Source organism: Niveibacterium sp. 24ML (genome assembly GCF_026586805.1).
In the GTDB taxonomy this organism is placed as follows: Bacteria; Pseudomonadota; Gammaproteobacteria; order Burkholderiales; family Rhodocyclaceae; genus Niveibacterium.
On record NZ_JAPFHA010000025.1, the window covers coordinates 1 to 57,671 of the forward strand.

The window sequence follows — 57,671 nt, forward strand, 5'->3', positions numbered from 1 at the left end:
CGCCTGGTTCAACCATCACCGACTACTCGCACCGATCGGCTACATCCCGCCGGCAGAAGCTGAGGCAAACTACTACCGGCAACTCGCCAATCAGGCTGCTGTGACCGCCTGACTTAAACCAAACAGCCTCCACAAAACTCGGGGCGATTCACGGCACCGCAAATGTCGGCGCCGTCTATGTCGTGTAGCGTCCGGGCGAGAGGATATTGGCGGGATCCAGATGCCGTTTGAGATCCGCCACGAACCTCGCGGACTCCCCGCCTTTGCCAAGCAACCACGGCAGCGAATCGATCCCCACGCGATAGGGCGTATAGCCGCGCAGCCGCCCTTCTTCTAGTAGGGCGGCAAGGCACTGCTTGGCGTTCTCGGCCGCACGCGGGTCGGCACGGTCAAACAGGATCGGGACCGTACTGTCGAAGATGCTGTCCGAGATGGTTGTCAAGGTCACCAGTGGTTCGATGCCGAACTCTCGCATCCGCTTGACCACCCAGATCGTGTAGTCATTGACCAAGGATGCGTTCATCGGAACCAGGGGCGCGTACCAGAGCAAGCCGCAACCGTCCTTTGCCGGATTGAGCGGTGCATTGCCATCGTCACGCTTGCCGCTCAGCCAGTAAGCAAGCGGAAGCGCTGTCTCATTCGGGATTCCCTGAATCAGGTCCAGTGACTTCGCCAACGTCGCGAGACTCGCTTCGGCGCGATTGGCAATGAAAGCAGGCGCCAAGGCGACGCCTTTTCGCAGGATTTGGATTCTGTCCTGCGTCAGAAACACAAGCCGCGTCGCAACCCCTGCGAGCGCGCGACGCACTTCTTTCTTGACTGCCGGCAGCAACGCCGCGGACGAGTAAAGCGTGCCAAACCCTGTCCACGGCATGATCATGTTCTGGCGCGCGAGCTCTGCGGCAAGGCTTTCAGGCATGATCGGCGCACCGGACAAGCGCTCGCGCGGGTACGGAATAGTCATGGAAAGCATGCGTTGGTGGTTCATCAAATTCACACCACCAACAAGCCCGCCGCAAGCCTGAAGCACCGCCCTTACACGCTCGACAATGCGAGGCAAATCTTCCTGCCGCTTGAGCGAGAACAGGAACACAGCCGTTCGCTCAGGCTTTGGCGCAAGCGTGATCGTTGCGCTTGTGACAATCCCGAACGGACTTTGTGTGAACAAGCCGATCCAGCTCGGGCCGATGCCGTTCCGGAAGATCCGGTCGAGCGTCGGTACGCCGAGGCTCCCGAAGGGCGCACGAAGCCATTCCCCGTTTGGCAGCACAACCTCAAGATTGGACAAGGCGGTGAAGTGGTCGGCGTAGGGCGTGATGCCGTAACCTCGTTCGAGCGCATTAGAGAGCAGACTGACATCGGGGCCAGCGCCGGTCGTCGGCACGATGTAGCGGGATCCCTTGTCCGCCAAGAACTGGCAAAGCTGTCTTTGCGTGACACCCGGTTCAAGCGTGACGGTGCCGAATTCGGGATCGTAGTCGAGGATGCGATTGAGCCCGCCGAGGTCAAGAATGACCGCGCCTGTCCGTGCGGGAAGCGAGCTTCCATACCCCCAGTTACGGCCGGTACTGATCGGGTACAGGGGGACACCGGTGCGTCGAGCGACTTCTAGAATCGCAGGGAGCTTCTCCTTGTCGCCGTGCTGGAGTCGAATGGCACCAAGCACGACCCGCTCGGCCGCGCCGCAGTCGACACCGTAGGCGGCCGTCGCTTCAGCACCGCCCATGACCTCACCACCGAGCATTGCCGACCAGGCCGACAATGCAGCGTTCACCTTCTCGATGTCGATCACGGCACAGCCCTCCATGCAAGCTTCTGACTTGTCAGACGATAGTTGATCACAAGCATGACGGCCAACACATATCGATCGAAGTCCGGCCTGTTTTCACGAAGCCCGCAAGCGTGATGGCGCTAGAATTGAAAGAGCGATTTCGCCCGGAGATACCGCAATGTCCGCAGAACTGGTTCCAGGCAACCTTGGCGACAGCTTCAGCAAGTATTTCGAGGTGGTGCCTGCGCTGGATGAAGCCGTAAAGCGCGAAGCATTCTTTGTCCGGCATGAGGTCTATTGCAAGGATCTGCACTTTGAGGCCGAACGCGACACCCGGCAGGAAACCGACCCGTACGATGCGCAGTCGATGCACTGTGTTCTGCGGACACGGGGCGAGAACGCCCGCCCGGTGGGGTGTGTACGCCTGATTCGTACCAACCCGGAGAATCCGGCAGCGCCACTTCCATTTGAGAAACACTGCAAGGACACCCTGGATCGCACGATCATCGATCCGGCGACGCTTCCACGCGCCTCGGTCGCAGAGGTATCACGGCTGGCGGTGATTTCCGACTTCCGCCGCCGGAAAGACGAACAGGACAAACCGGTGTCGATCAGCGACGACGATTTCCGTTCAAACGGGCCCGCGTCCCGGTTCCCGTTCATCCCGGTCAGCCTGTACCTGGCGTGCGTTGCGATCTCTTTGCGCGAGAACCTGAATCACGTGTTCGTGCTGACCGAGCCGCGCCTGGCAATGCACTTTGCCCGGATCGGTTTTGATATTCGCCAAGTCGGTGGCGGTATCGAACACCGTGGCCTTAGGGTGCCGTCATACCTGCGGCCTGACAAGATCGCGCAAGAAATGAAACCCATGATGCGGCCGCTCTACGACGTTGTCAGAACGTCGATTGACCGGGCATTCGAGGCTACGGCGAAGCGCTAGGCATGGCGGGGTCAGGTTTGGGCGTCACCGGGTGACGCGCCCGCCAGGCGCGCGCAAGCATGTGAGCACTGACCGGGGCGGTGACAAAAACGAACCCCAGCGGGATCAGGTAGCGCAAGCTGCTACCGCCTTCAACGAAGTAGAAGCGCAAGGCCAGCGCAGCAAGGGCACAGCCTGCACCCAGTGTTGCGGCTTTTGTCGGCGCATGCAGACGGGTCATGAAGTCGGGCAGGCGCAGCATGCCCCAGGTGCCAATCAAGGCGGCAAGGGCCCCGACGATCAGCAGCACCGCGACGCAGATATCAGCCCACATCGGCATTGCTGCCCCCTTTCACACGCAAGAGGTAAAGCGCCGCCGCGACGGTGCCGACGAATCCGAGCATTGCAATCGCGAGCACACCTTCAAAGTTGAAGGGGTGGCCTAAGGCAATGCTCAGGGCCGCGATCAGTGCGAGCGCCACTACGTACAGCGTATCGAGGGCGAGCACCCGGTCTTCCGCCGAGGGCCCGCGAAGCAGGCGCACACCGCACAGCAGGAGCGCGAGCAGGTAGGCGAGTATGGCGAATGGCAAGACGGTTTCCGTCATGCGTACAACTCCAGCAGCAAGGATTCGTAGCGCGTTTTGATTTCTGCGGCAACGGCGGCAGGCTCAGCCGTATCGAGCACATGGACGAGCAAGCTGGCGTGTTCTGCGTCGTACTCGACTGACAAGGTACCGGGGGTGAGCGTAACAATGGCCGCCAGCATGACGACCCGAATGTCGTCAGGCAATTCAAGCGGCACAGACACCCAGGCAGGCCGCGTGCGACTTGGGCGAGTCATCACTAACCAGGCGACCGACAGGTTTGAAGCAACGATGTCGATCAGGACGCGAGCGCCCAAGCGAATCAGGACCCAAGGGCGAATGCGCTTTGAAGGCAAACCGGGCACCAGCCAGGCCACGACGCCCCACGCCACGATGACACCCAGCAAGGCACTCCCGACCGAGGCTTGCCCGTGCAACAGCAGCCACGCCACCCAGAGCGTAAGAAACCATCCCCAGCGCAGGCCACTGCGGCTCATGGCACGCTCCGCATCGGGGCCTGCCCGAGCACTGCTTGAATGTAGGCATCCGGAGTTGCCATTTGCGTCACCGCCTCAGAAACATAGCGTTGCGCAGGCCCGGCGCACACGCTAAGCAGCAGTGCGCCACCACACAGCCAGGCAAGCGCCAGTTGTTCTGAAAGGCTTGCTTTGCCACCGCGATTGCTGACCCGCAGCCCCACTCGCGCCAGGCCAACCACCGACAGCAAGCCACCCAACAGGATAACGAGGGCCATCCAGGCAAGCACCGGTGAAGCCAGCACACCGTCCAGGGCCTGCAGCTTCGCAATGAACGTGGCGAAAGGCGGCAGGCCGGCCACGCCCGCCGCCGCCGCGAGTAACCACAGCCTGGATGCGCCCAGGCAATTGCGCCGCTGAAGATCAGCTACCAGGAACAACGCACTCGCGCACACCGCACTGGCCGGCAGGTAGAGCAGCCCGGCCGCCGCAGCCTGTGGCGAAGCGCTCGCAAAAACCAGCATCAGAAAGCCGCTCGACGACAGCACGCTCCAGGTTGCGACTTGCGTGAGCGATAGACTCGCAAGCGCCCCGAAACCAGCCAGCAGAAGTGTCCCGGCACCACAGGCCAGCACGATGCCGGCAAGCGGCCAGTCACCCAACGCACCGCCCCAAAGGGTCATCAGGCGCAGCAGGCCGTAGGCGCCCAATTTTGTCAGCAAGGTGAAGGCGGCGGCCGAAACGGGGGCGATACGGCCATAGGTTTGCGGCAACCATGCCGACAACGGCAAGGCAGCGGCCTTAAGGAGAAAAACCACCGACAACAAGCCCACCCCTGCCACTGCAAGCGGGCGGTCGGCCGCCGGCAACTGCGGCAGCCGCACCGCCAGATCGGCGAAAGACAGAGTCCCGGACACGCCGTACAAAACGCCTGCCGCAATCAGGAACAAGGCCGAGCCAGCCAGATTGATGGCGACGTAACGCAAGGATGCGCCCACAGCCCCGCCGCTGGCGCCCTGCAGGGCGAGGCCATACGACCCGACGAGCATAACCTCGAAAAACACGAACAAGTTGAAAACGTCTGCCGTAAGAAACGCGCCATTCACGCCCATCCACAGTACGTGGAACAAGGGGTGGAAGAACGCCCCTTCGTCTTGCGCGCCACCAATCGAGAAGACCAGCACCCCAAACAGCACCCAGGCCGTGGCCAGCAGCGCCCAGGCACTCACGTGGTCCGCCATCAGCGCAATGCCGAAGGGCGCCTGCCAGTTGCCCAGCAGATAGACGGTCTGGACTCCGCCCGCGGCCTGCAACACCAAGGCCATCGATGCGGCCAGTACCGCCAGGGCCCCGAGAAGGCTGATCGGGCGCGATGCGCGCGGCCATGCCAGCGCCAGCGTTGCCGTCAGCAAGGGCAGGAGGATCGGCAATACGGCAAGATGCACTTGCAGCACACTGCCCACCGTCATTGCTCCGCCCCGGCGTCGTCACCGTCAGCTTGTTTGCGACGGAGCGCAAGCGCCACCATCAGGCCGGTCATCGCAAAACCGATCACGATGGCGGTCAGAACCAGCGCCTGCGGCAAGGGGTCGACATAATCGGCCGGCGAGAGCGCACCGCCATGCGCCGGCACGATGGGCGCCTTGTCCGGCGCGGGCCGCCCCATGGCGAAGAGAAACAGGTTCACACCGTATGAGAGCAGCGTGATTCCAACGATCACGTCAAACAGGCGGCCCCGCATCAGGCAGTAGAGCGCACAGGCAACCAGAATCGCGATCTGCGAAGCGAGCATCAGCTCAAGCGTCATTTCTTGCCCTCCTCACGCCCAAAGGCAAAGGCCAGAATCAGCATGACCGTGGCGCCGACCACCACGGCCAGTACCCCCAGATCAAACAGTGCCGCACTCGCAAGCGGAATCTCCCCCAGCACCGGCAGCACCGGATGCCCGAAGGCGCTGGTCAGGAAGGGATAGCCCAGCGCGAGGCTCGCCGCACCGGTCAGCAAGGCCAGTCCGAGGCCTGCAGCAAGCCAGCGCACCGGCCGCGCATGGGGCGAACGCCAAGAACCCAGGGCCAGCGCCTCAAGCACGAGGCCAATCGCGAGCAGCAAGCCGGCAACGAATCCGCCGCCCGGAAGGTTGTGCCCGCGCAGATACAGATGAACCGCCACCAGCGCCGCAAAGGGCATCACGATCTTCACCGCCGTTGGCAGCATGAACGAGCCTTGGAAGCGCCCCAGCACGCCGGCCCGCTCGCGCGCGAGAAACGCCCACACGATCAATGCCGCCGCCGCCAGCACGGTGATTTCGCCCAAGGTATCGAACCCGCGGAAGTCGACAATGATCACGTTGACCGCGTTGGTGCCACCGGCGCCGCTGACCGCGTTGGCAAGCTGGTAGTCAGAGATCGCGGGAGGCTTGCGCAGCATCGCTTCCCACGCCAGCCATCCGGTTCCGCCGCCGCCAGCCACGGCTATCGCGGCATAGCGCAAACGCTTACCCAGACTGCGTACTGGCGGCGCCTCAACCGGCAGGCGTTGCAGTGCAAGCAGCAGCAAGAGCACGGTCGCCACTTCCACGAACAACTGGGTCAAGGAAAGGTCTGGCGCCGACAGCCCCGCAAAGGCCAGCGCCACGGCAAGCCCGACCGCGCCGAGAAAGAGCAACACCGTCACCGGCTGGTTACGCGCGCTGGTGGCCGCAATCGCGAATACGGCGCCGACCACCCAGACGATGATCCCGCCCTGCGGGATCGCCGCGGTCAGTTCGGGCAGGTGAGCCTCGAATCCGCCCCCCAACAAGGGCCAGCCCGCAGCCAACACGGCGGCAAGGGCAAGCACCGCCATCTGCAAGCGCATCCGGTCGCCGCGTAACTGCCGCACCAGTACGACACCGCTGCGCGCCAGCGTGAGCAAGAGGCGTTCAAACTGACGATATCCCCAAGGATCGGGCAACGGCCGCTGATGCAAGGCACGCTTGCGCATCAGCACTGCATAGATCCCCACCCCGCTCACCAAAGCAAGCGCACTCATTGCAAGCGGCCCATTGAAGCCATGCCACAGCGCCAGGGAATAGCTCGGCAGCGAGCCGCCCAGCGCTGCATGCGCCGCAGCCGCGAGTGGCGCGCCAATGATCGGTGTGGGAATCAGGCCGACCAGAAGGCACAACAGCACCAACACGGCAACTGGCGCCGCCATCCACAACGGCGGCTCATGTGGCGTTCGCGGCAGATTGATCGGCGCGCCGTTGAAAAAAACGTCATGCACGAAGCGCGCCGAGTAGGCAACCCCGGCCGCGCCCGCCAGCAAGGCGGCAAGCGGCGCGAGCAGCGCAATCGGATCATGGCCCTCAAGCGCCAGCGCCTCACCAAAGAACATTTCCTTGGACAAGAACCCGTTGAGCAGCGGCACCCCCGCCATCGCTGCGGCCGCAACAATGGCGAGCGAACCGGTCAAGGGCATGTAGCGCCACATGCCGTTCACATTGCGCAGATCACGCGTGCCGCATTCATGATCGACAATGCCCGCGGCCATGAACAGGCTGGCCTTGAAGGTGGCGTGGTTGATCACATGGAAGACCGCCGCCACGATTGCCGTCGGGGTCGAGAAACCGATCAAGAGCGTAATCAGCCCCAGGTGGCTCACCGTCGAATACGCCAGCAAGCCTTTCAGATCATGCTGGAACACCGCCGCCACGCCCCCCAACAGCAGGGTAATCGCCCCCGCTGTGCTGACCGCGAAGAACCAGGCATCCGTGCCACCCAGAACCGGATAGAAGCGCAAGAGCAGAAAGATGCCCGCTTTGACCAGGGTGGCCGAATGCAGGTAGGCCGAAACCGGTGTGGGGGCCGCCATGGCCCGCGCCAGCCAGAACTGGAACGGGAACTGGGCTGACTTTGAAAACACCGCAAGCAGGAAGCAGGTGAGAATCCATGGATAGCGCGGGTCGGCACGCACGACATCGCCGGCCGCCAGCACGGTGGCCAGATCAAAGCTGCCTGCGGCGCGCCCCAGCATGACCACCGCAGCCATCAACGCAAGGCCCCCCATGCCGGTCACCGCCAGCGCCGCGCGCGCCCCGCGTACCGCACCACGATCAGGGGCGTTGAAGGCGATCAGCAGGAATGAGGCAAGACTGGTCAGCTCCCAGAACATGGCCAGCAACACCAGATCCCCCGCAAGCACCACGCCGAGCATCGCCCCCATGAAGGCGCACAGCAGCGCGAAGAAGCGTGGCAAGCGTTCGTCGCCGTCCATGTAGTAGCGGGCGTAGAGGATGACCAGCGCGCCGATCCCGCTCACCAGCGTGGCAAAGAGCCAGGCAAGCGCATCAATCCGCAGCGTGGCCGAGACCCCCAACGCAGGCAGCCACGCCACCGAGCTCTGCAGCGTTTGCCCTGCCCAGACGGCTTGCGCCATCTGCCCCAGCAAGCCGAGCACCACCAGCGCACATGCACCCGCAAGCGCAAATGCCGCCGTCGCGCTTCGCAATCGAGCGAGCAGCAGCGCAGCGCACCAGGGCAACAAGCAGATCGTCAGAAGCGTCATGGATCCGGGTTCGGTTTGGCGGCGGGCCCTCGAAGCCCGCAGGCACCGCCCATCTTAACTGCCTTGAAGGATTCCTGACACCGCAGGCGCCGTTTGGGTTCCGGATGAATGGGAAAATATGCCAATGCAATTTGCTTGCTTTTACTGAATTTGTGATGTTTACTGATGGCACCATAAAGACATCTTCACTGAAGGATGTCACCCGATGCCCTGTCAGCACACACGGGTCTGGCTCTTCGAGCCCGGCTGCGCGACGTGAGTGCAGATAACAGAACAGGGCCGGCAATATCGTTTGGAGCGTTCCATGATGTTGCAACTGCGTTCACGCGCGACGCCTGCTGCCGTCCACCGGCAGCCGCCGCAAGTTCGTCCCGAATTGCATCGCACTGCAGCCACGCTGCAGCCGCCGCACGCCCTGTCCGGGCCGCAAGGCAAAGCTCCCTAGAACTCAAGTTACTACCGGCTCGCAGCGGCTGAATCACTTTGCCGCTGAGTCCAAACACGAGGCTGCGCCCATGTCGCGCGGCCCGGGCAAACCGGCTTGCATGAGCCAGGGCTCAAACAGAAGGGCCCGGCCCGCAAAGCCAGATGACAGCAACCAAAGGAGATTTACATGCAACAGCAACACCGCGTACTGGGTATCGTCCTCGCCGTCGCCAGTGCGTTTGCAGCACCCTCCCTCCAGGCCGCCACCGAACAAGACAAGGCCAGTAGCGCAATCCTGTTCCAGTCCTTCCACTGGAACTCGGCAACCAGCGGCTTCTATGCCGACATTCAAGCCAAGGCAGCCGACCTCAAAACGCTTGGCGTAACTCACGTCTGGTTCCCGCCCCCATCGGATGCCGCGTCGACGCAGGGCTACCTGCCCCGCCAACTCAACAAGCTCGACTCAAACTACGGCACGGAGGCTGCGCTTAAGGCCGCAACCTCGGCACTCGCTGGCCAAGGCATCAAGAGTGTCGCGGATGTAGTGGTTAACCACCGTGTGGGCAGCACCGGCTGGGGTGACTTCACCAACCCGACCTGGGACTGCCGCGCGGTCGTGAGCGGTGACGAGTGGACCGGCAAGTGCGGCAACGCCGATACCGGCGGCAGCTACGACGCGGCCCGCGACATTGACCACACGCAAACCTTCGTTCAGAACGACATCAAGACCTGGATGTCGAGCCGCCTCAAGGGAGCTGGCTTCACCGGTGTGCGTTTTGACTACTCGAAGGGCTATGGTGCCACCTACGCGGGCATGTACCAGGACGCGATGGCGGCCGACTTCTGCGTGGGCGAAGTGTGGACCGACCTGAACTACGCCGACGTCGACGCTCACCGCAAGCTTTTGATGAACTTTGTCGACGGTTCCGCTGGCAAGTGCGGCGCCTTCGACTTCACCACCAAGGGCCTGCTCAACCAGGCACTGGCCGCGAACGAGTACTGGCGCCTGAAGGACGGCGCAGGCAAGCCGGCCGGCGGCATCGGCTGGTGGGCACAGAAGATGGTGACCTTCGTCGACAACCACGACACCGGCCCGTCCGAATCGTGCTCGGTAGGCCAGAACCACTGGCCGGTGCCGTGCGACAAGGTGATGCAGGGCTACGCCTACGTGCTGACCCACCCGGGCGTGCCGTCGGTCTACTACGCCCACGTGTACAACTGGGGCCTGAAGAACGACATCAAGGCGCTGATCGATGCGCGTAAAGCCGCAGGGGTGACCTCCACCTCTGCCGTGGCGATCCAGCAGGCGGCCTCTGGCCTGTACGCGGCAATCATCACCGGCACAAACTACCAGTTGGCGATGAAGATCGGTCCGAACAGCTGGGCACCGTCGGGCACCTGGACTCAAGTGGCATCGGGCGCGAATTACGCAGTCTGGAAGTCAGGCGGCGGCGACACCCAGGCTCCGACCGTTCCGGCCAATCTCGCCAAGGGCACCGTGACAGCAACCAGCGTTCCGCTGACCTGGGCAGCGTCGACCGACAACGTCGGCGTAACGGGCTATCGGATCGCACGTAACGGCGCCACGCTGACTACCACCACCGGCACCAGCTACACCGATAACTCAGTGGTTGCCAACACCACGTACAGCTATCAGGTTCAGGCCTACGACGCGGCGGGTAACACCTCCGCCTACAGCACCCCTGCGCTGTCGGTCACCACGCCCAACGGTGGCACCGGCTGCACCTCGGTGGCCGTGACCTTCAGCATCGCCAATGCCAACACCACCATCGGCCAGAACCTCTATGTCGTGGGCAACCAGACCGCACTCGGCAACTGGTCGCCGGCATCGTCGTTCGCTTTGACGATCCAGGGTACCGGTGCCAATGCCACCTGGGCGGGCACGGTGAACCTGCCCGCTGGCGCGGCGACGCAATACAAGTATGTGAAGTACAACCCGAGCACCGGCGCAACGGTCTGGGAAAGCAGCCAGACCACCGCCAGCGGCAACCGCGAGTTCACGACGACGACTACGGCGCCGTGCACCGCAACGCGTGCTGACGGCAGCTTCAAGTTCTAAGCATGTAGCACTGCAGTAAGGCCGGGCGGCTTCATGCGGAGCCGCCCCGCCCCGCTATTTCCCGATGTCCCCCCACTCTGGAGTTATCCATGCAATTGCCTCACAAACTTGCGCTGACGGCGCTCGCCGTCAGTAGCGCACTCGCCTGCATCACCCCCGTTCAGGCAGCAACCGAACAAGACAAAGCCAGTTCCGCCGTTCTGTTCCAGGGCTTTCACTGGAATTCGGCCAACGGCAGCTGGTATGCCGATCTGCAATCGAAGGCAGCCGACCTGAAGACGCTGGGCGTCACGCACGTCTGGTTCCCGCCGCCATCGGATTCCCGCCCTTACGCCAAGCAAGGCTACATGCCGAGTCAGCTCAACAAGCTCGATTCCTACTACGGCAGTGAAGCCGCACTGAAGGCCGCTACCTCGGCCCTCGCGGCGCAAGGCATCAAGAGCGTGGCTGACATCGTCATCAACCATCGCGATGGCACCAACGATTGGGGCGACTTCACCAACCCGACCTGGGATTGCCGTGCCGTCGTCAGCAACGACGAATGGGCCGGTAAGTGCGGCAACGCCGACACCGGTGCCAGCTACGGCTCCGCGCGTGACCTCGATCACACGCAAGCCTTCGTGCAGAACGACATCAAGACCTGGCTAACGACCCGCATCAAGGCGGCCGGCTTCAGCGGCATCCGCTACGACTACTCGAAGGGCTACAGCCCTTACTACGCCGGCATGTATCAGGACGCCATGGCGGCCGACTTCTGCGTTGGCGAAGTGTGGACCGACCTGAACTACGCCGACGTTGACGCCCACCGCAAGCTGCTGATGAACTTTGTCGATGGCGCGAGCGGCAAGTGCGGTGCGTTCGACTTCACCACCAAGGGCCTGCTCAACCAGGCGCTGGCCGCGAACGAGTACTGGCGACTGAAGGATGCTTCGGGCAAGCCGGCCGGCGGCATCGGCTGGTGGGCACAGAAGATGGTGACCTTCGTCGACAACCACGATACCGGCCCGTCGGAATCCTGCTCGGTCGGCCAGAACCACTGGCCGGTGCCGTGCGACAAGGTGATGCAGGGCTACGCCTACGTGCTGACCCACCCGGGCGTGCCGTCGGTCTACTACGCTCACGTGTACAACTGGGGCCTGAAGAACGACATCAAGGCACTGCTTGACGCCCGCAAGGCAGCCGGCGTGACCTCGACTTCCGCCGTGGCGATCCAGCAGGCGGCCTCTGGCCTGTACGCGGCAATCATTACCGGCACGAACTACAAGCTGGCGATGAAGATTGGCCCGAATGCATGGAGCCCCTCGGGCGCCTGGACGCAAGTGGCCTCGGGCGCGAACTATTCGGTCTGGAAGGAAGGCACGGGCCCCGATCCGGAAGCCCCGACAACACCGACCAACCTGCGCGTCACCGGCGTAACGGCCAGCAGCGTCTCGCTGGCGTGGTCAGCATCAACCGATAACGTGGGCGTGGCAGGCTACCGCGTGTCACGCAATGGCGCGCTGCTGGGTTCGACGACCGGTACGGCTTACACCGACAATGGCCTGGCCGCCAGCACGTCCTACAGCTACTCGGTACAAGCCTATGACCTTGCCGGCAACACTTCCGGCTGGGTGACTCCGCCGATTGTCGCAACAACGTCGGGTGGCAATACTTGCACATCCGTCGCGGTGACCTTCAGCATCGCCAACGCCAATACCACCTTCGGCCAGAACCTCTACGTCGTCGGCAACCAGACCCCGCTGGGCAGCTGGTCGCCCGCTTCGTCGAAGGCACTGACGATTCAGGGCACCGGCGCCAACGCCACGTGGACCGGTACGGTTGACCTGCCGGCCGGCGCAGCAACGCAGTACAAGTATGTGAAGTACAACCCGAGCACCGGCGCAACGGTTTGGGAAGGCAACCAGAGCACCGCCAGCGGCAACCGCGAGTTCACGACGACCACCACGTCGCCCTGTACCGCAACACGCGCTGACGGCAGCTTCAAGTTCTAAACCCTCCGCAAGACCACGCATGGCGGCGTCCCACACGCTGCCATGCGTGCCATCCCTCACGGCAAGGCCTCGACGGCGACGATTGATTCGCAGCAGCAGACCGCCACAGCGCCCAGCCCGACGAACCGACACGCACCACGAGGAAACTCCCGTGATCAAACCGATTGCAGCACTGCTGTTGTTGGGCGCGGCAAGCGCGCCAATGACCGCCAACGCAGACTGGTTCTTCCGCGGCACGCCCAACGCCTGGGCGGCCACCGCGATGACCGCCAAGGGCGGCAACGCGTTCCAGACCTGTCAGACCTTTACCAGCGGCGACGCCAACGGCGGCCCGCGCTTCAAGATCGACCGCTTCGGCAACTGGACGGAAGCCTATCCTGGCACCGACTACGGCGTCAGCGCCAATACCAGCTACCAGATCGACTTCGATAGCGTCAGCCACGCCATCACGGTCACCAAAGTCGCCAGTTGCGGCGCCGACATCATCCCCCCCACCAAGCCCGGCACACCGGTCAGTGGCACCGTCACGGCGACCAGCGTTGCGCTCACCTGGACGGCCTCCACCGACAACGTCGGCGTGGTCGGCTACAAGGTTTTCCGCAACGGCGCAGAAATCGGCACCGCCAGCAGCGCCGCCTACACCGACACCACTGTCAGTGCCTCGACAAGCTACAGCTACACGGTGCAAGCCTACGACGCGGTTGGCGCGCTATCGCCGCTGAGCGGCGCGCTTTCGGTGATCACCCCGGCCGCCGCACCACAGTGGTACTTCCGCGGCACGGCCAACGCCTGGGGCAAGACGCAGATGACAGCAATGGGCGGCACCCGTTACCAGACCTGTCAGTACTTCGCTGGCGGCGATGCAGGCGGCGGCGCGCGCTTCAAGATCGACCGCTATGGCGACTGGACACAGGCCTTCCCCGCCACCGACTACACCGTGGCCAGCCCGAAGAGTTATGTGATCGATTTCTACAGCGACACCAAGGCAATCAGCGCCACGCCGGTGAGCAGTTGCGGCACCCTGCCCCCGTCCGAATCCACGACTCTGGGCGCCGAATGGTCGGCCAGCAAGACGGTGTTTTCAATCTGGTCGCCCGACAAGACCGACGTCAAGCTGGTCCTTGATGGCGTCACCTACCCGATGAGCCGCGTGGCCGACTTCAACGGCTACACCGACGTGTATCAGAAGTCGGTGGCCAGTGATCAGCGCCTGAAGAAATACTCCTTCATGATCAACGGCGTATCGGTGCGCGACCCCTACGGCAAGATGGCCGAGCCGAACACCAACAACAACATCGTGATGGATCTGAGCCGCAGCGCCCTGCCGGCCGGCTGGGCACCACGCCCGCCGCTGGCCGCGCGGGAGGACGCGGTGATCTACGAGATGCATGTACGCGACTTCACGATCGCCGCCAACTCAGGCGTTTCGGTTGAAAAGCGCGGCAAGTTCCTCGGCATGGTGCAAGGCGGCACCACGCTGGCGGGCGCCAAGACCGGCATCGACCACCTCAAGGAACTGGGCGTCACCCACATCCAGTTGCTGCCGGTGTATGACTTTGGCTCCTGCCCGATCGTCACCGACACGAGCTGCTACAACTGGGGCTACGACCCGCGCAACTTCAACGTGCCCGAAGAGCGTTACTCCCTGACGCCTTTCGACTACGAAAACCGGGTGCGCGAATTCCGCCAGACGGTGGATGAATTCCACAAGGCGGGCATCCGCGTCGTGATGGACGTGGTCTACAACCACAGCTTCGCGAAGGAGATGTTCGAACCGATCACCAGCAAGTACTACACGCCGACCGATCTTTCCGGCACCGGCAACTCGATCGACGCCGACCAGCCAATGGTCAGCCGCATGATCCAGGACTCGCTGGAATACTGGGCGCGCGAATACAACCTGGACGGCTTCCGCTTCGACCTGATCGGCATCTTCAGCTACGCCGAAGTCGAAAAGTGGGCCAACAACCTCAACGCCAAGTTCGCCGACCGCAACCTGCTGATCTACGGCGAGCCGTGGAACGGTTTTGCCTCCGATCCGAAAGACGCACAGCGCGTGCGCCTGGGCACGGTGGGGCGGATCTGGAACAGCCATGTCGGCGTGTTCAACCCCAAGTTCCGTGATGCGATCAAGGGTGCCAACGACAGCGGCGCCTGCGGCGCGGGCGACTGCTACGCCTTCAACACCAACCCGGATACCTGGCGGATCGAAGTCGGTGGCCGCGGCGCGATCCGCGCCAGCAAGAACGCCGGCACCGTGATTGACACCTGGGACCCGATGTTCGCGATGGACCCGGAGCAGACGATCAACTACGTCTCGGCGCACGACAACCTTGCGCTGCGCGACAAGATCCTGCTCTGGGCCGACGCCAACGGGGTGGCACGCAGTTCGCCCTACCTGCGCCGGGTGCAGCAGTTTGCCAACGGCATCGTGCTGAGCAGCCAGGGCATCCCCTTCCTGCACGGGGGCGAAGAGATCCTGCGCGACAAGCAAGGCGACCACAACAGCTACAAGTCGCCTGACAGCATCAACCAGATCAACTGGCAGTGGAAGGTCGACAACGCCGACATCTTCAAGTACTACAAGCAGATGATCAGCGTGCGCAAGGCCACCAAGGCACTGCGCCTGACCACCTGGGACGAGATCGCCAGCTGCGTCGCGACCAGTCGCCCGCGTTACGGCGTGGTGGTGCACAAGATCAGCGGTTGCGGTGTCACCGATACAGTGGTGATCCACAACGCGGCGGACAACTACGCCTACGCACTGCCAGCCGGCAACTGGACCGTGCAGGCAGAGAAGTCTGATGGTTCGCTCGCCCCGCGTACCGTCAGCGGCACGATCACCGCCGAGGGCACCGCAGTGACTGTGCTCACCAAGCAGTAAGCTCACCGCACGCTTCAAACGAAACGGCCGGGCAGTTACCCGGCCGTTTTGCATTCAAGGTGCCCTTCAGTCGAGCCCGAGCGCCGCGCGGATCTGGTAGAGCGCGGTCGGGTCTTCGATCGTCGTCAAGTCCCCCGGATCGCGCCCTTCGGCCAGCGCCTGGATCGAGCGCCGCAGCATCTTGCCCGAACGCGTCTTCGGCAAGCCGGTGACGAAGTGCACCCGGCCCGGCCGCGCAATCGCGCCAAGCTGCTGATCCACCGTCTTCATCACCTCGGCTTCGAGCGCCGCGCGTTTCTCTTCGGTGTCGTTGCGGGTCGGATCCTTGAGCACCGCGAAGGCCACCGGCAACTGGCCCTTGAGCTGATCGTTCACCCCCACCACCGCAACCTCGGCGATAGCGCTGTGCGCCTGGATCGCTTCTTCGATCTCGCGCGTGCCAAGCCGGTGGCCCGCCACGTTGATCACATCATCGGTGCGGCCAAGGATGAAGTAGTAGCCGTCTTCGTCGCGGATGCCCCAGTCGAAGCTGGAGTAGACCTGGGGCTCCTTGAACAGCGTGAAGTAGGTGCTGACGAAACGCTTGTCGTCGCCCCAAACGGTCGACAGGCAACCCGGCGGCAGCGGCGGCATCACGCCGACCACGCCCTTCTCGTTGGTGCCCGCCTCAGAGCCGTCTTCGCGGAAGATGCGCAGATCGAAGCCATACACCGGGAAGCTGGGCGAGCCGAACTTGATCGGCGTCTGCTCGACGCCCGGCATTGCCGAGAGCATCGGCCAGCCGGTCTCCGTCTGCCAGTAGTGGTCGATCACCGGGCGCTTGAGTTCGCCCATGATCCATTCGTGCGTTGACTGGTCGAGCGGCTCGCCCGCCAGGTAGAGGCTGCGCAGGCTGCTCAGGTCGTACTTGTGGATCAGCTCGGTCGGGTGCTTCTTGAGCACACGGATCGCGGTCGGCGCCGAGAACATCACGCTGACCTTGTACTTCTCGACAATGCTCCACCACACCCCGGCATCGGGCTTGATCGGCGTGCCTTCGAACATGATCGTGGCCATGCCGGCGATCAGCGGGCCGTAGACGATGTAGGAATGCCCCACCACCCAGCCGATGTCGGAGGTGGAGAACATCGTTTCGCCTGCGTTGCCGCAGTAGATGTGCTTCATCGACGCAGCCAGTGCCACGCCGTAGCCACCGGTATCGCGCTGCACGCCCTTGGGCTTGCCGGTGGTGCCCGAGGTGTAAAGGATGTACGAAGGCTCCGACGATTCGAGCCATTCGCAGGGCAGCTCGGCGTTCAGGTGATGCGCGCGCAACGTGGCGTAGTCCAGATCGCGCCCTTCAACACGCGGGAAGCCGACATCGATGCCGCGATCGACGATCAGCACCTTCTCGGGCGGGTTCGCGGCCAGACGGCAAGCCTCGTCCACCAGGTGCTTGTACGGGACAGCCTTGCCTCCGCGCATGCCGGCATCGGCCGTCACCATCACCTTGGGCCGCGCATCGTCGATACGGGTGGCGAGGCTGCCCGCCGCAAAGCCGCCGAACACCACCGAGTGGATCGCGCCGATTCGCGCGCAGGCCAGCATTGCGAAGGCCGACTCGGCAATCATCGGCATGTAGATCAGTACCCGGTCGCCACGCCCCACCCCGAGCCCCCGCAGGATCGCCGCCATGCGCTCCACTTCGCGCTTGAGTTCGGCGAAGCTGTAGGTGCGTTCCTGGTTGGTTTCGGTCGAGATGTAGACCAGCGCCGGCGCGTCCGGCCGCTGGGCGGCATGTCGGTCCACCGCGTTGTGGCACAGGTTGGTGCGCCCGCCGACAAACCACTTGGCGAACGGCGGCTTGGAAAAGTCGCAGATCGTCTGCGGCGGTGTCTGCCAGTCGAGCAGCTCCGCCTGCTCAGCCCAGAATGCATCGCGCTGTTCGATCGAACGCCGATGGAATGCTTTGCTGCTTGTCATGCTCTCCCCCCGAAGACCAAAACAAATCCCCTCACAAGGGAGGGGATTTTCGGTGGGGCGCCTTACACCGCACTGACGTGCGGCCGGCTGATCAGTGGTGCGGGCGGATCGGTGCGCCGATCTCGGTACGCTCGATGTTGATCAGGTTGGCACGCTCGGCCAGCAGGGCCAAGGGCATGCCGACGCGGAACTCGGCGTCGATGAATTCGAGCAGCGGCATCATCGTGCTGACCAGCTCGCGCACGCGGCGGCGCACTTCGTCGGTCTGGCCGGTGCGCAGTTGCGTCAGCGCGTGATCCACGCTGACCGCCAGGCGGCTGAAGCGGCCGACGTTCTCGGGCGTGACTTCGCCCGAATCGGACACCACGGTATTGCCGCCCATCAGCTTGCCGTCCTGAACCCGCTGCACGGCCAGCGCGATCAGGCTTTCAAGCGTCATGTGCGAATCACCGCCCGCACTGGCCAGACCGATCGTGAGGCTGATGCGGATGCGCTCTTCCTTGTAGGTCATCACGATCGTTTCAATCGCGCGGCGCAAGCGCAGTGCGAAGGCACCGCAGGCATCTAGATCAGCAGACGGCGAGATCACCGCGAACTGGCCTTCGGCCAGATGTGCGACGGTGTCTTCCTTGCGCACCTTGGCCGAGAGCAGCTTGGACATCTTGCGGTGAATCAGTTGCGCCACATGGTGCCCGTAGCGCGCCGACAGATCGTTGTAGTGGTCGATCTCGATCGCCATCACGGCGACGTCGCCGTGGTAGTTGCGCACCAGTTGCTCGCGGCTCTTTTCCAGATCGCGGCGGGTTTGCGCCAGTTTTACCAACGCTTCAAGGCGGGCGAGCAGTTCAACCGTCGGCGTGCCCTTGCTGATGAAGTCGGTCGCGCCCGCATCCTTCGCGCGCACGCGGGCTTCCTCTTCGTCTTCACCCGAAATGATGATGACCGGCAGTTCCGCGATGCGCGCCAGCCGCGAGGTGCGGATGCGTTCGAGCAGGCCGTAACCATCGAGCCGCGGCATGCCGATGTCGGAAATCACCACTTCGATCGTCGGATCGAGCAGCAGCGTTTGCCAGCCGGCTTCGCCGTCGGCCTCTTCGCGCACTTCGAAGTTCGCGCGCACCTGCTTGATCAGCGAGGCTCGCACCATGCGCGAATCATCGACAATCAACACTCGGGGCAGTTGTGTGGCGTGTTGCTCGGGGGCTTGGTTCATGTCGGGGGTGAATCCGGAAAAGTCAGGAATCGATTCGGACAACAACGCGGCCATGCGCCTTGCCCGCGATGAAATGCTCAAATTCGGCCGGCAAGGTCTCAAAAGCCACTTCCCGCGTCAAGGCGTCCAGGTGGCGGGGCCGCAGGTCGCTCGCCAGTCGCGCCCACACGCGCTCACGGATCGCCGCCGGTGCGTATCCGGAATCAATACCCAGCAGACTTGCACCGCGCAGGATGAAAGGCATGACCGTCGTGTTCAGATCCGTACTGGCCGCCAGGCCGATGCTGGCGATCGTACCCCAGGGTTTCATGCCGCTGATGATCCACGCGAGCACGTCGCCACCCAGGTTGTCTACGGCACCAGCCCAGACACCTTTATCCAGCGGCTTGATATTTGCCAGATCGAGTTCGCTGCGCAGGATCACCCGCGAAGCGCCAATCGACTTGAGCCAGTCCGCCTGCTCAGGCTTGCCGGTCAGCGCCACCACCTCGTAGCCACGCCCGGCCAGCATGTCGATCGCCAGACTGCCTACGCCGCCGGTGGCGCCGGTCACGATCACCGCGCCGTTTTCAGGCTTGAGGCCGTTCTCTTCCATGCGCTGCACACCCAACGCAGCGGTAAAACCAGCAGTCCCCAGTGCCATGGCCTGGCGCATCTCCATGCCATCGGGCAAAGGCAGAACCCAGCCACCGGGCACCAGCGCGTATTCGGCATAGCCGCCATGGTGCGCAACCCCAAGGTCGTAGCTGGTCGCAATGACCTGATCGCCAGGCTTGAAGCGCGGGGCCGCGCTGCGCTCAACGACGCCAGCGAGATCGATCCCGCCAATGCAGGGGTAACGGCGGATGATGCGGCCCTTGCCTGTTGCGGCGAGGGCATCTTTGTAGTTGATGCTTGAGTAGGCGACACGGATCAGCACGTCACCCTTGTCGAGGCGGTCTTCGCTCAGGGTCTGGAAGCCCGCCGTGACCTTGCGCTCAGCATCCTGCTCGATCAGAAACGCCTTGAACGACTTCATCCCCGCCCCCTGAGGCCACGAAGTTCGTGACTTATTTGACATTAACGAACGATTATACGCCGCAGCGCAGGGTACTTTGGGGTTCAGGGCTTGCAAGCCCCCGCAAGGGCTCAAGCCCGGCTGCGCAGGTGCCGTAAATGCCTTGAGGCGCCAGCAGGGTCGGAGACCATGATCAGCAAACCGTTCAAAGAACTCAAGAGTTACGTCGCCTACCTGCGCAGCGTGGAGTTCCCGGTGCTGCGGAAGACAGCGCAAGACTTCGACATTCTCAGAGAGGACGACGAGAACATCTCGGCGCGCCAGATCGCCGGCAGCGTCCTGCAGGATCCGCTGATGGTGCTCAAGCTGATGATCCACCTTCAGCGCAACCGCGGTCGCCAGCAGAACCACGACATCACCACCATCGAGCGCGGCGTGATGATGCTCGGCGTCACACCCTTTTTCCGACGCTTCGACAAGCTGCCCACGATCGAAGAGCAACTCGCGGCGCACCCGCGCGCCTTGCTCGGCGTGCTCAAGGTGATCAACCGCGCCAAGCGCGCCGCCTACTATGCCCGCGACTGGGCGCTGCTGCGTCACGACATCGATGTCGACGAAATCACCGTGGCCGCAATGCTGCATGAGGTCGCCGAGATCCTTTGCTGGTGTTTTGCGCCAGAACTGATCCAGGCGGCCTACGCGCTGCAGAAAAACAACCCGGGCATGCGCAGCGCGATTGCACAGAAGTCCACGATGGGCATATCGATTGCCGATCTCCAACTCGCCCTGGTACGCGAATACGATCTGCCGGAACTGCTGATCACGCTGATGGACCCGGCGAACGCCGAGAATCCTCGGGTCAGAACGGTCACGCTGGCCTGTGACCTTGCGCGCCATGCGGCAAACGGCTGGAACGACCCGGCGCTGCCAGACGACTTCCGCGCCATCAGTGATCTGCTGCGGATCGACATTGGCCATGTCATGCAGCGCGTCGGCGTGCCACCCGACGCCCCGGTGCTATCTATCGCCGAACCGCCCGCAGAGCCCCTTTGAGGCAAGGCAAGACGCCCGCACGCATTTGGTTTACTGCCATCGAAGTATGCTAGAAAGCAGATCGGCCCGCGGCCCTTCGCTCGCGCGCCGATTCGATTGACTCACCCACGCCCCCGGAGACCGACGCATGTCGATCACACGCCTGCCTGGCTCACTGCGTGCCCTGCTCGCCGCCTTGGCACTTTTCGCCCCGTTTTGCGCCCACGCAAGCCTCTTATCGCCAGAACTGGAGGACAAGGCGGCGACCATCCTCGCCTGGTTCATCCTGATTGCCCTGCCGCCGGCAGCGGTGGTCGCCTTCTGGCTGGTTCACATCCTGCCCGAGAAGATTGCGCACAAGAAGCACCACCCACAGACCGAGGGCATCACCACGCTTTGCCTGCTGTCGCTGGTCTTTGGCGGCCTGCTGTGGCCCCTGGCCTGGCTGTGGGCCTATACCAAGCCTATGGGCTACCAGGCGGCTTACGGCACCACCAAGCACGACGACTATTTCGCCGAACGCGTCAAGCAACTTGAAACCGAGACCGATCAGGAACTGGCGCGCATGGAACTGAACCACATTCGTGAAGAGCTCGAATACATGGCCACCAAACGAAAACTCCCACGCGAGCTTGAAGCGCTTCGCATCAAGCTCGCGGCGGGTGCCGTCACAGCCGGAGGGGCTGCGTAATGGAAGCGATCCTCCTAGGTATTTATGGCTTCTTCGTCTGGCTGATCTTCATCAAGTTCAAGCTGCTGCCGTGGAACACCACCTCGAAAGTCATCGTCGGCACGATCCCGGTCGTCGGGCTCTCGGCGCTGATCCTCACACTTAACGTTGTTGCCCCCTCGTCGGCCGATGTTCGGGTGACCAAATACACCGTGCAGATCGTGCCGCAGGTGCGTGGCCGCGTGATCGAAGTCCCGGCGGAAGGCAACGTGCATCTCAAGAAGGGCGATGTGCTGTTCCGCATCGACCCCACGCCCTACCAGCAAAACGTCAAGCAGTTGCAGTCGCAACTGGCCAGCGCCACCGCCAACGCCAAGAACCTGAACGAGCAACTGAAAGCCGCCAGCAGCAAGACCGCCAGCGTCAGCTCGCAACTGGATCTGGCCAAGAAACGGGTGCTCGAATACACCGAACTGGTGCGCACCGAGGCGGGCAACCGCTTCGATCTTGAGCAGGCACAAGCGAACGTCAAGCAGTTTGAGGCCGAAGTGGCCGTAGCCCAGGCAAGCGAGCGCCAGATCAAAGAGCAGATCGGCACCATGGTCGATGGCGAACAGGCCTCGGTCGCCGCGATCCGCGCGCAGCTTGAAAACGCCAAGTGGGAGTTGTCGCAGACGACGATGCACGCCCCGGCCGACGGCACGGTGATCAACAACCAGTTGCGCGTGGGGTCATGGGTGGTGCCGATGCCGCTGCAGCCGGCGATGGTCTTCGTGGAAGACGCATACCAGGTGATCGCGCTCTACCACCAGAACGAACTCTTCAATGTCGAGCCGGGCAACAACGCAGAAATTGCCCTGCCGACGCTGCCGGGTGAGATCCTCAAGGCCAAGGTCAATTCAATCGTGTGGGCGCAAGGCCAGGGCCAGATGACGATGTCCGGCAATCTGCCGCAGACCGGCATGGCACCGGCAGCGCCCAACCGCTTTGCGGTAAAGCTGGACATGGACGCAAAGTCCGCCGACGTATTCCTGGCGGCCGGCGCGGTCGGTCACGGCGCGATCTACACCGAACACGCGAAGATGGTTCACATCCTGCGCAAGGTCATTCTGCGCGTGGGCTCCATCACCAACTACCTTGTCCTGAAGCTGCACTGACATGCGGAAACCCACTCGCTCCGCACATCGCAAGGCCCCGCTGGTGCTGGCGCTCGCGCTGGCACTGGGCGGCTGCGCGATCAAGTCGCCCCCCAAGCCCTCTGAACTGCGCGAGCAGACCCTGCCCGCCGCGGCCGTGCCACAAAGCTGGAAGGCTGGCGCGCCATCGGGCACCTTCAGCGCCGGCTGGCTGGCGAACTTCCAGGACCCGCAACTGCTCGCGCTGGTGGACGAGGCCCTGCGCAACAACCCCGACCTGAAGATTGCCGCGGCACGCATCGAACAGGCCAACGCCACCGTCGCCGCGGTGGGCGGCGCCTTGTGGCCTTCGGTCAGCGCATACGGCCGGGCCGGCGGAAAAATGTCGGACGGCAGCGGCCTCACCGGTGGCATGCTCACCGTGAATTGGGAACTTGATCTCTGGGGCCGCGTTCGCTCGGAGCAGGCTGCCGCGCGGGCGCAGTACGACGCCACCGAGGCCGACTATGCCTGGGCGCGGCAGACGATTGCCGCATCGGTTGCCCGCGCCTGGTTCCTCGCCAGCGAAGCGCGCCAGCAGCGGCAGCTGGCAGAGCAATCAGTCACTGCCACCGAGAAGCTGCTCTCGCTCGAAGAAACCCGCAAGCGTGTCGGCAACACCGATGACACTGCGGTGTCGGGCGCGCGGGAAGCACTCGCCGCACGGCGCGACGCCGTTGCACAACTGAAGCTGACCGAATCGCAATCCTTGCGGGCAATCGAGGTGCTCGTCGGGCGCTACCCGGCTGCCGAGCTCGAAGCCCCCAGCCGGCTTGCCACGCTGCCGCCGGATATCCCGGCCGGGCTGCCATCGGAATTGCTTGAACGCCGGCCAGACGTGATCGCCGCCGAACGCCGCGTGGCATCGAGCTTCTACCGCACCGAAGAGGCCAAGGCCGCACGGCTGCCGGCCATCAAGCTGACTGCCGGAGTCAATTCGATCGATAGCTCGCTGTTTGTGCTGCAAGAGCGCAACAACCCGGTCTGGAGCTTCGGCGCGGGCCTGCTGGTACCGATCTTCACCGGCGGTACCCTGCAAGCCCAGGTTGACGTACGCACTGCCGAACAGAAGAGCGCCGTTGCAAGCTACGCCTCCACCGGGCAGCGCGCGTTCGCAGACGTGGAAAACGCGCTCGCCAGCAATATCGCGCTGGCCGCACGCAAACCTCTCGCCGAACGCAAACTCAGCGAAAACCAGCGGCAGGTACAACTGGCGCAGACACGCTTGAAAGTGGGCTCGGGCGACATGCGCGCGGTAATCAACGAAGAACTTGGACTGCTCGGCGCACAGGGCGAGTTGCTTCGCCTGCAAAGTGAAACCCTGGTTCAAAGGGTGAACCTGCACCTTGCGCTGGGCGGCGATTTCGCTGCATCGGCCGCGCCCGCCAGCACGCGGTAATTGTTTGGCATTCTCTGCGACGGTGGCGCTCAAGCAATTGAGCGCCACCGTCGTTATTGCTGTCATGCAGACCAAACTGATTGCAAGCGCACTCTTTGTCCTGCTCTCTGGCAGCGCAGGCGGCACGCCGCTGGACACCTGTTCGCGCCCGCTGCGCGTGGGCTTCTACCCGATCCCGCCGCTCTACTATCAAATTGCGGGCGACCCTGCCTGGCGCGGACTCGACAAAGACGTCGTCGACGAACTGGGGCGCCGCACCGGCTGTCAGTTCGAAGCGGTATTTGACTCAAGAATCCGGATCTGGACGGCGATCAACGCCGGCAAGCTCGATCTGACGGTGTCCGGCATCCGGACCCCCGAACGCGAACGCATCGCGTACATCTTCCCGTACATGCAAACCCGCAACATGCTGGTGATCCGCGATGGCGCCCCCGATGCGCCGCAGTCCGGCACGGAGGCGCTGGCATCACCCCACCTGACGCTGGCCGCCACACGCGGGTACCGCTACGGGCCACCCTTTGACGCCTGGATCGAAGCGCTGGCGCAGTCACAGCGTCTGTCCGACTCGGGCGACGAAGAGGCGGGCCTGCGATTGCTCGCCGCCGGCCGCGTCGACACTGCCATCGTGCGCGAAGCCGCGTGGGACTACTACTTCACCCGTGGCACCGTCGTCCATGGCATGCGTTTGCTGGATGCCGGGGCGCCGTTCGTGCCCGCGGGGCTCGTGCTTTCCAGGACACAGATCGGGCCGCAGCTTGCTGAACGCTTCGCCGAAACGCTTGGCAAAATGAAGCAGGATGGCACGCTTGAACGCCTTGCGCGCAGACACATGTCTGCACCACTGGCTCAGCGTGCGGTCGACTTCTGATCGCCATCGTCACGGCACCTGACGCTGCCGCAATTCGCTTAGCACCGCGAAGCGCTCAGGTAAGAAGTTCAACACCAGAACTGGACGCGGTCCTCCACATCAACCCGCTGCTCGCATATCTCTCCGGCTCCTGAGCCGTCGGGCGGGGTTTCATAGAAGCTCGGGACGCCTCGACCAGCGCGTCCGCCGTGCGGTACCGGCCCAACGGAAAAACAAACCTCGACCCGCTCCGGCCAGGTTGAAGCCCCTCACCGCACAGGCGCGAAGAAAAGCAAAGGGCCACAAAGCGCCCGCTTTCCTTAGCGATCCTTGCGCATCCTGGTGCTCTTTGTGGTTCGGCCCGTGTTCAGGTCACCGCACTGCGTTCGGCAAAGCGGGCTTCCAGCCACTCACCGGTCTCCAGCACCGCCGCCAGCGCCTCGGCCGCATCCCACACGTCGGTGAAGCGGATGTAGAGCGGCGCAAAGCCGAAGCGCAGGATGTCCGGCGCCCGGAAGTCGCCGATCACCCCGCGCGCGATCAGCGCCTGACATACCGGCCACGCCGAATCGAAGGCGAAACTCACCTGCGAACCGCGACGCGCCGCCTCGCGCGGCGTCACCAGGGTGAGCCCCTTGCCTGCGCAGCGCGCCTCGACCCGTTCGATGAACAGTTCGGTCAGTGCGAGTGACTTGGCCCGCAGAGCAACCATGCCGCCGTAGGGCTCGGCGGCGAGCAGGGTTTCCACGCCGCATTCGAGCGCACTCATGGCGAGGATGGATGGCGTACCGCACAGGTAGCGCGCCACGCCCTCGCCCGCCTCGTAACCGGGCACGAAGTCGAAGGGCCTCGCGTGCCCCATCCAGCCGGACAAGGGCTGGCGGAAGCGGTCGACATGGCGCGGCGCCACCCACACGAAAGCGGGCGCGCCCGGCCCACCGTTGAGGTACTTGTAGCCGCAGCCGATCGCGAAATCGGCGCCATCCTCATTCAAGGCCACCGGCAGCGCGCCGGCCGAGTGCGCCAGATCCCACACCGTCAGCGCACCGGCGGTGTGCGCGGCCGCCGACAGCGCCGCCATGTCGTGCAGCGCGCCGGTGCGGTAGTTCACCTGGGTAAGCATCAGCAGCGCGGTTTTCGGCCCCAACGCCGCCGGAATCTCGTCCGCCGAATCGACGAGGCGCAACGTGTAACGGCCGCCGACCAGCTCCGACAAGCCCTGCACGATGTAGAGATCGGTCGGGAAGTTGTCCCGCTCCGAAACGATCTCGCAGCGCGCCGGGTCGGCTTCGCCAACGATGCGCAGCGCGGCGGCGAGCACCTTGAAAAGATTCACCGAAGTCGAATCCGCTGCGATCAGCTCGCCGGCACCAGCGCCGACCAGCGGCGCGATCTGGTCGCCGACATCCGCCGGCAGATCGATCCAGCCGGCGCTGTTCCAGCTCTTGATCAGATCAGCCCCCCACTCGCCGCGGATCACCGCCGCCAGGCGCTCGGGCGTGGCGCGTGGCAGCGGGCCGAGCGAATTGCCATCGAGGTAGATCACGCCCGCCGGCAGCGAGAACTGTTCGCGCAAGGGCGCGAGCGGGTCGGCGGCGTCACGCTTCAAGCAATCATCACGGGAAATCATTCAACCCCCTTCACCACAAAGGCACAAAGGTGCACAAAGGGCCGCGAAGAAAAGCGATTTCTTGTTTGAGTCTGGGTCTCTTTGTGGTGCTTCGTGCCTTCGAGGTGAACCACAGCGCGTCATGAAACGCCGCAGCGCCAATCACGCCAGCGCCCGCAGCACCGCGCGCACCGGACTGGCGTCGGCAGTGACCAGTTTCAGCGGCAGCGCGATCAGTTCGTAGTCACCCGCCGCCACCTCATCGAGCACGAGACATTCGAGCACCGCCATGCCGTGCGCGCGCACGCGCTGATGGCTATCGAGCGTTTTCGATTGCTCGGGGTCTATCGAGGGCGTATCGATGCCGACCAGCTTCACGCCCAACTCTGCAAGCAAGTCGATGGTCTCGGGCGCCAAGGCGGTGAAGATCGGATCCCATGCCTCCACCGCAGCACGAAAACGGGTGCGCACCAGCACGCGCGGCGGGGTATCGATGAGCTGCGGTGCCAACAGATCCGGCGTGATCAACGCACGACGGCCGATCGCGTGGATCACACGACAGGGCCCGAGATAAGCATCAAGCGGCACAGCACCAATCGCCGCCCCTTGCGGGTCGTAATGCAGGGGTGCATCGGCATGCGCGCCGGTGTGCGGTGAAAGCGTGAGCGTGCTGACGTTAACCGGGCTGTCGAGCCCGAGCTGCCAGGTCCAGGCTTGGGAAAACGGGGTATCGCCGGGAAAGACCGGCGTCGCGGCAGAAACGGGCGGGGAAATGTCCCACAGGCGGGGCGCTGTCATGGGCAATGGCCGGCCTGTTCGGCCGGCTCCATCAAGTTGCGAGCCTGCAGTCTAGCGGTGCGCCGATGCCAGGTCATGCGCAGCGAGAAAAATGCCACGCTGCAACGCCACGCCAAGTCTCATCATGCGAAACCACATTTTGCGTTTCTATCGGATAATGCAATTTCGCTGCCTGATCAATGAGTTCCCTGATGACCGAAACCGATTTTCGCCACCTTGTCGCGCGCCTTGAGCGCGAATGCGACATTGCGCCCGAGCGCTATCGGTTTCGGGTCAAGGCGTTGGCGACGCTGGGCTACGCCTACGCGGTGGGCATGCTCGCGCTCTGCGTAGCCGGTGTGATCGGCGGGATCGCGCTGGTGTTGGCCCACCAGCCGTTCATCGGCGGCAAGCTGGCGCTGTTTTCCATTGTGTCGACGGCGCTGGTTGTGCGCGGCCTGTGGGTGCGGCTCGACCCGCCAAAAGGCCGCCGGATCGGCCGCGACGAGGCGCCCCATCTTTGGCGCCTGATCGACAAGCTGCGCGCCAAACAACCGGGCCCGCAGATCCACGAAATCATTGTCGATGACGAATTTAACGCGTCGATCGTCCAGACGCCGCGGCTGGGCGTGCTGGGCTGGTACCGCAACACCCTCACCGTGGGCCTGCCGTTGATGCAGGCACTCTCACCCAAGGAATTCGCGGCCGTCGTGGCGCACGAGTACGGCCACCTCTCCGGCGCACACGGCAAGTCGGGCGCCTGGATCTACCGCACGCGCCTGGTCTGGATGCGCCTGGCCACTGCGTTCTCAGAGGAAGACGGCTGGTTTGACAAGCTCTTCACCCGCTTCTTCCGCTGGTACTTCCCCTGGTTCAATGCGTACAGCTTTGTGCTCGCGCGTCAGCAGGAATACGAAGCTGACCGCGCCGCCGCGCATTTTGTCGGGCGCAGCACCATGGGTGCGGCCCTGGTAGCGGCCAGCGTCAAGGGGCGTTTCATGAGCGAAACCTTCTGGCCGGGCCTGTATGCGCAGGCCGACCACCAGCCGCGGCCTGGCTTCTTGCCACATGCCAGCCTGCGCATGGCGCTACGCGTGGCGGGCGACTCGGCGGACTTCAAGACCTGGATGTGGGAAGCGCTGGCCAAGCGCACCACTTACGACGATACCCACCCCTGCCTGCGGGACCGCCTTGAGGCACTGCGCGTCAAGCCGGTGGTGCCAGCGCAGCCAGCTCACTCGGCGGCACAGGTGCTGTTGCGCGACGCGCTGGGGTCGATCACCGCCGATCTGGATGCCGCCTGGCTGCGCCGCACCGAAGCGGACTGGCGCGAACGCCACAACAAGGTACAGGCCGCGCAGATGGTGATCGATCGCTTCGCAGGCAGCGATCCGCGCACGCTCAAACTGGAAGACAAGAACCGCTTTGCACTGGCGATGCTCACGCTCGATCGCAAGGACGAAGCCCTGCCCCTGCTGCGCGACGCGGCAGAGCAAGCGGGTGGCAGTGCCGAGACCGCGATGGCGGCAGGCCGATTACTCGCCGAAGCCGGCGACGACGCGGCGGTGAAGTACTTCAACCTGGCAATGGATCGCGACGGCGACATCATCGCGGAAGCCACCTGGCGTGTGGCACACCTGTACGAGCAGATCGGCAACGAGGCCTTGGCAAAAGAGTGGCACGAGCGCTACGAACGCATCATGGCGGACTGAGCCCCTAGCCGCTCCACTGCCGTGCCGCTTCAAGACAGCTCACGGCATCGTACGGCGGCCAGAGCGTGCGCCGCTTGGCCGCAAACGCAGGCGGCAAGACACCGGGCTACTCAAGAATCCCGTGAGCTCGGACCAGATCGCTCACCAGCGGAAGGCAAGCCCTGCCCCCAAGCCGTGGTCGACGGCCGAATCCATCAGGCCACGCCGATACCCCACATCCAGATCCAGGGTTGGCAGCACGCGATAGATTGCACCCAGTGTCAGCAGCCCCGCATTGCCCACTGAATCCGGCGCATCACCGGAGTAGGCGACCACCTCTCCCACCAGCTGCCAAGCGTCGCTGAGCTGGTAGGCGGCGGCGGTCGACAGGGCCCACTGCCACTTGCGCTGATCATCCACATCGCCCGTGAAGTAGAGGCCCACTGCGTTGGCCATCAAAGTCCACTCGCCCACCTCGACGCTGACAATCGCGGCGCCCGAGTAGTACGGCAGACCATTGCCAAGCCCGCGTTCTGCGTCGCCGGTTGGCAGGTTCGCGCTGGCCTTGAGCGCCAGGGCAATGTCATCGTTCTCGAACCAGCGCCACTTGGCGCCCAGGCTGGCATCGCCCGCGCCACGCGCCACGGCGGCGTTGCCGCCCTCGGCTTCCGCTTCGCTGCGCAAGGCCGTCCCGTTGACGAAGAGGTCAAACGAATCGCTCAGGCCGGTGCTCAGCGTCAGGTTGGCGAACCGCTGCTGCGTGCGGGTCTCCGGTTCGTGCAGGTAGTCCGCATTGAGCTCAAGCTGCCACGCACCAGCACCTTGGGTACCGGCATCGTCAGAGCTAAGGGGGTGCGCTGCGAGGGCAATGCCCGGCAGGCAGAAAAGCAAAGCAAGGCGTTTTGGCATCGACGTCATCCGGTTGCTTGGTCAGGCACCGAAGGTAACAACGGCAGCCTCAACCAGAACTTGACGTAGATAAATTACATGCGATTAATTCTCATTAGCCGCCAATCACGCCGATTTGCCTTCAAGCGACTCCCAGCGCTCAAGCAGGCTGAGCAGTTCAAGCTCGATCTCCTCCAGCCGCTGGTTGAAGCGCGGCACGTTCTCGGGCTGCGACTTGTAGATGCCGGGGTCAGCCAGTTGCTGCTGCAGGCTGGCCTGTTCGTTCTCCAGCTGCGCGATCTTGCCGGGCAGCTGCTCCAGCTCGCGCTTTTCATTGAACGAGAGTTTGTTCGGACGCGCCGCGGGCTTGGCTTCAGGCGCGGGTTTGGGGGCGGGTTTCGCCACCTCCTTGGCTGCTGCCTGGCTGGCGGCCGATGCCGCTTCGCGCACCCGCTTCCAGTCGTAGTAGCCACCGGCGTATTCACCCCAGCGGCCATCGCCTTCGTAGGCGATCGTCTGCGTCACGACGTTGTCGAGGAAGAGCCGGTCGTGGCTGACCAGGAAGATGGTGCCGTCGTATTCGGCCAGCAGTTGTTCGAGCAGTTCCAGCGTTTCGACGTCCAGATCGTTGGTCGGCTCGTCGAGCACCAGAATGTTCGCCGGCTGCGCGAACAGGCGCGCGAGCAGCAAGCGGTTGCGCTCGCCGCCCGAGAGCGATTTCACCGGCGAGCGCGCGCGCTGCGGCGAGAAGAGGAAATCTTCGAGGTAGCCGATCACGTGCTTGCGCGTCTTGCCGATCTCGACCCAGTCGCTGCCCGGGCTGATCACATCGGTCAGTGAGGCTTCCGGATCGAGCTGGGTGCGGAACTGGTCGAAGTAAGCGATTTGCTGCTTGGTGCCGCGGCGGATTTGGCCTTCGTCTGCCTCCAGATCACCGAGGATCAGTTTGAGCAGCGTGGTCTTGCCGGCGCCGTTGGGGCCGATCAGGCCGATGCGATCGCCGCGCATCAGGCGAGTCGAGAATTCGCGGATCACCACCTTGTCGCCAAAGCGCTTGGTCACGTTGGTGAGTTCGGCAACCAGTTGGCCGCTCTGCTCGCCGCGATCGAGTTGCAGGCTGACGTTGCCGATGCGATCGCGCCGCGCCGCGCGCTGGCGACGCAGGTCTTCGAGGCGGCGCACGCGGCCTTCGTTGCGGGTACGGCGTGCTTCGATGCCCTTACGAATCCACACCTCTTCCTGGGCGAGGATCTTGTCGAAATCGGCCGCCGCCTTGGCTTCGATCACCAACAGATCGGCCTTGCGCTGCTGATATTCAGAGAATGAGCCGGGGAAGCTGCCCAGGCGCCCGCGATCGAGTTCGACGATGCGGGTCGACACCGCGTCCATGAAGGCGCGGTCGTGAGTGATCACCACCACGCCACCGCGGAAAGAGCGGATCAGATCTTCAAGCCAGCCGATCGCGTCGATATCCAGGTGGTTGGTCGGCTCGTCGAGCAGCAGCAGGTCGGGCTCACCGGCCAGCGCGCGCGCCAACGCCACGCGCTTGACGCCCCCGCCGGAGAGGCTTGAAACCTTGACCGTGCCATCGAGCTTGAGCCGGTCAATCACCTGCTCGACCTTGTGGTGCAGCGTCCAGCCGTTGCTGGCCTCAAGCGCGTGCTGCAGCTCCTCCAGCCGCATCAGCGCCGCCTCGTCGCCATGCGCAACCTCTTGCGCACAGACGTGGTAGGCCGCGATCAGCCGCGCCGCATCGCCCACGCCATCGGCCACGGTGGCGAATACGTCGCGATCGAGGTCGAAATCCGGCTCTTGCGAGACGTAGGCAACCTTGAGCCCCGGCTGGCGCCAGACGATGCCGTCGTCGAGCTTGGCCATGCCGGCCAGGGTGCGCATCAGGCTCGACTTGCCGGCGCCGTTGCGGCCAATCAGCGCAACGCGTTCGCCCGGCTCCAGCACCAGTTCGGCATGGTCCAGCAGGGCCACATCGCCAAAGGCAAGGCAGGCAGCATCAAGGGTCAGCAGAGGCATCGCAACATCCGGGCAGTACAAGGAAGGGCGTGATTCTACCGGCTTGGCTGCCACGCCCCCGACAAAGCCGTCGCCCAAAGCAGCGCCGCGCAAGATTCGCTTGCAATTGCCGCCACCCGGATCGTGACAAGCCAAGCCTTGTCAGGGCAGCATCCGCCCTGACCCGACAAACGGAACCATGATGAAACGACGATCCGTACTCTTGCTCACGCTGCTGTGTGCCGCGCTGGGCCTTGCCGCCCCGCCTGCCTTGGCGGCCGCCGCCAAGGCGAAACCCCGCAAGCAAACCGCCACGCCCGCGCCCACCAGCCCGGCAAGCCACGTCGAAATCAAGGTCAATGATCTGTCCGAGCGCTTCATCGGCTTCTACAACGAGGCCAGCAAGCCCGGCCTTGATGCCGACCAGCGCTGGAAGCTCTGGCAAACCCAGTACGGCTTCAGCGCCATGCCGAACGACCCCGCAGGCATGGCAATGGCGCGCGCGCTGCTCGACGCGGCCTGGCCGCGCTATCCCGAGGTGATGGACCGCATCGTCACGGGCTACGCGGGGATGCGTCCCTCCCCCGAGCGGCAGGCGCGGGCTGCGGCCGAGTTGCTCAAGCTCGATCAACCGATGCGTCTGCGGCTGGTGGCCTACGTCGGCTTTCTTGAAGGCAACGGCTTTACCCTCGGCAACCGGGGCGAAGTGCGTGTGGCCATTCCGATCGAGGATGCCCCCGAGCACCGAGCTATCACCGCGGCGCATGAGCTGACCCATGCGGTGCACATCTCGCTCGGCGCACTTGAGGGCGAAGGCGCACAAACGGTCGCCGCGGTGGCGCTGTCTGAAGGCCTGGCGATGCATGCATCGCGCGCGCTGGTGCCCGGCGGGCGAATCGAGCGCTATGTGGAATACCTGCCCGGCTGGTTCCGCGACGCGGAAAGCATGCAGCGCCAGATCTACGAGGCGATCCGCCCGCAGCTGATCCGCGAAGACCCGGATACGCTGATGCGCGTCACCCACGGGCACGGCAACACCGGGCTCGAACGCGAAGCCTACTACCTGGGCTGGAAGGTGGTTGAACTGTGGCTGAGCGAAGGCCGCAGCCTGGCGCAGATCGCGCGCATACCGGCCGCGAGGATGGTTGAAGAAGTCGATGCGGCGGTCGGGCGGCTGATCGCCAGGCTACCCGCAAGGAACACCGCCGAGCTTGACTGACAATGACGGTGCGCACAGCGGCGCCAGCCGCGCATCAAGCATAATCCGGCCCAAGCCGCGAAGCGGCACATCGACCGACATGCCGCCGCACCGCGCGGCAACCGCCATCTGGAGTGCTTTGAATGCCTTATCGCTTTGCCCGCACGGGCGTCCTGATTGCCTGCCTCGGCACGCTGACCTGTGCGGCCCATGCTGGCAGCGTGGCCGACGAAACCCCGCTCGACACCCTGCCCTACACGCCGGGCCTCGATGTCAGTGCGATGGACCGCAACGCCAACCCCTGCGAAGACCTCTACCAGTTTGCGTGCGGCAGCTGGAACAAGCTCAATCCGATTCCGGCCGACCAGGCGCGCTGGAGCGTCTACAGCAAGATGGCTGCCGAGGGGCAACGCTTCCAGTGGGGCATCCTGCAACGCCTTGCCGCTGCCACGAATGGCAACACGCCGTTGCAGCAGAAGCTGGGCAACTACTTTGCCGCCTGCATGGACGAAGCGCATGTTGAAGCGGCCGGCGTTTCGCCGCTCACCCCACTGCTGCGGCGAATCGACGGGCTCGCCGACAAGGCCGCCCTGCCGGCGCTGCTGGCCGACCTGCATCAGGATCTGCCGGGCGGCAGTCCGTTCTTCGCCTTTGGCGCGGCGCAGGACTTCGGTGACGCCAGCCGTGTCATTGCATTCGCCTATTCGGGTGGCCTGAGCCTTCCCGATCGCGACAACTACCTCAAGACCGACGCCCGCAACCGCACCCTGCGCAAGCAATATGTCGAACACATGACGCGGATGTTTGCGCTGCTCGACGACGCCCCCGGTGTGGCGGCACGCAACGCCGCCGACGTGATGCGAATCGAGACCGCGCTGGCGCAGGCCACGCTGAGCCGGGTGGAACAGCGCGATCCATACAAGCAGTTCAACCTGCGCGACGCACGCGGCTTGCAGGCCATGACGCCACAGTTCAACTGGGCGAGCTACCTTGCCGGGCTCAAGCAACCGGGGCTCGATCAGTTCAACGTGACCGAGCCGCGCTTCTATGCGCAGTTCAATGCCCTGCTCGCGCGCGAGTCACTCACCGCGATCAAGAACTACCTTCGCTGGCAAGCCGCCAACGCCCTGGCGCCGCACCTCTCGAAGGCCTTTGTAGACGAGAACTTCGCCTTCTTCGGCAAGACCTTGCGCGGCACCCCGGCGCAGCAACCGCGCTGGAAGCGCTGCGTTGCGCTGACCGATCAGCAGCTGGGCGAAGCACTGGGGCAGGAATTCGTCAGTCGCGCCTTCAGCGCCGAGCTCAAAGCACAGACGCTGCAGATGACCAAACAGATCGAAGCGGCGATGGCCAAGGACATCGAAAGCCTCACCTGGATGAGCCCGCAGACCAAGCAGCGCGCCCAGGAGAAGCTGGGTGCCATCGTCAACAAGATCGGCTACCCGGATCGCTGGCGCAACTACGATGCCTTCACCGTGAGCCGCGGCGACTACACCGGCAACGTAACCCGTGGCACCCGCTTCGAAGCGCAACGCCAGCTGGCGAAGATCGGCAAACCGCTTGATCGCGGCGAATGGTTGATGACGCCTTCAACCGTCAACGCCTACTACGACCCGCAGATGAACAGCATCAACTTCCCGGCCGCCGTGCTGCAAGCGCCGCTGTACGACCCGAAAATGGACGATGCGCCCAACTACGGCAACACCGGCGGCACGATCGGCCACGAGCTGATCCACGCCTTTGACGACGAGGGACGCAAGTTCGACGCGCAAGGCCGCCTGCGTGACTGGTGGACGAAGAAAGACGCGAAAGCCTTCGAAACCCGGGCCCAGTGCGTCAGCGATCAGTACGCCAAGTACGTGGTCATCGACGATATCCGCATCAACAGCCGCCTGACGCTGGGCGAAGACCTCGCAGATCTGGGCGGCCTGATCCTCGCGTGGTCGGCCTGGAAGGCCGAGACGGCCAACAAGGTGCTGGAGAATCGCGATGGCCTCACGCCAGAGCAGCGCTTCTTCGTCGGCTTTGCGCAATGGACTTGCGGCGACACCCGGCCGGAGGAACTGCGTATCCACGCCATGACCGACCCGCATTCACCCAGCAAGTACCGGATCAATGGCGTGGTGGTGAACATGCCGGAATTTCAGCAGGCGTTTTCCTGCAAGCCGGGGCAGGCGATGGTGAAAGAGAAGCGCTGCCGCGTCTGGTAAAACAGCCACTTCAAACGAAACAGCGGTGGCGTGGCATGCACCACCGCTATTTGAATCGGGGGCCCCATGTACCGAACCCTTGCCGCCTTGCTGCTCTGCGCCGCCACCAGTGCGAACGCGGGCGTATACAAATGGACGGACGAAAACGGCAAGGTTCACTACAGCGACATCCCCCCGCCCAAGACCGATCCCAGCAAGGTGCCGCTGACACCGCCTTCGGGCTTTTCGGGCCCCGAGATGCCCGAGCCCTCAAGCGAACGGACTCCGCGCCGAGCGAAATCCGACGAAACCGAAAAGCGCGAGCAAGAGCTCAAGCAGGCCTGCAAGCAGTTGCGCAGCGAGCAACAGCGCCTTGAAAACGCCCCCAGCGGCAACGCCCTCAAGGACGGCAACCAGCGTGCCGCGCTGGCCGCCGCCGTCGAACGCAATCAGGCCATGCTCAAGGAACTCGGCTGCGACGCAGTGCGCTGATCAGGGCTTGCGCAACGCGGCGAGCACCGCCTCGAAAGCGGAGCCACTGGTCGCGATCGTCGTGAAATGATCGCCCGCCACCGTGCTGACCGTCACACTGGCGCCCGCCGCCTCAGCGGCATCGCGATAGCGCTGCGCCTGCGCCGCCGGAACGATGGCGTCACCGCTGGCCGTAATCAGGCTGACCTGCGCCGCCGCAGGCAGCATCAAGAGCGGCGAGGTCTGGACCAGGCGTGACTCGCTCGGTTCCTGCTCGCCCAGCAAGCGCGGTATCGCGCTGGCGCAGCCGCGGCCCTCGCCCGGGTAGCGCTGCAGATCGGTAATCGCCGCCAGGCCCAGCGCGCGCTGCGGTAACTGCGGCGTGGCCGAATAAAGCGGGCTATCGGAGGTCAGGCGGTTCCGGCTCGCGGCCCACAGCGCCAAGTGCCCGCCGGCCGAGTGCCCGACCACCGTAAGGCGGCTCAGATCAAGCGGATAGCGGCTTGCAAGCGTGGGCGTGAAGTCGAGCGCGGCCGCGATATCGGTGAAGGTGTCGGGCCAGCGGTAATCGGCGTCGCCCGGCAAGCGGTATTCGATGTTCCAGACCGCCCAGCCAGCATCGCGCAAGGCGCCGCTGAAATCGTTCATGAAGCCAGCCGAGGCAATGCTCCGCTGCCAGCACCCGCCATGAATCACAAGCACCAGCGGATGCGGCCCAGCGCCCGGCGGCAGCCCCAGGTAGCCAAACTGCTGGGGGGCCGCACCGTAAGGCACCACCACGGTGGAAGCGGGTGCCGGCGCCGGCGCTGGATTCGCCACGCTGCCCGAATCAAGCGCGCCGCCGCCGCAGGCCGACAGTGCCAGCGCGAACCCGCACGCCCATCCCCAATCGCGCAAACGCTGCATGCCCCGCTCCGCTCATCCTCTGCGGCTGTGACCGCCCGCACCCGAAAAAGTGCCTGCCCGGCATTTGATCGAAAGCTTGGCCGCGGCAAGGGCGAGTCGCTACGATCTGCCTGCCACTGCTGGCACCCGGTCGTGAAAGGATGGCTGATGCTGCAACTCGACGTTTATGGAACCCTGGTGGCCGCCTCGCTGGTGCTGCTTGCCGGGCGCATGCTGGTCAGCAAGATCGGCCTGCTCAAGGCCTACACGATCCCCGAGCCGGTGGCCGGCGGCCTGATCGTTGCATTGGGGCTGCTCGTGGCGCACTCGACCCTGGGCTTCCAGGTCAAGTTCGACGCCAGCATGCAAGCCCCGATGATGCTGACCTTCTTTGCCTGCATTGGGCTCAACGCCGATCTGGCCAGCCTGCGGCAGGGCGGCCGGCGGCTGGCGGTATTCCTCGGCGTGGTGCTTGGGCTGTTGATGCTGCAGAACCTGCTGGGTATCACGCTGGCAAAACTGCTGGGGCTCGATCCGCTGATCGGCCTGCTCGCCGGCTCGATCACACTGTCCGGCGGCCACGGCACGGGCGCGGCGTGGAGCAGCGTCTTCAGCGAACGCTATGGCCTCGCCTCCACCACCGAACTCGCGATGGCCTGCGCCACCTTCGGGTTGGTGCTCGGCGGGCTGATCGGCGGCCCGGTCGCGCGTTTCCTGACCCGGGGGGTCAGGCTGCCCGCCCGCGGCCCGCAGGGCGGCGACGCACCGACAACCTTCGAAGCGCCCGATACCGTGCGCCTGATCACCGCACCGGCGCTGATCGAAACGCTTGCGCTGATTTCATGCTGCCTGCTCGGCGGCCACGCGATTGCCGGTGCACTCAAGGGCAGCGCGCTCGAGCTGCCGGTTTTCGTGTGCGCGCTGTTCGTCGGGGTGCTGCTACGCAATGGCCTGGCGGCGCTGGGCTTGTACCAGGTGTTCGAGCGCGCGGTGTCGGTACTGGGCAACGTCGCGCTCGCACTTTTTCTTGCAATGGCGCTGATGTCGCTGCGCTTGTGGGAATTGTCGGCGCTTGCGCTGCCGATGCTGGTGATTCTTGCAAGCCAGACCGCGCTGATGGCTTGCTACGCGATCTTCGTCACCTTCCCGGTGATGGGGCGCAGCTATGACGCCGCAGTGATTGCCGGCGGCCACTGCGGCTTTGGCCTCGGCGCCACGCCCACGGCAATCGCCAACATGCAGGCGGTGACCGATCGCTTCGGCCCCTCGCATGTGGCCTTCCTGATCGTGCCGATGGTGGGCGCGTTCTTCATCGACATCGCCAACGCGCTGGTGATCAAGGGCTTCCTCGGGCTCAGCGAGCTGATCCGCTGAGCCCCCGGCAGATCACGCCTTGCGGCCGATTCGCAGCGTCAGCGGCCAGCTGATCGACACCGTGTCCTGCGGGTGGCCCCACAAGGCCAGCAGTTTCTGCGAAAGCGACTGGGTCGGGTCGATGCCATACATCGCTACATAGCGGCCGCAGGCCGACCAACTGCGCAGATAACCGAGCAGCTGTGCCAGGGTCCACTGCACCGACAAGGTGTAGGGCGGGGTCTGGATCTCTTCAAACGGGAAGGGCAACTGCGCATACCGGGTATCGACGTGCGCACGCTCCGGGTTCCACAGCGCGCCCAGGGTTTCGGTACGGAAGGCTTGCACCAGCGCGTCGATCTCCTCGTGATCGACCTCCACCGTGCCGTAGGTCCAGGCCGCGATCATGCCGCCGGGTACCAGCACACGATTGGCCTCGGCGTAAAAAGCATCGAGCGGAAACCAGTGCAGCGACTGCGCGCAGGTGATCAGATCGACGCTGGCATCGGCCAGGCCACTGGCATCGGCCGGTGCCACCCGCCATTCGATCTTCGGATGCGCCGGCGCCGCAGCAATCTGCGCATCGCTGATGTCAGTGCCCACCACATGATCAAATCGCTCAGCCAGATCCAGCGTTGCCTGCCCGCTGCCGCACCCGGCATCCCAGGCCAGCTTGTGGTGCGGCACCCAGGCGAGCAGATAGTCGTAGATCGAGCGCGGGTAGCGGGGCCGGAAGAGCACATAGCCTTGCGCCAGCGGAGAAAACTGATCGGCCGGGTCTTCGGCCAGCAAATGGTTGGTCATCGGGGGTCCTTCGGGGTTCGCGCACCTGCAACCCTTGCATTATGGCCCAGGCGGCTGACGCACTGCTGACCCGGCATGATTCACCCGGCGCGAACCTTGGCTCCGAGGCAGGGTCACAGCACCATGCAGATCAACCATGACCTTTCACGCCGCTGCGTGATCCAGACCCACACACTTGACTGGCATGCATCGCCCGCGCCGGGCGTGACACGGCGGCTGATCGAGCGCGACGGCGGTGAAGCTGCCCGCGCCACCAGCATCGTGCGTTATGAAGCAGGCGCGCGTTTTGCGCCGCACAGCCACCCGCTCGGCGAAGAAATCCTGGTGCTCGACGGTGTCTTTTCCGACGAAGGCGGCGACTACCCTGCTGGCAGCTGGATCAAGAACCCGCCGGGCAGCGCGCACGCACCCGCTTCGGCAGAAGGCTGCACGCTGTTCGTCAAGCTTCGGCACCTCGACCCGCATGACACGCAGCAGTGCGTTCTCACGCCCGATGCGCGCCACTGGCGGCCCGGCTTGGTGCCGGGCTTGAGCGTGTGCCCGCTGGCCGAGTTCGGTACTACCCACACAGCGCTGGTGCGCTGGGCGCCCGGCACTCGCTTCAACCCGCACCAGCACTGGGGCGGCGAGGAGATCCTGGTGCTCGACGGTGTATTCGAAGATGAATTCGGCCGCTACCCGGCCGGCACCTGGGTTCGCAGCCCGCACCGCTCCCATCACCAGCCGTTTTCAAGCGAGGGCTGCCTGATCTGGGTGAAGGTCGGCCATCTGGGGGGCTGATCAGGCCGGCCGGCTGCGCGAGCGCGGGGCGGGCATCGGGTGCAAGGCCCGCGCAGCCCCGTCCACCAGCGCCCGCGTGAGCGTTGCAACCAGTTCCGACTCGATGCCCCAGGTGTGCCAGTACAGCGGCACGCTGGCCTGCGTCTGCGGCGTGATATCGACCAGGCTGCCGTCCGCAAGCGCCTGCGCGCATTGCGCTTCAGGCAGCAGACCGTAGCCGTAGCCAAGCAGCGCCGCGTTCATGAAAGCCTCGTAGGCGGGCACGAAGTGGTTGGGAAACTGCACATCCTTTACCCGCAGATGCCGCCGCAGATGCTCGGCCTGCAGCGCGTCGCGCCGGTTGAACACCAGCACCGGCGCGCGGCGCACTGAGCGGCGATCAAGCCCGCCGGGCAGGTGGCGCGCAATGTACGCGGGCGACGCGACACAGCGGTAACGCATTACCCCCAGCGCCACCGAACGAAAGCCGTGAGCCGGCACCGGCGCCGATGCGATCGAGCCAATCACCTCGCCGCTGCGCAACCATTCCTGCGTGTGCTCCTGGTCGTCCACCACGAAGTCGAGCATCGCCGCGCTGCGTTCGGCCCAGGGCTGCAGCGCCGGCAGCACCCACGAGCCCAGACTATCGGCGTTCACCGCAATGCGGACGCGGCCGCGAGAGACGTTCTCCAGCAGCTCCGGCCAGACGTCCAGCGCCAGCACCTGGGTCTGCCTGGCAAAGCGCAGCAGCGGCTGCGCCGCCGGTGTTGGCGTTACCGGGCGGGTACGCAGCAAGAGCGGCGCACCGACCTGGTCTTCGAGCGATCGGATCCGCTGCGAGACCGCCGACTGGGTGATCGAAAGGCTGCGCGCGGCTTTCTCGAAACTGCCTTCGGTCACCACCGCCTCAAGGCATTCGAGCAGGGAGAAGTCGATTTTCATGCATTCATTTTATTAGCAGATCTAATGAGCGCTCAACAATATTCCAATTGCTAATCCTGATCTGCCATGACCGCTATCCTTGCTTTGCCGCTCGATCGAAGCGCGCCGGGTCAGGCCACCTGATCATGAAAACCAGACCATCGACACACACCATGCACGCCCAAGTCGTCTTCCAAGGCTTCATCGTCACCGCCGGCCTCATCATGGCAATCGGCGCCCAAAACGCTCACGTCCTGAAGATGGGACTCACCCGCCAGCACGTGTTACCCACCATCCTGATCTGCGCGCTGTCCGACGCCTTCCTGATCGGCCTTGGTGTCACCGGCATGGGCAAGGTGATCGAACACTTCCCGGTGGCGGTTGAGGCGGCCACCTGGGGCGGCGCGGCCTTCTTGCTGTGGTACGGCCTGCGCTCGCTGCGCGCCGCGTTCAGCGCACACGCGCTGATGCCTGCCGACGCGCCACCGATGCCGCTGAAACAGGCCATGCTCCTGGTGCTGGGCTTCACCTACCTGAATCCGCACGCCTACCTCGATACGATCGTGCTGATCGGCTCGATCGGCGGGCGCGAGCACGGTATCGACCGGGCCGGATTCTGGCTCGGCTGCATCGCCGCATCCGTAAGCTGGTTCATGCTGCTCGGCTACGGCGCCCGCTGGCTTGCCCCGCTGTTCGCCAAGCCGCTCTCGTGGCGCGTGCTCGACGCAATGATCGGCGTCGGCATGGGGATCATCGCGATTTCGCTGATCCGCTGATCCGCTGATCCACCAGCCTCGCTCAGTCGAGTGTCGAGCCGAACACCGCCGGAATACGGACGTAGAAGATCTTGAGGCCTTCCTGGCGTATGCGCGCAATCATCCGATCTGCGTCGTCGTCGGAAACCGCCATCGACACTTCCACCGGCTGATCGGCCAGTTCGAAGAAATGTGCCGCATGCAAGCGCCCAGCCTGGCCAAAGCCTTCGGCTGCATGCACGACCGTCGCGCCCGACACTCCGATGCGGCGCGCCTCGTCGAGCAGCCATTCGGCCAGCGGCGTGCCGTGATGCTTGCGGTTCTGTTCGGTATAGAAGTTGAGCAACACACCTTGCATGGCGGTCTCCTTCACCAGCGTTTGAGCAGTGTCACGCTCGCCATGCCGGCCAGCGTCATCAGAAGCGAACCGGCCACATGAATCGACACCGCGCCAAGCGCCCAGGCGAGGCGGCCTTGCTGTAGCAATGCGGTGACCTCGGCCGAGAAGGTTGAAAAGGTGGTGAGCCCCCCGAGGAAGCCGGTGATCACGAACAGGCGCCACTCGGGGGCCAGGCCGGGTTGATCGGCAAAGACCACGATCGCGACGCCGATCAGATAGCCGCCAATCAGATTGGCCATCAAGGTTCCCGGCGGTACGGTCGGGAACAGCGCGTTGAGTGAGGTGCCGAGCAGCCAGCGCAGCACCGCCCCGCACGCAGCCCCAAGACTAATCGCAAGAACCGAATACAGCATGAACGCTCCGCCAAGTGCCCGCCCGCGCTGCGCGCGCCAAGGCGCAATTGTACTGCGGCGCTTGCGGCACCGCCGGGCAGGCGGCATACTGCGCGCCCGGTCGGCAGATCACCGAGGCGTCGCCCCCGCGAGGGAAGCTAAACCTGCCATGCACCAGAACCTGACGCGCATCTTTTCTGTGCCGCGTCGGAACGGCGACCACCGACACCCCGCTTTCGGGGCCGGCACGATGAAAGGATTGATCGTGTCCCGCAATACCCTGCCTTACTACGCCGACGACATTTCGGCGCTCGCCCGCTCACTGGCGCAGCAACTCGGTGAGATCGAAGGCCCGCCGGGTCATCTGCAGCTGCTCAACGCGCTTTCGCGCGCGACCGGCTATCGCAACTTCCAGAGCTATCGCGCCGAGCACAAACGCTCGGTGCCGCTTGCGCGCCCCGCCCCGGTGCCGCCCGCCGCCCCCAAAGACCTTGCGGCGCTGCTGCGATTCTTCGACGACGCCGGCCGTCTGCTGCGCTGGCCCACCAAGGCTTCGCACCGACTGCCATGCGTGCTTGGCGTGTGGGCACAACTGCCAGCCCGCCTTGCGATGAGCGAGCGCGAAATCAATCAATGGATTGGCGCCGCGCTGGCTTTTGAAGACCATGTGCTGATCCGCCGCGAACTGGTCAACCACGGCCTGCTTGCCCGCACGCCCAACGGTAGCGTGTACCGCCGGGTTGAACAGCCGGTGCCCGAGACGCACGCCGCACTGGTCGCAGAAGTGTGCCGGCGCGGGCGACAACAGGCCTGAGTCAATCAAGGCCCAGTTGGCGTGATGCCTCCAAAGCCTCGATCTGCATTAGCAGATCGAGGCGATCGGTTCGCGCAACCTCGCGCCAGTCCCGCCCATCAAGGGCGCCAACCAGCGCCCAAAGCAGGTTCAGGCTCACCTTGCACCCCTGCCGCCGCAAATCAAGCCACGCACGCACGGCACCGCGCGCAGCCAGCTCGGCCGCGCTGTGAATGCCCACCGTCGCAAGCATCTGCTGCGAGCGCGGCCCCAGATTGCGCAAACCGCGCAGCTCATCGCTTCTGGCCATCGGCCCTCGCCTCCCCCATGATGCGCACCTTCCGCGTCATCCGCCTGAAACCTGAATGTAAGGTTTTCGTCGGCAGCGCGGTCATGTCATGCAGGAACCACAGGAATCCGCATGCTACTCATCCTCCGCCAACGCCATTTCGAACGGGTTGTCCGCGCTTACAGCGCCGACCTCTACCGTTTTGCCTACTGGCTGTGCCGCGACCGCTTCGTCGCCGAAGAGTTGGTGCAGGAAACCTGCACGCGCGCCTGGAATGCCTGGGATTCCCTGCGTGACAAGGACAATCCAAAACCCTGGCTGTTGCAGATCCTGCGCAATGAACACGCCCGCCTGTACGAACGCAAGCAGTTCGACTACGCCGACGAAGCGCCGGAAGACCTGGATCTGCCGGCCGAGCATTCGTCGATTGCGCTGCTTGAAATGGAACAGTTGATCGACACCCTGCCCCTGTCTCTGCGCGAACCCTTTCTGCTGCAAACCCTGGGCGGCTACTCCTGCAGCGAGATCGCTGAAATGCTTGAGACCACCGAAGGGGCGATCATGGTCCGGCTGACCCGAGCGCGCCAAGCCCTGCGCCACACGCTTGAAACGGTGCCGGCCGAGAAGAAGCGAGGAAAACAATGAACGCGCCGACCGAAATGAACTGCCTGGCCTACCGTCGGCTCAAACTGGCGGACCCGCAACGGCTGAGCGCCGCCGCCCGTGCCCATGAAGCGGAATGCCTCGGCTGCGAGAGCTTTGCGCGGCGGATCGACGCCCAGGAAACACGGATTGCGCGAACGCTGGACGTGCCCGTGCCAGATGGGCTCGACGAACGCATCCTGCTCAAGCTCCGGGGCCAGCGCCAGATGCCCTGGCGCAGCTGGGCAATGGCAGCCTCGGTGGTGCTCACCTTCGGTATTGGCATCACGATGTGGCGCGGACACGGCAGCTACGATGCGCCGCGCTTCGCGATTGAACATGTGATGCACGAGCCCGAATCCTTCACGACGCCGCGACTGGCGGACCCGGAACAGTTCCGCACGGTGATGGCGCATTTCGGCGGCGAACTGACGCAGCCGATCGGCACCGTGCGCTACATGAAACTCTGCCCGGGGCCGGAGGGCGTCGGCTGGCATGTGGTGCTGGACACCGCGCAGGGCATGGTCTCGCTGTTCCTGATCCCGGGTGACAAGGTCCGCAAACCCCAAACCCGCACCATGCAGGGTTACCGCGCGCTGACCGAACCAGCCGGCCAGGGCCATTTCGCCATCGTGGCCGAGAACGACGCCGCCGTTGCCGCGATGGCCGCAGCAATGCGCGAAAAGGTTCGCTGGAAAACCTGAGAAGGCATCCGCGCACGGATCGCTGCGGCATCGGGCGCCGCATCACGCCCGGCAGGATCAGGCGGACTTGACGCGCCGCGACGCCCGATTCATCCAGTCGATGAACTGCGCGGCCGGCAAGGGGCGCGAGAACAGGAAGCCCTGCATTGCCTTGCACCCGCGCCGCGCAAGCGCTGCCGCCTGCGCCTCGGTTTCAACGCCCTCAGCCACCACCGCAAGACCCAGCTCCTGCGACATCGCCAGCACGGCCGAGGTGATCGCGGCGTCCGAGCTGTCGTGCTCCAGATCCTTGACGAAGGAGCGATCGATCTTCAGCACGTCGATCGGGAATCGCTTGAGGTAGGCGAGCGACGAATAACCAGTGCCAAAGTCATCCACCATCAGGCGCAAGCCCATGCGTTTGAGTTCGGCAAGGATTTCGTAGGTCAACTCAACGTCCTGCATCAGGACGCTTTCGGTCATTTCGAGTTCAAGCCGGTTCGGCGGCAAGCCCGCTGCCGCCAGAGCCCCGCTAACTGCCGAGAGCAGCCTCACATGGCGGAAACTGATACCGGACAGGTTAACCGCGACGGCGTGCGGCGCCGACCCTTGCGCAATCCAGGCCGCCATCTGCTTGCAAGCAGCCTGCAGGCCCCACTCGCCAATCTCGACGATCAGGCCGGTTTCTTCGGCGAGCGGGATGAACTCGCCCGGCGCCAGCAAGCCACGCTTGGGGTGGCGCCAGCGGATCAGTGCCTCAGCCGCGAGGACGGTGCCTTCCGGCCAGGAGATCACCGGCTGGAAGTGCAGCTCGAATTCGCCTTGTTCAAGCGCCTTGCGCATCTCGTTTTCAAGCGACAGACGAAGCTCCGCCGCCACACGCAAATCCTGCGAGAAGGACCGCACGACGTCGCGGTTCTCACGTTTGGCAAGGCTCACCGCCATGTCGGCACACTTGAGCAGCGCATCAGCGTCATCCGCGTGTTCCGGGAACACCGCCATGCCAATGCTCGCGGTAAGCGCAACTTCGGTTGCCGCGAGCAGGATCGGCTTGCGCACCGCTTCGAGCAAGCGCGCACTGATCGCCTCGGGCGCCTCGCCTGCCGGCGCACCGTCAATGAAGACCACGAACTGGTCGCCGCCGATGCGCGCCACCACAGCCGCGCTGGAACGCGAATCCTCGCGCCCCGGCAAGGCTGCAACCGCATCGGTCAGGCGCCGGGCAACGATCTGCAGAACCTGATCGCCAACGCTCTGGCCCAGGCTTTCGTTGATTCGCCCGAAGCGATCGACGTCCACCACCATCGCGGCCACCCAGTGGCGCGCGCGCGTTGCGCGGCGAACGGTTTGTTTGAGCAGCTCACGGCAATACTGGCGATTGGGCAGGCCAGTCAAACCATCGTAGTAGGCCAGGTAGCGGATCCGCTTTTCGGCTTCAACCTGTTCGGTGATGTCCTGGGTGGTGCCCTGCAAGCGGGTGACACCGCCGTCAGCCGAGGCAATCGGCTCGGCTTGTTCGAGCACGGTGCGCAAAGCGCCATCGTGACGCACGATGCGGTATTCGATGCGGAAAGGCTGACCGCGTTTGCCCTGCGCGTAGGCCTCGCGCACGATGGTGCGGTCTTGCGGGAACACCCGCTCGAGCACCGCGTCCATCGCCGGCGGGAAGGCCACCGGATCGTCGCCAAAGAGCGCGAAGAACTGCTCCGAGCGCCGCACGTAGCCTTCGCGCAGATGCCACTCCCAGCTACCGAGGCGCGCAATGCGCTGTGCGTCGGCAAGGTTCGATTCGCTGCGCGCCAGTTCGTCCATCGCGCGCGCCGAACGCAGCACGTAGAGGATGCGGTGGCGCAGCAGCATCCAGTTGATCGGCTTGGAAATGAAGTCGGTGGCACCGGCCTGGTAGGCCTGTTCGATCGCGCCGGAGTCTTCCAGCCCGGTCATCACGATCACCGGCACGCGCTCGCCACCGGGGGTGCGACGCAAACGCCGCGCGGTTTCGAAACCGTCCAGGCGCGGCATCATCAGATCGAGCAGGATCAGTTCCGGTTGAAGCTCGGCAAATCGCTCCAGCGCCTCAACCCCGTCACTGGCTTCAAAAGGCTCGAACCCCGCCTCCTTGAGCGCCGCCATGGCGATCGAACGCGTCGTCAGATCGTCATCAACCACCAGGACACGCGCGCTGGCGAGAATCGGCGTCATGCGCCCCTCCGCGGAAGGCAAAATCCCTGATGGTTCGATCGAAATGGTTTATTCATCAAAAAGGCTAGAAACGTAAGGCGCCGGGCTGAACTTTACGCGTAGATCATGCGCTTTGCACTATAGCCAGCACCCTGTGCCAAAAAACGCAGCGGCATATGCGCAAACGAGGCGTTTGTCACACGCCGCTGCAAGCGGCGCCAACCGTTACAATCGCGGCTTCCGATTTCAGAAATCCGCGATCCGCCGTGAGCACGCCCACCGACAAGAACACCCCGGCCAACGCGCCGGCAGCCAACTTTTTGCGCAACATCATCGAGCGCGATCTCGACGCCGACACTTACGCCCACCGCAACTGGGCAGGCACGCCGGGTGACGCCGCGCATCACGGCGCCGGCCAGCCCGACCCGGCGAAGATCCGCACCCGCTTCCCGCCGGAGCCCAACGGCTACCTGCACATCGGCCATGCCAAGTCGATCTGCCTGAACTTTGGGCTGGCGCGTGATTTCGGCGGCGTGTGCCACATGCGCTTCGACGACACGAACCCGGAGAAGGAAGAGCAGGAGTACGTCGATTCGATCCTCGACGCGGTGAAGTGGCTCGGTTTTGGCTGGGAGCAGAACGGCACCAGCCACCTGTTCTACGCCAGCAGCTACTTCGAGTTCATGTATCGCGCCGCCGAGGCGCTGATCGAGCGCGGTTTTGCCTACGTTGACCAGCAGACGCCGGACGAGATGCGCGCCAACCGCGGCACGCTGACCGAGCCGGGCAAGAACTCGCCGTGGCGTGATCGCCCGCTCGAAGAGAACCTGCGCCTGTTCCGCGAGATGCGCGAGGGCAAGCACGCCGAAGGCAGCATGATCGTGCGTGCCAAGATCGACATGGCTGCGCCCAACATCAACCTGCGCGACCCGGCGATCTACCGCATCCGCTTTGCCGAGCACCATGCCACCGGCAACGCCTGGTGCATCTACCCGATGTACACCTTTGCGCACCCGATCGAGGACGCGCTCGAGCGCATCACCCACTCGATCTGCACGCTCGAATTCGAAGACCAGCGCCCGTTCTACGACTGGCTGCTGGAGCACCTGCGCGACGCCGGCCTGCTGGCCGATCCGCTGCCGAAACAGTACGAATTCGCGCGGCTGAACCTCACCTACATCATCACCAGCAAGCGCAAGCTCAAGCAGCTGGTCGACGAGAAGATCGTCGACGGTTGGGACGACCCGCGCATGCCCACCATCGTCGGCCTGCGCCGCCGCGGCTACACCGCTGCCAGCCTGCAGATGCTCGCCGAGCGCACCGGCGCCAGCAAGCACAACACCTGGATCGACTACTCGGTGCTCGAAGGCTGCCTGCGCGAAGACCTTGAAGCCAAGGCGCCGCGCGCGATGGCCGCGATCGACCCGCTCAAGCTCAAGCTCACCAACTGGGATGAGGTGATCGGCGCCGGCAAGGTTGAACCCTGCTCCGCGCCAGCCCACCCGCATCACCCCGAATTCGGCGAGCGCAAGTTCAACCTCACGCCGGAACTCTGGATTGAGCGCGAAGACTTCGAAGAAGTGCCGCCCAAGGGCTTCCGCCGCCTGTTCCCCGGCAACATGGCGCGCCTGAAATACGGCTTCATCATCGAATGCACCGGCTGCGAGAAGGATGCCGACGGCAAGGTGACTGCCGTGCTGGCAAAGCTGGTGCCGGACACCAAGAGCGGCACGCCGGGCGCCGACAGCGTCAAGGTCAAGGGTGTGATCACCTGGGTCTCGGCGAGCGAGGGCGTCGCGACCGAAGTGCGCCTCTACGACCGCCTGTTCACCGAAGCCCAGCCGGACGCCGGCGGCCGCGACTTCCTCGATGCGCTCAACCCCAACTCCAAGCGCGTCATCACCGCGTATCTGGAGCCGGGCCTCGCCGCCGCGCAGCCGGGCGACACCTTCCAGTTCGAACGCCACGGCTACTTCTTCGCCGACCACAAGGACTCGGCGGCGGGCAAACCGGTGTTCAACCTGGCGGTTGGGCTGAAGGACAGCTGGGGCAAGTGAGCCCTCGCGGGCCCCAGTGGAGCGGACGATGAGCCAGTCGCTGATCGTCCGCCCGCTGTGCAACTCGGATGACCTGATCGCCCTGACGCACGAGGTCATCCGCGCCGGCTACGCCAGTCAAGCCGCGCGAGGCCTGCGCTACTGGGCGACGCATCAATCGCCCGAGGACACCGCCAAGCGTTTTGCCTCCGGCCACGGATTGATCGCCGAAATCGACGGCCATCTCGTCGGCACCATCACGACTCGCCCACCGCAGCCCGATTCGAGCGTTGCGCTCTACCGCAACCCGAACACCTGGACGCTCTGCCAGTTTGCGGTCGCCCCGAAGTTCAAGGCTCAAGGTATCGGCAGCGCACTGCATTCGGCCGCGCTCGCGCTGGCCCATGAACACGGCGCAATCGTGATGGCCATCGACACGGCAGAACCGGCCGCCGACGTCATCGCGATGTACTCACGTTGGGGTTACGTTCAAGTCGGAATGCACGACTGGCGACCGCAGACGAACTACGTCAGCGTGGTCATGCAACGATCCATTTGAGCGCGTGAAAACTCGCGGGCAAGGACGGGAGCCTTGCGATGAAGGCGTCTCCTTAATTTGCCGCCCTGCCACCAAAGCCGGGTCCCGCCCCGGCGGGCGTCTTACTTTCTGGCAACAGCACCAGAAAGTAAGCAAAGAATGCCGCCCCCTTCAACGCCCCTTGCTGCGCAAGGGGTTCCCTGCGCTGCTCGCAGCATCGGGTGGCTGCGGAACTCGGCCCTGCGGGCCTCAAACAGTCCTCGCCACCGCCGCACTACGTGCGTCGGAACCCGACGCTTCTGTGCTGCTCGGCGTTTCAGAGGGGAATGAACGGCGCCGAATTTTCATCGTCGGCGGTATTTCGTAGGAGGAATGTAGGCCGAAGACGGGACTCGATGACGTGCGGTTGAATTTGTCACGCCACAAGCCCCGGATTCCGCTTCGCTGCATCCAGGCTACGAATCGCACGCGTTGCACTGGAACTGTTTTGACTTTGGGCCCCGTCGAGAGCGCCGAGTAGCGCAGCGGGGTCGGGGTATCGGCGCGCAGCGCCGACGGCGAGGACTGTCTGAGCGGCGGGCGCAGCCCGACGCGAGTTCCGCAGCCGCCCGACTTCGCGAGCACGCGAGGGAAGTCAGACACGCAGTGTCTGACCGCGAACGCCGGGTGCCTTTCTCTTTGGTTCCTTTCTCTTGGGCAAGCAAGAGAAAGGAACCCGGCGGCCGGGACGGACTCCCGGCCAACGCACGTCTGATAAACCACTGCGGGATATCTCGTCGGGCGCGCGAAAAGCGCAACTCGGGACGACCACACGAGGCAATCTCCTGACGCTAACCAAATCCCCGCACCGCCAGATGCGTTAAAGTGCTGCCCGGTCTGCAGCCGTCCCTTGCTGAATCACCGGTTGTACCAGGTACCGGCAGGGTCAGGCCGCCAAGGGCACGCAAGCGCCCTATGCCTCGTTGCGAAGCGCCGCTGCGGCCGCGCCTCGCGATGTGTTGAAACCTGGCTGCACCAGCATAAGCAAGAACATTCCCTCTACCTCTCATGCGAGAACATCCATGACCAAACTTTTCATCGAAGACCTCGACCTCGCCGGCAAGCGTGCCCTGATCCGTGTGGATTTCAACGTGCCGATCAAGAACGGCGTGGTTGAAAGCGACAAGCGCATCCGTGCCGCGCTGCCGACGATCCGTTACGCGCTGGAAAAAGGCGCTTCGGTTGTGCTGATGTCGCACCTGGGCCGCCCGAACGGCGCCAAGGTTGCCAAGTATTCGATCGAGCCGGTGGCTGGCCGCCTGCAAGAGCTGCTGGGCAAGCCGGTGAAGTTCGTCAATGACTGCGTCGGACCGGAAGTCGAGGCGGTTGTGAACGCGATGAAGCCGGGCGACGTGACCCTGGTCGAGAACGTCCGCTTCTACCTGGAAGAAGAAGGCAAGGCGAAGGATGCCGCTGGCAACAGCGTCAAGGCCACGCCGGAAGCGGTAGCTGCGTTCCGCGCCGCGCTGAGCCGCCTGGGCGACGTGTTCATCAACGACGCTTTCGGCACCGCACACCGTGCGCACTCGTCGATGGTCGGCGTGAACCTGCCGCGCGCTTCGGGCTATCTGCTGAAGAAGGAACTGGATTTCCTGGGTGAGGCTGTTAACAAGCCGGTGCGTCCGCTGGTCGCGATCATTGGCGGCTCGAAGATCTCGGGCAAGATCGACGTGATCCAGGCGCTGCTGCCGAAGGTCGACAAACTGCTGATCGGTGGCGGCATGGCCTTCACCTTCTTCAAGGCGCAGGGCCTGGAAGTCGGCAAGTCGCTGTGCGAAAACGACAAGGTCGAACTGGCCAAGTCGCTGATCGCTTCGGCCGGTGACAAGCTGGTGCTGCCGATCGACACGATGATCACCAAGAAGCTGGACTTCGACGCACGCACGCTCGACGGCCTGGTTGAAGTCGACTCCACCGCGATCCCGGCCGACCAGGAAGGCGTGGACATCGGCAGCAAGTCCGCCGCGCGTTACGCCGAAATCATCCGCGGCGCCAAGACCGTGCTGTGGAACGGCCCGATGGGCGTGTTCGAGATCGACGAATCGGCCAAGGGCACCTACGCCGTGGCGCACGCGCTGGTCGAGGCCACCGCAGGCGGCGCGATCACCATCGTCGGCGGCGGCGATTCGGTTGCTGCAGTCGAGAAGGCGGGCCTGGAAGACAAGGTCTCGCACGTCTCCACCGGCGGCGGCGCATCGCTCGAATTCCTCGAAGGCAAGGCACTGCCGGGCGTGGATGCACTGAGCGACAAGTAATCCGTCTGCTGTGAAAAAAAGGGGCGCCCGTGGGCGCCCCTTTTTGTTTCGGTCGGCGTGGCGCAGCACGCCGCCGATCATCTGCTACAACTCACGCGCGCTGGCGGCGCCGTGCTGCAACACCGATCAAGCCGAGGCCCGCCAGCAGCATGGCGTACTGCTCCGGTTCCGGCACTGCGGCCACCTGGTAAAGCGAGGTGGTGCCGGAGACCTCGTTGGCAATCGCGAGGTAGTACTTGCCACCCTGCTCGTAGCTGACGATACCTTCAGGCGAAACATCACCCAGCGTGACGATGGTGTCGAGGTAGCTGACCGAGTTGGGGTCGGTGATGTCGAACATCGACACCGCGCCCTGCGTGGTGCGCTCAAGCCCGACAAAAGCGATCGTACGGCCGCCAATTTCAAGCAGGCTCACGCCTTCGGGTTCCACGCCCTTGTCGTCGCTGCGGCCGTCGTCGTAAATGCCAAGGCGGATCGCTTCGGCATCGAGGATGTTGCCCGAGTCGTACACCAGCTTGCCAGCCTCATCGCGGATCGAGAACGAGCGCGCACCAAAGGTGAAGAGATTGCCGTTGGTGGAGTCGGGCGTGGAGATGTTGAGTTCTTTCAGATCGCCGGGCACGCCGCCGAGCCCGCTTTCCTTGGCGCGCAGCTTGTCACCGTCGTCTTCACGCGTATCGCCTTCGTTGGCCATTACCAGATAGGTCTTGCCGCCGCGCTGGTAGTTGGCGATCGCGTCCGGCTGGTAGAAGCCGCGCACATTGGCGCTGCGCAGCTCGACCTTCTTGTCCTTGTGATTCGGATCGATCGCGTTGGCCGCGAGGCTGAAGTCCTTGGTGCCCAGCCCGACGATGCTGCTGAAGCTGTTGGCGTTCAGATCCAGCGTGGCGACCGCGTTGGCTTCCTGCAGCGTGACCCAGGCCTTGCTGCCATCCGCGCTGACGGTGATGTACTCGGGCTCGAAATCCATCCCGGTGTTGGTCCGTACCGCGCTACCGCTGACCGGCACGCCGGCCAGGCCCACGTTGGTGACGCTGCGGGTGGCCACGTTGATGATGCTCACCGAGCCGGCAGGGTCGCCCGCACCGCCGTTTGCCGTGCCGACTGCACCGTAGACATTCGGCGTCGCTTCGTTGGCAACCAGCAGCTTGCTGCCGTCCTTGGTGAAGGTCAGCATGTCGGGCAGCGCACCGACCGTCACCGTGTTCGGGTAAAAGCCGCTCGACAGCGACACCAGCGAGGTGTCGTAGAACTGCACGATGCCGGGCAGGGTGCGATCAGCCTTGTTTTCAATTGCGATTGCGGCGAGGCCGTTGTGGATCGCAACGCTGTTCACGCCGCCTACACCGCTCAGGTCAACATGGCGCACCAGGCTACCAGTGCTGGCGCTCAGCACATCGAAGCCATTCACCCCAGCCACCCAGAGGGTGTTGGTGGCCGCATCGAAGGCCGGAATTTCTGAAGTCTGGCCGGCGTTGGCGCTGGCGTGATTGAAGGTCCACAGCTTGCTGAAGCTGACTGTGGGTGCAGCGTAGACATGGCCCACCGGGGCAAGCAGCCCGGCAAGTGCGATCGAAAGCGCGGTGCGTTTCATGTTCTGGGGTCTCAGGGGTCGATGGATCGGTGAGCCCGCCGAATGTCGCCAGCATGGATCCAGCGCACCACCTGCGGGCCCGCGACCTTAGCGCCCCAGCCAAGACAATTTGATGACACGCCCCCAGCCAAAGTAGGGCGCGGCGCCCGGTGCTACGCCCAGTCGCCCGACCCGCGGGTGCCGCCGGTTGCCGCCTCGGCGCCCACCATGTCCAGCGCCACCGCCTCGGCCACCTTGATACCATCGACGCCGGCCGAGAGGATGCCGCCCGCGTAGCCGGCGCCCTCTCCCGCCGGGTAGAGGCCGATGGTATTCACCGACTGAAAGGCGTCGTTGCGCTTGATGCGGATCGGCGACGAGGTGCGGGTCTCGACGCCGGTGAGCACCGCGTCGGCCATCGCAAATCCACGGATCTGGCGGTCGAAAGCCGGGAAGGCTTCGCGCATCGCGGTGATCGCGAAATCCGGCAGGCACAGCGACAGATCGGTGAGCTTCACGCCCGGCGTGTAGGAAGGCTGCACCGCGCCCAGCTCGGTCGAGGGCCGCCCGGCAAGGAAGTCACCCAGGCGCTGCGCCGGCGCTGCGTAGGTGCCACCGCCTGCGTGAAAGGCGCGCTCTTCCCAGTGCCGCTGGAACAGCATGCCGGCGAGCGGATGGCCGGGGTAGTCCACTTCCGGGGTGATACCGACGACGATGCCGCTGTTGGCGTTGCGCTCGTTGCGCGAGTACTGACTCATGCCGTTGGTGACGACGCGCCCCACTTCGGAGGTGGCCGCCACCACGGTGCCGCCTGGGCACATGCAGAAGCTGTAGGCAGCGCGGCCGTTGCTGGCGTGATGCACCAGCTTGTAGTCGGCCGCGCCCAGCAGCGGGTGGCCGGCAAAGTCGCCATGCCGCGCGCGGTTGATCAGCGATTGCGGATGCTCCACCCGCACGCCGATCGAGAAGGGCTTGGCCTCGACGTACACGCCGCGGTCGTAGAGCATCTGGAAGGTGTCGCGCGCGCTGTGCCCCACCGCCAGCACCACATGGCTGGTGGCGATGAATTCACCGCCGCGCAGATGCAGGCCGCGTACCTGCTGGGCACGGCTGCCGTCCGGCAGCGTCACCGGCTCTACCTCGATGTCGTCCACCCGGCTCTCGAAGCGGATTTCGCCGCCGAGCGACTGGATCGTTTCGCGCATCGTCTCCACCATACCGACGAGGCGGAAGGTGCCGATGTGCGGCTTGCTCACATACAGGATTTCGTCCGGCGCGCCGGCCTTGACGAACTCGGTCAGTACCTTGCGGCCGTGGTGCTTGGGGTCCTTGATCTGGCTGTGCAGCTTGCCGTCCGAGAAGGTGCCGGCACCGCCCTCGCCGAACTGCACGTTCGATTCGGGGTTGAGCACGCTCTTGCGCCACAGGCCCCAGGTGTCCTTGGTGCGCTCACGCACTGCCTTGCCACGTTCGAGGATGATCGGGCGAAACCCCATCTGCGCGAGGATCAGCCCGGCGAACAGGCCGCAGGGGCCCAGACCGATCACCACCGGGCGCGACTCAAGCTGCGCCGGCGCCTGCGCCACATAGCGGTAGGAGGTATCCGGTGTGGGCATCACGCGGTGGTCGCCCTTGAGTTTGGCGAACACCGCCGCCTCGTCGCGCAGCGCCACGTCGAGCGTGTAGATCAGGTGGATATTCTTGCGCTGGCGCGCATCAAAACCGCGGCGGAACACGGTAAAGCTGCCCAGCTCGCCGCGCGGGATGCCCAGGCGCTTGATGATCGCCTCGGGCAGTTCCTCCGGCGTGTGGTCCAGGGGCAGTTTTACTTCGGTCAGTCGCAGCATGGGAATCTCGGTCGGGGTAACGGCGCGCCGGGCTCAAGCCAGCGACGCGGGCCATGATTTTAGTGCAAGACCGAGCCGCTGCCTGCCTGACAGGAACACGCCGTTACGCCCGCCGCGATCAGGCCACCCCGAGCGCCTCGGCCGCTTCCGCATCGTCGACTTCCTCCCCCAGAAAACCGCCGCTCTGGTGCGCCCACAAACGCGCGTAGAGCCCGCCCTTGGCGAGCAGGCTGCGATGGTCACCCTCCTCGACGATGCGACCCTGATCAAGCACCACGAGGCGATCCATCGCCGCGATGGTGGAAAGCCGGTGCGCGATCGCCACCACCGTCTTGCCCTGCATCAGCGTGTTCAGGCTGCTCTGGATCGCGGCTTCGACCTCCGAATCGAGCGCGCTGGTCGCTTCGTCCAGCAGCAGGATCGGCGCGTCCTTGAGCATCACGCGCGCGATCGCAACGCGCTGCCGCTGTCCGCCAGAGAGCTTGACGCCGCGCTCGCCAACATGTGCGTCGTAAGCGCTGCGCCCTTTCGGGTCGCTCAGCGTCTGGATGAAGTCGTGCGCCTCGGCTTGTTTGGCGGCGGCGATCATCGCTTCGTCACTGGCGTCAGGCCTGCCGTAGAGGATGTTGTCGCGCACCGAGCGGTGCAGCAGCGAGGTGTCTTGCGTGACCATGCCGACGTTCGCGCGCAGGCTGTCTTGCGTGACCTCCGCGATGTTCTGCCCGTCGATCAGCACGCGGCCCTGCGCCACATCGTAGAAGCGTAGCAGCAGGTTCACGATGGTCGACTTGCCGGCACCCGAGCGCCCGACCAGGCCGATTTTTTCGCCGGGCTTGATCGTCAAGGACAAGTGGTCGATCACGCGGCGCTCTGTGCCGTAGCCAAAGCTCACATCCTCGAAGCGGATCTCGCCGCGGCTCACCGCCAGCGGCTTGGCGTTGGCCGCGTCGACGATGGCTTGCGGACGCGAGAGCGTGTTGATGCCGTCGTGCACTGTGCCGATGTGCTCGAACAGCGAGGCCATCTCCCACATGATCCAGTGCGAGATGCCATTCAGCCGCAAGGCCATGGCGGTGGCAGCCGCCACCGCGCCAATGCCCGCCTCGCCACGGCTCCACAGCCATAGCGTGGCGCCGGTGGTGGCGACGATCAGCAGCATCGAGAGCGTGTGGTTCACGATTTCAAAACCGCTCACCAGGCGCATCTGGGCGTGCGCGGTGAGCATGAAATCCTGCATTGCGGCGCGCGCAAAGCCCGCCTCGCGGCGCGCATGCGAAAACAGCTTCACGGTGGCGATATTGGTGTAGGCATCGGTGATGCGGCCGGTCATCAAGGAGCGCGCATCCGCCTGCGCCTGACCGACCTTGCCCAGGCGTGGCACGAAGAAGCACAGCGCGCCGACGTAGAGCAGCAACCAGCCCAGGAAGGGCAGCAACAGGCTCAGGTGCAGGTTGCCGACGACCGCGACCATCGTGACAAAGTAGATCACCACGAAGACCAGGATATCGGTGACTACCAGCACCGTATCGCGCACCGCCAGCGCGGTCTGCATCACCTTGGTGGCGACGCGGCCGGCGAATTCGTCCTGGTAGAAGCTCATGCTCTGGCCGAGCATCAGGCGGTGGAAGTTCCAGCGCAGCCGCATCGGGAAGTTCGCCGCCAGCGTCTGGTGCTTGAGCATGGTCTGCAGCGCAATCACCAGCGGGCTTGCGAACAGGATCGCCGCAAGCAGCAGCAAGCGGCTGCGCTCGGTCTCCCACAACATGGCCGGCTGCACATGGCCGAGCCAATCGACGATCTGCCCGAGCATGCTGAAGAGCATCGCCTCGAATGCACCGATCGTGGCAGTCAGCAGCGTCATCGCCAGAATGAAGCGGCGCAGGCCATGCGTGCCGGCCCACAGAAATCCGAAGAAACCGCGCGGCGGCGTGGACGGCAAGGCGTCGGGATAGGGATGGACGAGACCTTCGAAGAAGCTGAACACAGAAGACTCCGGCTGCATGCTTGTGCGGACAAAGGCCGGCACACGCCACGAGCGTAGCGGAAGTCGATGATCTGCATGAATGCCAACGCCGCCGGCACCGGCTATCCTGCCGCGTTCGACGTGCCCCTTACAACACCGCCATGCACCCAGCCCCACCGCGCATTCCGCCCTACTGGACGCGTTTCTCGTCTTTCTTCCGCTATCCGCTCAGCGGCGAGCCCTTGCTCGCCTGCATCGGGCTGGCCCTGCTGGCGACCGTGGCCGAGTTGCTGCCCCCGCTGCACCTGCTGGTGTTCATCGGCACGATCCGCTACGGATTTCTGGTGCTGGAGCGCACCGCGCGCGGGCATCTCGATGATCGCCTCGCGCTCTTCGAATCGCAGCATGGCGGCAAGTACCTGGCGTGGAAGCAGATCGCGGTGATCCTGATCGGCGTGATTCTGGTCGCGCTGACTTGGGCGGAATTCGGCCGCAACCCGGCGATGCTGGTGCTCGTGCTGCTCGGCCTGTTATGGCCCGCCAACACGATGGTGCTGGCGCTCACAAACGAACTGGGCGAATCGATTAACCCCGCTCGGCTCTGGCAGGTGGCCAGCGGCATCGGCATGCCCTACCTGGGCCTGTGCGGTTGCCTGCTGCTGCTCTCGTTCGGCAGCGAGCAATTGCTCGCACGCACCAGCCACTTGATCCCCGCCGTGCTCGGCGCGCCGATCGCCGCCTTTGTTGCCGCCGCGTTCACGATCGTGATGTACCGGATGATGGGCTACGTGGTGTACGAGTATCACCAGGTGCTGG

At 64.5% G+C, this 57,671-nt stretch carries 47 protein-coding genes (1 of these 47 running past the window's edge); 23 read left to right on the top strand and 24 right to left on the bottom strand.

The genetic code is table 11. The features are described 5' to 3' along the window. Nucleotides 1–175: 175 nt before the first annotated feature. On the bottom strand, nt 176–1,792 hold the full coding sequence (locus OPU71_RS17770; RefSeq protein WP_267729405.1) for an FAD-binding oxidoreductase: 1,617 nt from the start codon (nt 1,790–1,792) through the stop codon (nt 176–178). Between the two features lie 157 nt (nt 1,793–1,949). Here OPU71_RS17770 and OPU71_RS17775 point away from each other — a divergent pair, with 157 nt between their 5' ends. Beyond that, nucleotides 1,950–2,711 carry a PEP-CTERM/exosortase system-associated acyltransferase gene (locus OPU71_RS17775; RefSeq protein WP_267729406.1) on the top strand — a complete coding sequence of 254 codons (762 nt, stop codon included), beginning with the start codon at nt 1,950–1,952 and terminating at the stop codon, nt 2,709–2,711. Here the strand turns inward: OPU71_RS17775 and mnhG are convergent. Genes mnhG through OPU71_RS17805 form a run of 6 tightly spaced genes read right to left on the bottom strand, consistent with a single transcriptional unit; the run spans nt 2,695 to nt 8,298 of the window. Further along, entirely contained in the window at nt 2,695–3,030 is a 336-nt protein-coding gene (gene mnhG / locus OPU71_RS17780; protein ID WP_267729407.1) for a monovalent cation/H(+) antiporter subunit G, read from the bottom strand. The genes OPU71_RS17775 and mnhG overlap by 17 nt on opposite strands. Next, nucleotides 3,014–3,298, bottom strand: a complete 285-nt coding sequence (locus OPU71_RS17785; protein ID WP_267729408.1) for a monovalent cation/H+ antiporter complex subunit F — start codon at nt 3,296–3,298, stop codon at nt 3,014–3,016. The genes mnhG and OPU71_RS17785 overlap by 17 nt, the downstream gene beginning before the upstream one ends. Next, nucleotides 3,295–3,774 carry a Na+/H+ antiporter subunit E gene (locus OPU71_RS17790; RefSeq protein ID WP_267729409.1) on the bottom strand — a complete coding sequence of 160 codons (480 nt, stop codon included), beginning with the start codon at nt 3,772–3,774 and terminating at the stop codon, nt 3,295–3,297. Before OPU71_RS17790 ends, OPU71_RS17785 begins: the two co-directional genes overlap by 4 nt. Next, entirely contained in the window at nt 3,771–5,222 is a 1,452-nt protein-coding gene (locus OPU71_RS17795; RefSeq protein WP_267729410.1) for a proton-conducting transporter membrane subunit, read from the bottom strand. Before OPU71_RS17795 ends, OPU71_RS17790 begins: the two co-directional genes overlap by 4 nt. Further along, nucleotides 5,219–5,560, bottom strand: coding sequence for a Na+/H+ antiporter subunit C (locus tag OPU71_RS17800; RefSeq protein WP_267729411.1), 342 nt, complete (start codon nt 5,558–5,560; stop codon nt 5,219–5,221). Before OPU71_RS17800 ends, OPU71_RS17795 begins: the two co-directional genes overlap by 4 nt. Continuing rightward, nucleotides 5,557–8,298, bottom strand: a complete 2,742-nt coding sequence (locus tag OPU71_RS17805; RefSeq protein ID WP_267729412.1) for a monovalent cation/H+ antiporter subunit A — start codon at nt 8,296–8,298, stop codon at nt 5,557–5,559. The genes OPU71_RS17800 and OPU71_RS17805 overlap by 4 nt, the downstream gene beginning before the upstream one ends. Before the next feature lie 613 nt (nt 8,299–8,911). On the opposite strand from OPU71_RS17805, the gene OPU71_RS17810 reads away from it, so the two are divergent. The 3 genes from OPU71_RS17810 to OPU71_RS17820 all read left to right on the top strand — a co-directional run bounded on the left by OPU71_RS17810 (nt 8,912) and on the right by OPU71_RS17820 (nt 15,679). Beyond that, a complete protein-coding gene (locus OPU71_RS17810) occupies nt 8,912–10,804 on the top strand; it encodes a glucan 1,4-alpha-maltotetraohydrolase domain-containing protein (protein WP_267729413.1) in 1,893 nt (630 codons plus the stop codon). 89 nt (nt 10,805–10,893) lie between these two features. Beyond that, a complete protein-coding gene (locus OPU71_RS17815; protein WP_267729414.1) occupies nt 10,894–12,795 on the top strand; it encodes a glucan 1,4-alpha-maltotetraohydrolase domain-containing protein in 1,902 nt (633 codons plus the stop codon). 151 nt (nt 12,796–12,946) lie between these two features. Next, entirely contained in the window at nt 12,947–15,679 is a 2,733-nt protein-coding gene (locus OPU71_RS17820; RefSeq protein WP_267729415.1) for an alpha-amylase family glycosyl hydrolase, read from the top strand. A gap of 66 nt (nt 15,680–15,745) precedes the next feature. On the opposite strand, the gene OPU71_RS17825 is transcribed toward OPU71_RS17820, so the two are convergent. The 3 genes from OPU71_RS17825 to OPU71_RS17835 form a co-directional block, all read right to left on the bottom strand. After that, on the bottom strand, nt 15,746–17,641 hold the full coding sequence (locus OPU71_RS17825) for a propionate--CoA ligase (RefSeq protein WP_267729416.1): 1,896 nt from the start codon (nt 17,639–17,641) through the stop codon (nt 15,746–15,748). 91 nt (nt 17,642–17,732) lie between these two features. Beyond that, the gene (locus OPU71_RS17830; RefSeq protein WP_267729417.1) at nt 17,733–18,854 is read right to left on the bottom strand and encodes a response regulator; all 1,122 of its coding nucleotides are present in this window, start codon (nt 18,852–18,854) and stop codon (nt 17,733–17,735) included. Nucleotides 18,855–18,876: 22 nt separating this feature from the next. Then, nucleotides 18,877–19,872, bottom strand: coding sequence for an oxidoreductase (locus OPU71_RS17835; protein ID WP_267729418.1), 996 nt, complete (start codon nt 19,870–19,872; stop codon nt 18,877–18,879). A 168-nt stretch (nt 19,873–20,040) separates the two neighbouring features. Between OPU71_RS17835 and OPU71_RS17840 the strand changes: the two genes are divergently transcribed. The 5 genes from OPU71_RS17840 (at nt 20,041) to OPU71_RS17860 (ending at nt 24,995) form a co-directional block, all read left to right on the top strand. Next, a complete protein-coding gene (locus OPU71_RS17840; protein WP_267729419.1) occupies nt 20,041–20,904 on the top strand; it encodes an HDOD domain-containing protein in 864 nt (287 codons plus the stop codon). Nucleotides 20,905–21,031: 127 nt separating this feature from the next. Then, on the top strand, nt 21,032–21,574 hold the full coding sequence (locus tag OPU71_RS17845; RefSeq protein ID WP_267729420.1) for a DUF3302 domain-containing protein: 543 nt from the start codon (nt 21,032–21,034) through the stop codon (nt 21,572–21,574). Beyond that, nucleotides 21,574–22,710: an HlyD family secretion protein gene (locus OPU71_RS17850; RefSeq protein ID WP_267729421.1), complete on the top strand. Its 1,137-nt coding sequence runs from the start codon at nt 21,574–21,576 to the stop codon at nt 22,708–22,710. The genes OPU71_RS17845 and OPU71_RS17850 overlap by 1 nt, the downstream gene beginning before the upstream one ends. A gap of 1 nt (nt 22,711) precedes the next feature. Further along, nucleotides 22,712–24,127, top strand: coding sequence for an efflux transporter outer membrane subunit (locus OPU71_RS17855; RefSeq protein WP_267729422.1), 1,416 nt, complete (start codon nt 22,712–22,714; stop codon nt 24,125–24,127). A gap of 64 nt (nt 24,128–24,191) precedes the next feature. Continuing rightward, the gene (locus OPU71_RS17860; protein WP_267729423.1) at nt 24,192–24,995 is read left to right on the top strand and encodes a substrate-binding periplasmic protein; all 804 of its coding nucleotides are present in this window, start codon (nt 24,192–24,194) and stop codon (nt 24,993–24,995) included. A gap of 346 nt (nt 24,996–25,341) precedes the next feature. Here OPU71_RS17860 and kynU read toward each other — a convergent pair whose 3' ends face one another. Next, nucleotides 25,342–26,604 (bottom strand): kynureninase, encoded by a 1,263-nt coding sequence (kynU, locus tag OPU71_RS17865; protein ID WP_267729424.1) that lies wholly within the window; start codon nt 26,602–26,604, stop codon nt 25,342–25,344. A gap of 141 nt (nt 26,605–26,745) precedes the next feature. Then, nucleotides 26,746–27,381: an arylformamidase gene (gene kynB / locus OPU71_RS17870; RefSeq protein ID WP_267729425.1), complete on the bottom strand. Its 636-nt coding sequence runs from the start codon at nt 27,379–27,381 to the stop codon at nt 26,746–26,748. A 191-nt stretch (nt 27,382–27,572) separates the two neighbouring features. On the opposite strand from kynB, the gene OPU71_RS17875 reads away from it, so the two are divergent. Continuing rightward, nucleotides 27,573–29,072, top strand: coding sequence for a M48 family metallopeptidase (locus OPU71_RS17875; protein ID WP_267729426.1), 1,500 nt, complete (start codon nt 27,573–27,575; stop codon nt 29,070–29,072). A gap of 141 nt (nt 29,073–29,213) precedes the next feature. Here OPU71_RS17875 and OPU71_RS17880 read toward each other — a convergent pair whose 3' ends face one another. Beyond that, the gene (locus tag OPU71_RS17880; RefSeq protein WP_267729427.1) at nt 29,214–29,960 is read right to left on the bottom strand and encodes a transporter; all 747 of its coding nucleotides are present in this window, start codon (nt 29,958–29,960) and stop codon (nt 29,214–29,216) included. Between the two features lie 105 nt (nt 29,961–30,065). Beyond that, nucleotides 30,066–31,970 carry an ATP-binding cassette domain-containing protein gene (locus OPU71_RS17885; RefSeq protein WP_267729428.1) on the bottom strand — a complete coding sequence of 635 codons (1,905 nt, stop codon included), beginning with the start codon at nt 31,968–31,970 and terminating at the stop codon, nt 30,066–30,068. Nucleotides 31,971–32,151: 181 nt separating this feature from the next. Between OPU71_RS17885 and OPU71_RS17890 the strand changes: the two genes are divergently transcribed. The 3 genes from OPU71_RS17890 to OPU71_RS17900 all read left to right on the top strand — a co-directional run bounded on the left by OPU71_RS17890 (nt 32,152) and on the right by OPU71_RS17900 (nt 35,828). Beyond that, a complete protein-coding gene (locus tag OPU71_RS17890) occupies nt 32,152–33,168 on the top strand; it encodes a DUF2268 domain-containing putative Zn-dependent protease (RefSeq protein WP_267729429.1) in 1,017 nt (338 codons plus the stop codon). 122 nt (nt 33,169–33,290) lie between these two features. Further along, on the top strand, nt 33,291–35,357 hold the full coding sequence (locus OPU71_RS17895) for a M13 family metallopeptidase (protein WP_267729430.1): 2,067 nt from the start codon (nt 33,291–33,293) through the stop codon (nt 35,355–35,357). Nucleotides 35,358–35,423: 66 nt separating this feature from the next. Beyond that, nucleotides 35,424–35,828 (top strand): DUF4124 domain-containing protein, encoded by a 405-nt coding sequence (locus OPU71_RS17900; RefSeq protein WP_267729431.1) that lies wholly within the window; start codon nt 35,424–35,426, stop codon nt 35,826–35,828. Here the strand turns inward: OPU71_RS17900 and OPU71_RS17905 are convergent, their stop codons facing one another. Further along, the gene (locus OPU71_RS17905; protein ID WP_267729432.1) at nt 35,829–36,713 is read right to left on the bottom strand and encodes an alpha/beta hydrolase family protein; all 885 of its coding nucleotides are present in this window, start codon (nt 36,711–36,713) and stop codon (nt 35,829–35,831) included. A gap of 147 nt (nt 36,714–36,860) precedes the next feature. Between OPU71_RS17905 and gltS the strand changes: the two genes are divergently transcribed. Next, nucleotides 36,861–38,066 (top strand): sodium/glutamate symporter, encoded by a 1,206-nt coding sequence (gene gltS, locus OPU71_RS17910; RefSeq protein WP_267729433.1) that lies wholly within the window; start codon nt 36,861–36,863, stop codon nt 38,064–38,066. 12 nt (nt 38,067–38,078) lie between these two features. Here the strand turns inward: gltS and OPU71_RS17915 are convergent, their stop codons facing one another. After that, on the bottom strand, nt 38,079–38,849 hold the full coding sequence (locus tag OPU71_RS17915) for a class I SAM-dependent methyltransferase (protein WP_267729434.1): 771 nt from the start codon (nt 38,847–38,849) through the stop codon (nt 38,079–38,081). 123 nt (nt 38,850–38,972) lie between these two features. On the opposite strand from OPU71_RS17915, the gene OPU71_RS17920 reads away from it, so the two are divergent. Continuing rightward, nucleotides 38,973–39,629 (top strand): cupin domain-containing protein, encoded by a 657-nt coding sequence (locus OPU71_RS17920; protein ID WP_267729435.1) that lies wholly within the window; start codon nt 38,973–38,975, stop codon nt 39,627–39,629. On the opposite strand, the gene OPU71_RS17925 is transcribed toward OPU71_RS17920, so the two are convergent. After that, nucleotides 39,630–40,550: a LysR family transcriptional regulator ArgP gene (locus tag OPU71_RS17925; protein WP_267729436.1), complete on the bottom strand. Its 921-nt coding sequence runs from the start codon at nt 40,548–40,550 to the stop codon at nt 39,630–39,632. A gap of 152 nt (nt 40,551–40,702) precedes the next feature. On the opposite strand from OPU71_RS17925, the gene OPU71_RS17930 reads away from it, so the two are divergent. Beyond that, nucleotides 40,703–41,305, top strand: a complete 603-nt coding sequence (locus tag OPU71_RS17930; RefSeq protein ID WP_267729437.1) for a LysE/ArgO family amino acid transporter — start codon at nt 40,703–40,705, stop codon at nt 41,303–41,305. A 22-nt stretch (nt 41,306–41,327) separates the two neighbouring features. Here the strand turns inward: OPU71_RS17930 and OPU71_RS17935 are convergent, their stop codons facing one another. Then, complete coding sequence (locus tag OPU71_RS17935; RefSeq protein WP_267729438.1) at nt 41,328–41,642, bottom strand: DUF190 domain-containing protein; 315 nt, start codon at nt 41,640–41,642, stop codon at nt 41,328–41,330. Nucleotides 41,643–41,653: 11 nt separating this feature from the next. Next, on the bottom strand, nt 41,654–42,037 hold the full coding sequence (gene crcB, locus OPU71_RS17940) for a fluoride efflux transporter CrcB (RefSeq protein WP_267729439.1): 384 nt from the start codon (nt 42,035–42,037) through the stop codon (nt 41,654–41,656). A gap of 244 nt (nt 42,038–42,281) precedes the next feature. Here crcB and OPU71_RS17945 point away from each other — a divergent pair, with 244 nt between their 5' ends. Then, nucleotides 42,282–42,830: a DUF2087 domain-containing protein gene (locus OPU71_RS17945; RefSeq protein ID WP_267729440.1), complete on the top strand. Its 549-nt coding sequence runs from the start codon at nt 42,282–42,284 to the stop codon at nt 42,828–42,830. 1 nt (nt 42,831) lies between these two features. Here the strand turns inward: OPU71_RS17945 and OPU71_RS17950 are convergent, their stop codons facing one another. Further along, nucleotides 42,832–43,119 carry a TfoX/Sxy family protein gene (locus OPU71_RS17950; protein ID WP_267729441.1) on the bottom strand — a complete coding sequence of 96 codons (288 nt, stop codon included), beginning with the start codon at nt 43,117–43,119 and terminating at the stop codon, nt 42,832–42,834. Nucleotides 43,120–43,230: 111 nt separating this feature from the next. Between OPU71_RS17950 and OPU71_RS17955 the strand changes: the two genes are divergently transcribed. Then, complete coding sequence (locus OPU71_RS17955) at nt 43,231–43,743, top strand: sigma-70 family RNA polymerase sigma factor (RefSeq protein WP_267729442.1); 513 nt, start codon at nt 43,231–43,233, stop codon at nt 43,741–43,743. Next, entirely contained in the window at nt 43,740–44,444 is a 705-nt protein-coding gene (locus OPU71_RS17960; protein WP_267729443.1) for a DUF3379 family protein, read from the top strand. Before OPU71_RS17955 ends, OPU71_RS17960 begins: the two co-directional genes overlap by 4 nt. A 57-nt stretch (nt 44,445–44,501) precedes the next feature. On the opposite strand, the gene OPU71_RS17965 is transcribed toward OPU71_RS17960, so the two are convergent. Then, on the bottom strand, nt 44,502–46,625 hold the full coding sequence (locus tag OPU71_RS17965; protein WP_267729444.1) for a putative bifunctional diguanylate cyclase/phosphodiesterase: 2,124 nt from the start codon (nt 46,623–46,625) through the stop codon (nt 44,502–44,504). Between the two features lie 245 nt (nt 46,626–46,870). Between OPU71_RS17965 and OPU71_RS17970 the strand changes: the two genes are divergently transcribed. The 3 genes from OPU71_RS17970 (at nt 46,871) to OPU71_RS17980 (ending at nt 51,472) form a co-directional block, all read left to right on the top strand. Beyond that, nucleotides 46,871–48,661 (top strand): glutamine--tRNA ligase/YqeY domain fusion protein, encoded by a 1,791-nt coding sequence (locus tag OPU71_RS17970; protein WP_267729445.1) that lies wholly within the window; start codon nt 46,871–46,873, stop codon nt 48,659–48,661. 28 nt (nt 48,662–48,689) lie between these two features. Beyond that, on the top strand, nt 48,690–49,199 hold the full coding sequence (locus OPU71_RS17975; protein ID WP_267729446.1) for a GNAT family N-acetyltransferase: 510 nt from the start codon (nt 48,690–48,692) through the stop codon (nt 49,197–49,199). A gap of 1,040 nt (nt 49,200–50,239) precedes the next feature. Beyond that, nucleotides 50,240–51,472 carry a phosphoglycerate kinase gene (locus OPU71_RS17980; protein WP_267729447.1) on the top strand — a complete coding sequence of 411 codons (1,233 nt, stop codon included), beginning with the start codon at nt 50,240–50,242 and terminating at the stop codon, nt 51,470–51,472. Between the two features lie 91 nt (nt 51,473–51,563). Here OPU71_RS17980 and OPU71_RS17985 read toward each other — a convergent pair whose 3' ends face one another. The 3 genes from OPU71_RS17985 to OPU71_RS17995 all read right to left on the bottom strand — a co-directional run bounded on the left by OPU71_RS17985 (nt 51,564) and on the right by OPU71_RS17995 (nt 56,894). After that, complete coding sequence (locus tag OPU71_RS17985; RefSeq protein WP_267729448.1) at nt 51,564–53,066, bottom strand: choice-of-anchor I family protein; 1,503 nt, start codon at nt 53,064–53,066, stop codon at nt 51,564–51,566. Between the two features lie 152 nt (nt 53,067–53,218). Further along, nucleotides 53,219–54,892, bottom strand: a complete 1,674-nt coding sequence (locus OPU71_RS17990; protein ID WP_267729449.1) for an NAD(P)/FAD-dependent oxidoreductase — start codon at nt 54,890–54,892, stop codon at nt 53,219–53,221. A 118-nt stretch (nt 54,893–55,010) separates the two neighbouring features. Next, nucleotides 55,011–56,894, bottom strand: coding sequence for an ABC transporter ATP-binding protein (locus tag OPU71_RS17995; protein WP_267729450.1), 1,884 nt, complete (start codon nt 56,892–56,894; stop codon nt 55,011–55,013). A 122-nt stretch (nt 56,895–57,016) separates the two neighbouring features. Between OPU71_RS17995 and OPU71_RS18000 the strand changes: the two genes are divergently transcribed. After that, nucleotides 57,017–57,671: the 5' portion of a tetratricopeptide repeat protein gene (locus OPU71_RS18000; RefSeq protein WP_267729451.1), read on the top strand. It continues 629 nt past the right edge of the window; 655 of the gene's 1,284 nt are visible here — the first part of the coding sequence; the start codon lies at nt 57,017–57,019; its stop codon lies off the right edge, out of view.

Bases quoted from the DNA above. Each gene is read 5' to 3' on its own strand.
- OPU71_RS17775 (WP_267729406.1), top strand. From the start codon at position 1,950: ATGTCCGCAGAACTGGTTCCAGGCAACCTTGGCGACAGCTTCAGCAAG.
- mnhG (WP_267729407.1), bottom strand. From the start codon at position 3,030: ATGCCGATGTGGGCTGATATCTGCGTCGCGGTGCTGCTGATCGTCGGG.
- OPU71_RS17785 (WP_267729408.1), bottom strand. From the start codon at position 3,298: ATGACGGAAACCGTCTTGCCATTCGCCATACTCGCCTACCTGCTCGCG.
- OPU71_RS17790 (WP_267729409.1), bottom strand. From the start codon at position 3,774: ATGAGCCGCAGTGGCCTGCGCTGGGGATGGTTTCTTACGCTCTGGGTG.
- OPU71_RS17795 (WP_267729410.1), bottom strand. From the start codon at position 5,222: ATGACGGTGGGCAGTGTGCTGCAAGTGCATCTTGCCGTATTGCCGATC.
- OPU71_RS17800 (WP_267729411.1), bottom strand. From the start codon at position 5,560: ATGACGCTTGAGCTGATGCTCGCTTCGCAGATCGCGATTCTGGTTGCC.
- OPU71_RS17805 (WP_267729412.1), bottom strand. From the start codon at position 8,298: ATGACGCTTCTGACGATCTGCTTGTTGCCCTGGTGCGCTGCGCTGCTG.
- OPU71_RS17810 (WP_267729413.1), top strand. From the start codon at position 8,912: ATGCAACAGCAACACCGCGTACTGGGTATCGTCCTCGCCGTCGCCAGT.
- OPU71_RS17815 (WP_267729414.1), top strand. From the start codon at position 10,894: ATGCAATTGCCTCACAAACTTGCGCTGACGGCGCTCGCCGTCAGTAGC.
- OPU71_RS17825 (WP_267729416.1), bottom strand. From the start codon at position 17,641: ATGACAAGCAGCAAAGCATTCCATCGGCGTTCGATCGAACAGCGCGAT.
- OPU71_RS17830 (WP_267729417.1), bottom strand. From the start codon at position 18,854: ATGAACCAAGCCCCCGAGCAACACGCCACACAACTGCCCCGAGTGTTG.
- OPU71_RS17835 (WP_267729418.1), bottom strand. From the start codon at position 19,872: ATGAAGTCGTTCAAGGCGTTTCTGATCGAGCAGGATGCTGAGCGCAAG.
- OPU71_RS17840 (WP_267729419.1), top strand. From the start codon at position 20,041: ATGATCAGCAAACCGTTCAAAGAACTCAAGAGTTACGTCGCCTACCTG.
- OPU71_RS17845 (WP_267729420.1), top strand. From the start codon at position 21,032: ATGTCGATCACACGCCTGCCTGGCTCACTGCGTGCCCTGCTCGCCGCC.
- OPU71_RS17850 (WP_267729421.1), top strand. From the start codon at position 21,574: ATGGAAGCGATCCTCCTAGGTATTTATGGCTTCTTCGTCTGGCTGATC.
- OPU71_RS17855 (WP_267729422.1), top strand. From the start codon at position 22,712: ATGCGGAAACCCACTCGCTCCGCACATCGCAAGGCCCCGCTGGTGCTG.
- OPU71_RS17860 (WP_267729423.1), top strand. From the start codon at position 24,192: ATGCAGACCAAACTGATTGCAAGCGCACTCTTTGTCCTGCTCTCTGGC.
- kynU (WP_267729424.1), bottom strand. From the start codon at position 26,604: ATGATTTCCCGTGATGATTGCTTGAAGCGTGACGCCGCCGACCCGCTC.
- kynB (WP_267729425.1), bottom strand. From the start codon at position 27,381: ATGACAGCGCCCCGCCTGTGGGACATTTCCCCGCCCGTTTCTGCCGCG.
- OPU71_RS17875 (WP_267729426.1), top strand. From the start codon at position 27,573: ATGACCGAAACCGATTTTCGCCACCTTGTCGCGCGCCTTGAGCGCGAA.
- OPU71_RS17880 (WP_267729427.1), bottom strand. From the start codon at position 29,960: ATGCCAAAACGCCTTGCTTTGCTTTTCTGCCTGCCGGGCATTGCCCTC.
- OPU71_RS17885 (WP_267729428.1), bottom strand. From the start codon at position 31,970: ATGCCTCTGCTGACCCTTGATGCTGCCTGCCTTGCCTTTGGCGATGTG.
- OPU71_RS17890 (WP_267729429.1), top strand. From the start codon at position 32,152: ATGAAACGACGATCCGTACTCTTGCTCACGCTGCTGTGTGCCGCGCTG.
- OPU71_RS17895 (WP_267729430.1), top strand. From the start codon at position 33,291: ATGCCTTATCGCTTTGCCCGCACGGGCGTCCTGATTGCCTGCCTCGGC.
- OPU71_RS17900 (WP_267729431.1), top strand. From the start codon at position 35,424: ATGTACCGAACCCTTGCCGCCTTGCTGCTCTGCGCCGCCACCAGTGCG.
- OPU71_RS17905 (WP_267729432.1), bottom strand. From the start codon at position 36,713: ATGCAGCGTTTGCGCGATTGGGGATGGGCGTGCGGGTTCGCGCTGGCA.
- gltS (WP_267729433.1), top strand. From the start codon at position 36,861: ATGCTGCAACTCGACGTTTATGGAACCCTGGTGGCCGCCTCGCTGGTG.
- OPU71_RS17915 (WP_267729434.1), bottom strand. From the start codon at position 38,849: ATGACCAACCATTTGCTGGCCGAAGACCCGGCCGATCAGTTTTCTCCG.
- OPU71_RS17920 (WP_267729435.1), top strand. From the start codon at position 38,973: ATGCAGATCAACCATGACCTTTCACGCCGCTGCGTGATCCAGACCCAC.
- OPU71_RS17925 (WP_267729436.1), bottom strand. From the start codon at position 40,550: ATGAAAATCGACTTCTCCCTGCTCGAATGCCTTGAGGCGGTGGTGACC.
- OPU71_RS17930 (WP_267729437.1), top strand. From the start codon at position 40,703: ATGCACGCCCAAGTCGTCTTCCAAGGCTTCATCGTCACCGCCGGCCTC.
- OPU71_RS17935 (WP_267729438.1), bottom strand. From the start codon at position 41,642: ATGCAAGGTGTGTTGCTCAACTTCTATACCGAACAGAACCGCAAGCAT.
- crcB (WP_267729439.1), bottom strand. From the start codon at position 42,037: ATGCTGTATTCGGTTCTTGCGATTAGTCTTGGGGCTGCGTGCGGGGCG.
- OPU71_RS17950 (WP_267729441.1), bottom strand. From the start codon at position 43,119: ATGGCCAGAAGCGATGAGCTGCGCGGTTTGCGCAATCTGGGGCCGCGC.
- OPU71_RS17955 (WP_267729442.1), top strand. From the start codon at position 43,231: ATGCTACTCATCCTCCGCCAACGCCATTTCGAACGGGTTGTCCGCGCT.
- OPU71_RS17960 (WP_267729443.1), top strand. From the start codon at position 43,740: ATGAACGCGCCGACCGAAATGAACTGCCTGGCCTACCGTCGGCTCAAA.
- OPU71_RS17965 (WP_267729444.1), bottom strand. From the start codon at position 46,625: ATGACGCCGATTCTCGCCAGCGCGCGTGTCCTGGTGGTTGATGACGAT.
- OPU71_RS17975 (WP_267729446.1), top strand. From the start codon at position 48,690: ATGAGCCAGTCGCTGATCGTCCGCCCGCTGTGCAACTCGGATGACCTG.
- OPU71_RS17980 (WP_267729447.1), top strand. From the start codon at position 50,240: ATGACCAAACTTTTCATCGAAGACCTCGACCTCGCCGGCAAGCGTGCC.
- OPU71_RS17985 (WP_267729448.1), bottom strand. From the start codon at position 53,066: ATGAAACGCACCGCGCTTTCGATCGCACTTGCCGGGCTGCTTGCCCCG.
- OPU71_RS17990 (WP_267729449.1), bottom strand. From the start codon at position 54,892: ATGCTGCGACTGACCGAAGTAAAACTGCCCCTGGACCACACGCCGGAG.
- OPU71_RS17995 (WP_267729450.1), bottom strand. From the start codon at position 56,894: ATGCAGCCGGAGTCTTCTGTGTTCAGCTTCTTCGAAGGTCTCGTCCAT.